Here is a 57,671-nt window from a genome sequence, read left to right as displayed (position 1 = left end):
CAACCCAGGTTTAAAAGTAGGTGACAAAGTAGAGGTATTGATCGATATCCGTGAAGATAAAAGTGGTCAATTAGTATTATCTCACAGAAAGGCGAGAACTATTATGGCTTGGGACCGTGTAAATGCGGCTCATGACAAAGAAGAAATCGTTAGCGGTTTTGTTAAATGCAGAACTAAAGGTGGTATGATCGTTGATGTATTTGGTATTGAAGCTTTCTTACCAGGTTCTCAAATTGACGTTAAGCCAATTCGTGACTACGATCAGTATGTTAACAAAACAATGGAGTTCAAGGTTGTAAAAATCAATCACGAATTTAAGAACGTTGTTGTTTCTCATAAAGCGCTTATTGAAGCTGATATTGAAGAACAGAAGAAAGAAATCATTAGCCAGTTAGAAAAAGGACAAGTATTAGAAGGTGTTGTTAAAAACATTACTTCTTACGGTGTGTTTATTGATCTTGGTGGTGTTGATGGTTTAGTTCACATTACTGACCTTTCTTGGAGCAGAATCAACCACCCGAACGAGGTTGTTGAGCTTGACCAGAAATTAAATGTTGTAATTCTTGATTTTGATGAAAACAAATCTAGAATTCAATTAGGTCTTAAGCAATTAGAGAAGCACCCTTGGGAAGCTTTATCTGATGAAATTAAGATTGGTGATAAAGTAAAAGGTAAAGTAGTTGTTATAGCTGATTACGGCGCGTTCATCGAAGTTGTTGAAGGTGTTGAAGGTCTTATCCACGTATCTGAAATGTCTTGGTCTACGCACTTGCGTTCTGCACAAGATTTCGTAAATGTTGGTGATGAGGTTGAAGCAGTTGTATTGACATTAGATCGTGAAGATCGTAAAATGTCTCTTGGTATCAAGCAATTGACTCCAGACCCTTGGACTGATATTACTACCAAATACCCTGTAGGTTCTAAGCATAAAGGTATCGTAAGAAACTTTACGAACTTTGGTGTTTTTGTTGAGCTAGAAGAAGGTATCGACGGTTTAATTTACATCTCTGATCTTTCTTGGACTAAGAAAATCAAGCATCCATCTGAATTTACTAACGTAGGTGATACTTTAGAAGTTGAAGTATTGGAATTAGATGTTGAAGGTCGTAAGTTGAGCTTAGGTCATAAGCAGACTACTGAAAACCCATGGGATAAATATGAAACTGAATTTGCTTTAGGTACAGTTCATACAGCAACCATTTCTGATGTAGTTGATAAAGGTGCAACAATTGAATTTAATGATGATATTACTGCATTTATTCCTCAACGTCATTTAGAAAAAGAAGATGGTAAGAAACTAGGTAAAGGCGATGAAGCTGAATTCAAGATTATTGAGTTCAATAAAGACTTCAAACGTGTAGTAGCTAGTCATACTGCAATCTTCCGTGAAGAAGAGCAACGTAATGTTAAAGCAGCTGTCAAAAGACAAGCAGCTAGCGCAGATGAAGCTAAGCCAACTTTAGGTGATGCTAACGATGCGTTACAAGCGTTGAAAGACAAAATGGAAGCTGATTCTAAGAAGAAGTAATTTCATTAACATACATCCTTGCAAAAGGATTATTGGTAAAAGCCCGGATTTTATATCCGGGCTTTTTGTTTGTTATTGGTTTACATTAAACATAACAAGCAAATTCACGTCAATATGGTATTATTATCTTGGTAACATACTTCTTTGATGATGGGTTTTAAAGGAAAATAATCGTCATAGAATCGTTTGTTTTACTTTTATATATCTGAGGTCGAAACTTCTGAAAAGGCGAAGTGGTCAAGGTATTAGAAAGTGATGAATTCATTGGTTTTCACCTTCTATAAAAAGAGATTAAAAGTAAAAGCCCAGATTATTCATCTGGGCTTTTTTAGTTTTTCATTCAGTCGGTTCCTATTAGGGTTCTAACATAAATGAATTACTAGTGGAGATTGTAATAATAAAAGAGTAATAAATATGCTGTTTTACTTTAATACACCTTTTTCTTCACGAACCAAATATCTTCTAAGCTTAGATTTAAAGTGAGCAAGTGGTAGTTTTCTTTGACCAAAACGTTTTGTAAAAGTCCTTTAGAACCATAGCTATATGAAAGGTTGATCATAGAATGTGTTCCTCTACTTGTAGGTATACCAATACCGGCAGTAAAATTGTAACCTTCAATTTTTTCATCACTTATGGCTAAATAACCATTGTCATAGTTGTACCCTAATCTATAGGCTATTCTTTGACCGTATTTGTAACTAGTTGGGTCTTGAATATATTCTAGACCAAAAGCGTATATATCTTGGTCTTCATAACTTCCTATATTTTCAGACTGATCGGTGTCCGTCCAAAAGTTCTTTTTATAATCTGCACTAAAGGTTAATTCTTCAATAGGTTTAATGCTCATACCAAAACCGAGCTCTAGAGGTAATTTAAAGTCAGATACAGTGTCAGAAGTGTCGTCCTCTACAGAAATTTCAATTCCGGATAATGACTTATCTACCGATCGTTTTAAGTTACCACTTAAACTAGTGGGTAATTGCACTGTACTACCAATGGTGATTTTGTCATTAACATCGTATTGTAAACCAAAACCTAGTCTGGCACCACTATAATTCGTTTTTTCTACAGATTCGAAAGCAGAAGCGCTATAAATGAACGATTCGGTCTCTTCAATATTACCGAATAAGAACGAAGCACTTAATCCTAATCTAAGTTTTGGGGTAAGTGCATAACCAACATTAAGTCTAATGTCATTTAGTCCGCCCAAGCCAGTTACATTACTTTCAAAAGTGTCCGTTGATCCCTCTATGTTGCTACTTACTCCAAGTAGCGAATATCCAACATCACTATAAGGTACCATAGTGATACCTGCTCCCAAATTTTCTGCAATTCTAAATCCGAATGCGATATTAGAAAAATTGACGTTAGACTTTCCTTCTGTGTCCGAAGTATTGCTATAGTTATTGAATTCACCTGTTACCCCAATATCATATAGAAAAGAGTTTTGTGGAATTAATGCGTAATTGGCTGGGTTTAAGTTGTTGAGTTCGTAAGGTGATTTTATACCAATGCCACTATAGCCCAAACTATTGAATTTTCCGATACTGGTTTGGTTGATCACCCCTAATCCGTATAGTGAATATGGAGAACTGGTAAGGGCTTCAGACTGTGCTGAAGTTTGCTGTATGGCAAATAATGTTCCTATGGTAAGATATATAATTTGGTTAATCTTCATCGTAAATACCGTATGTTAATTCTAAAATTGTTTCGTTTTCCCCATTTCCGTTTCCGCTCATAATAAATCGATCTACAGTAGAATTATAATCTACGGGAAGTAAGATTAAAGCATCATCAAGATCTCTGTCTTTTAGATAAAGTTCTTCTAAATAATAAGACAAGGATATTTCGTAATAGATGTCATTGAATTCTTGATTGTCTCTGTTAAGTATTGCATATGAAGTAGAAGTCAATGTTTCGGTCAAATCATTGTTTTGGTCCACTACATATACTGCGAGTGTGTCTCTCAATTTAAGGTTGTCGTTATAAGATTGTGCAACCGGTTTAATTTTTAAAATGCCGTCTAAAATGGTGCCGCTACCAGGTATGTCATATAGACTGGTTATGCTTGGAAATTGTACCCGCATGGCTATACCGACACCAGAATGAATATAACTTTGATTATTAGATTCAGAGCTTGCCAAGTTTACCTTACTATCGGTTAATGTTTGTAACGGTGTTATTGGGTTTTCTGCGGTAATGCTGTTAAAAAATGGAATTGGAGTGGTAGTTGCATCTATTTGTATGTCTATATACTCTTGTTCAAATTCAAATTCAGTATCTGTACTATAATAAAGTCGCATGTACGTGTTTTCGGAAGATTTCGAAAAACCGATGATAGAACCATTATCGGTTTCATCAGGCAAAAGTCCGATCCCTTTAAAATAGTCTCGGTATTCATCAGAGTTTACTATATCTTTTTCCTGTAGTTTAGAGAAAACCTCTGAACCAAAATCATCGATCAATTTAATGGTTATAGAATCTCCTGCCAATGGTCTTGGGTTATACTCGTAAAAACCTAAGTCCTCTTCGTCATAACTTATACTGCTGGTATTGTAGAAGTAGTCATCACTATCCGGTCTTAAATTCTCAGTGATTTTTTTAATGTGTATAGTGTTTTTCTGCAAGGTGTCATTGTAATAATATTGGTCATAACCCAATACCATAACAAGACTGTCGAACACCGCTTCAGAATCAATGGTATACGAATCTGGTAAAAATTGCATGTAGCTAGATGTTGTCACTGTGCCAAAAACATCATCGATATATTTTCCTGTAAGTATTCTAGTAGATTCGGATGTGGCTAAACTATCAAATTTCATTGTAGAGGTACTGACTGTTAGTGTGTCAATCAGTATAAGTCTAATATTACTGTCTGTAAAAGTTTCACCTGCTACAAAATCAGAATCATTGTAAACTTCATCGCTGCAAGAATTAGCAACTATCGTCAATAAACCACCAATCATTATGATGTGTAGCGCACGTAGTTTGTTTAAGAACACCTTCATTTAAAATTTAATTTTCATCAAAACTAAATAGCAAGTACGGTTGTAAAAACCTGAATAGACGAATCGGTAATGTTAAGGGATGAATGCTGTTATTTGAACTATTAATGAAATGTTCGCGTTCGTAGATAAAAACTGGGTTTTGGTATGTTAAAAACCAATCTTAATCTATTGTGTTTTTTAGAACGTTAGGGTCTCTAGTAGATTTGATCTTTTAAAGAAAGAACCTTAAAACAAAAACGTAATGAATAAAAGAAAATCGTATATGTACAAAATTACTGGTATGGCACTGTTGGCTATGGTAATTACAAGTTGTTCAAGTGATGATGACGATGACGATTTAGGTAACTGGGTAGATAAATCTGTTTTTGATGGCAGCCCTAGAAGTAGTGTATCTGGTTTTACAATAGATAATGTTGGTTACATGGGTGTTGGTTATGATGGTGATGATTACCTAGCTTCGTTTTGGGCATATGATATAGAAGGAGATTATTGGTCTCAAAAAGCGGATTTTCCAGGGACGGCAAGAAATGCGGCCGTAGGTTTTGAAATAGATGGTACGGGGTATATTGGTTCTGGTTATGATGGTGTTGATGAACTGACCGATTTTTATAGTTATGATGTAGCTTCAAATACATGGACGGAGATTGCTGCGTTGCCCACTGCAAGAAGAAGTGCTGTTGGGTTTGGTGTAAACGGATTTGGATATGTAGGTACTGGCTACGATGGTGAAAACGATAGAAAAGATTTCTATAAATATGATCCTACAACCGATACTTGGACAGAATTAGTTGGTTTTGGTGGAAACAAAAGAAGATCGGCAACTACATTTACCATTGATGGTTTGGTGTATTTAGGTACTGGAGTGTCAAATGGTGTCTACTTAGATGATTTTTGGGTATTTGACCCTACTACAGAAAGTTGGACTTCTAAATTGGATCTTGATGAAGAGGATGATTATTCAATTGCAAGAAGTAACGCTGTTGGATTTACGTTAAACGGTTACGGTTATATAGCGACCGGAGAGTTAGGTGGTGCTACCAATACAGTTTGGGAGTATGATCCAGCTTCAGATGAATGGGAACAAAAAACTTCTTTTGAAGGAGCAACAAGACAAGACGCCATTGCTTTTTCAAATGGTAGCCGAGTATTTATCGGTATGGGGAGAACAGGTACTTTATACTTAGATGATTTAGATGAGTTCTTTCCTTTGGATGAGTATGATGATGAAGATTAATTTTCAATGTGAGTGTAATTGTTAATTTTTTTTGGTCAATCTGTAAAGGTTGACCCATTTTTAAACATATATTTATGAGTGCTACTGTAAAATACTCGCTTGTAATTGTGCTATTTTTGGTACTTGGGTTAGGCTATTCAATTTACAATCAACCTGTAGCCAATGAAAATAAATTATTTCATAGCCAGGTGGTAGATTTAAATGATGGATATGGCTATCAAATAATAAAAGGAGAACGGATTATAATTTTACAAGAGTACATTCCCGGATTGCCAGGTAAACAAAAGTTTACAACTGAAAAGCAAGCTCAAAAAACAGCAAACTTGGTACTGTCGAAATTGGAAAATGGAAAATCACCAATTTTATTACCATCAGATTTGGCAGAATTGAATATTTCTGCCGTGGAAGGTCAATAGTTTCTTTATGCAATTGATTATTAAAAACAGGGTTCAAATTGTTGTTCATATTAGTATATGGATATTGCTGTACGGACTCACATTTTACCCTGTTTTAAACGATGCAAGACCAATACCGTCTGATGTATTCCCTAAAGTCATTGTAATCATTATACTTTTTTATATCAATTATTTTTATTTGGTACCTGAGTATTTACTGAAAAAAAGTGTTCTTTTTTACATATTGGTTTCCTTGGGTTTATTGGCAATTTCAGTGTTATTGATCAACCACTTTTATGAGCCAAAATTTCCTAATAATTTTTTCTTTAACCGAATACGACCAAGGGGCTTTATGATTATGCCTTATTATAAGTTGTTTTTAAATTTAGGAATACCATATGTAATAAGTGCTATTTTAAGAATGTATGTAGAGTGGAAACGTAATGAGAACTTACGTTTATCGGTTGAAAAAGAGAATATTAAGTCTGAGTTGCAGTTCTTAAAAGCCCAATTGAATCCACATTTTTTATTTAATTCCCTAAATACTATTTATGCCTTATCTGTAAAAAAATCTCCAGATACTTCTGAAGCTATAGTCGACTTGTCTGAGCTAATGAGATATATGATTTATGAGGCAGATAAAGATTTGGTACCCTTAAATAAAGAAATCGATTATATAAAAAGTTATATTCAATTACAGCGGTTACGATTATCTGATAGTGAAAACGTATCTTTAAAAATAACAGGGGAAGATAGAGGTAGGGCGGTACCTCCTTTAATGTTTATTTCATTTATAGAAAATGCCTTTAAATATGGTACGGACTATAAAGGTAAAACCTATGTTAAAATAACCTTGACCATTACCGATACCTCTATCTATTTAAACGTAAAGAATAAGATTGGAATTTTTAGGGAGCCTACCAAAAACTCAGGTATAGGCCTTGAAAATATTAGAAATCAATTAAAATTGATCTATCCTGGTCTTCATAAACTTGAAGTCGAAAATGACGGTAAAGATTACGAAGTATCATTAACCATTTACCAAAAACATTCTAGCTTATGAAATGTATAATAATAGATGACGAGCCATTAGCCATTGAAATTCTTTCTGGTTACTGTGAAAAGCTAGATTTTTTAGACTTGGTTAATACGTATACCAATCCGCTTGATGCGATTACAGAAATAAAAGAGAAGAAAATCGATTTAATTTTTTGTGATATCGAAATGCCCCAAATTAACGGTATCGATTTTATGGGAACTTTAGATAATAGACCATTGTTCATATTCACTACCGCTTATTCGCAATATGCAGTAGATGGTTTTGAGTTGAATGCGGTAGATTATTTGGTAAAGCCAATACCATATCACCGTTTTATAAAATCTGTGTCAAGAGTACAAGATCTAATATCTAAAAAGCAAAAAACTATTATGGAAGCAAACGTTTTCTCCTCTACCGGTGATAGTACAGTTGAAAAAAAGTTCATTTTTGTAAAGGCCGAGTACGAAAGTATTAAGATAGATTTAGACCAAATTGAATATGTACAAGGCTTAAAAGATTATTTGAAAATCCATATAGCCAATACAAATAAGACTATTTTGACCCTTATGAGCTTTAAGGAAATCATGAGTAAATTACCTTCTAACCAATTTCTTAGGGTTCATAAATCTTACGTGGTCAATGTAAATTATATTAAAACGGTACAACGTAATAGAATTGTTATCAACGATATGCGAATACCCATAGGTGAAAGCCATAAAGAAGCTTTCTTTTCTATTTTAGGCTTATAGATAATACACACAAAGACGTAATTTTATTTTTTTGATCTTCCAATCTAATTTAAGCTATCAAAGTTTAGATAGAATTCTCTATTTTTGTTAAGCTAAAAGCACGGGTGCCCATTATGAGTCAAAAAGTTTTACTCTCTTCCAAAGAAATACATATCATCCTGCATAGATTGGCTTGTCAATTGCTTGAAAATCATTTAAGTTTTGAAAACACCGTTTTAATAGGTATACAGCCTAGGGGTAAATTCCTTGCCGAACGACTAAACAAAATATTAAAAGAGGAGTATAAAGTAAAGCAGATAGACCTCGGTTTTTTGGACATTACTTTTTATCGTGATGATTTTAGAAGGGGAGAAAAGACCTTGGAGGCTACCAAAACAAAAATTGATTTTTTAGTAGAAGATAAGAACGTCGTCTTAATAGATGATGTTTTGTATACAGGTAGAAGTATAAATGCCGCATTAACCGCCTTGCAATCTTTTGGAAGACCTAAAGATGTAGAGCTTTTATGTTTAATAGACCGTAGGTTTAGTAGACATTTGCCAATACAACCGAATTATAGAGGTCGTCAGGTCGATGCCATAAACGATGAGAAAGTAAAGGTGATGTGGGAAGAAAATGATGGGGAAGATATTATATATTTAGTAAATAGATAAGAAAATGAGCGAACTGAGTGTTAAACACTTACTGGGAATAAAATACCTAAAGGAAACCGATATTCAGCTTATTTTTGAAACTGCCGATCATTTTAAGGAAGTGATCAACCGATCAATTAAAAAGGTTCCTTCACTTAGAGATATTACGATTGCCAATATATTTTTCGAAAACAGTACAAGAACAAAATTGTCTTTTGAATTGGCAGAAAAACGTTTATCTGCAGATGTATTAAACTTTTCTGCCAGCCAATCATCGGTAAAGAAAGGGGAAACTTTAATTGATACCGTTAATAATATCTTATCTATGAAAGTAGATATGGTAGTTTTGAGGCATCCTAATCCTGGAGCGGGCATATTTTTATCCAAGCATGTAAATGCATCTATTGTCAATGCTGGAGATGGTGCGCATGAGCATCCTACACAGGCATTACTGGATTCTTATTCTATACGAGAAAAACTTGGTGATGTTGCTGGTAAAAATGTAGTTATTGTAGGTGATATTCTTCACTCAAGGGTGGCACTTTCAAACATATTTGCATTAAAGCTACAGGGAGCAAATGTAAAAGTGTGTGGCCCTAAGACCTTGTTGCCTAAATTTATAGAATCTTTAGGGGTTGGCGTAGAAACAGATTTGAGAAAGGCGCTGGAATGGTGCGATGTAGCAAACATGTTGCGTATACAAAACGAAAGGTTAGATATATCATATTTTCCGACCACCAGAGAATACACTCAACAATTTGGAGTGAATAAAAAACTACTTGATAGTTTGGATAAAGAAATTGTAATTATGCACCCCGGACCAATAAATAGGGGAGTTGAAATTACAAGTGATGTTGCCGATTCAAAACAATCAATTATTTTGAATCAGGTAGAAAATGGAGTTGCCATTCGTATGGCGGTAATTTATTTGTTAGCATCTAAAATTAAATGATATGATTTTTACAAAAGAAGAATCGTTGATTATTGTTTCTCAAGAAGAAATTTCTATTGAGCGTTTTTTGGAGAATTTGCAAAAGGAATATGCAAAATTAAAGAACGATAATTTGGTGTTAGACTTATTGAGCTTCACTAAGTTGACGCCTTATAACGTTATTTCGTTTTTAGAAATAGCTAGAATGCATAAAAAGAATGAACAGTCGTTCGTTTTAGTATCAGATAAGGTGTCTTATGATGATGTACCAGAAGAGATCAATTTAGTGCCTACGCTTCAAGAAGCTAGGGACATTGTTGAAATGGAAGAAATAGAACGCGATTTGGGTATTTAAATATATCCATTGAACGAATATGAATAATTAAGTATTTTTTATGCACCTCACTGTATTGGGTTGTTATGCGGCAACACCAAGAACCCTTACCAACCCAACTTCACAAGTTCTTGAGATAAATAATCATGTTATTTTAATAGATTGTGGAGAAGGTACGCAAGTGGAACTTAGGCGGCATAAAATTAAATTTTCTCGAATTAATCATATTTTTATTTCCCATCTTCATGGAGACCATTTTTTTGGCCTACCGGGCTTTATTTCTACAATGCGTTTGTTAGGTAGGGATAAAGAATTGCATGTATACGGACCAAAAGGTATTAAGGAGGCTATTACCTTACTTTTAAAGCTTGGAGATTCATGGACCAATTATCCTTTGCTGTTTCATGAGCTTACCAGCAAAGAAACAGAGCTTATTTTTGAGGATGATAAAATAAGCGTAAGCACAATTCCCTTAGATCATAGAGTATATACCAACGGTTATTTGTTTAAGGAAAAGCTTGGTAAACGAAAGCTGAATGTTGCTGCTGTTGAAAAGTATGGTATTGATAAGGCTTATTATAACAATATAAAAAATGGAAGGGATATAACGTTAGACAATGGTAGTATAGTGTCTAATAAAGAACTTACATATGACCCACCTAAACCAAAATCATATGCCTTTTGCAGTGATACCATTTACGATGAAAGCTTGGCAGATAAGGTTAAAGAAGTAGATGTTTTATATCATGAATCTACTTTTTTAGATTCAGAAGCGCATTTAGCGGCAAAAACGAAGCATGCTACCGCAAAACAAGCGGCACAAGTAGCGAAGGATGCCAACGTAAAAACCTTAGTGTTAGGTCATTATTCTACCCGTTATAAATCTATAGAACTTTTTAAAGAAGAAGCGTCAACGGTTTTTCCAAATGTACTTCTTGCCGATGATGGCAAGACTTTCGATTTTTAAACCTTTTAATCCGTTTTTATACCGTTTATTTTCCTTTCTTTTTAGAACTTTGTTTATCTTGTTTTTAACACGAAAATGATGCAAAAAGATTTAGGGGATTATAGAAAATCTTACGAGAAAAGTGCGTTGATGGAAGACAGTATATCTGACAATCCTATTCAGCTCTTTCAAACGTGGTTTTATGAGGTGGAAAACTCTGACGGAGTAGATGAGCCTAATGCTATGACAGTATCTACGGTAGGTTTAGATGGTTTTCCTAAGAGCAGGGTAGTACTGCTTAAGAAATATACGCATGAAGGTTTTATTTTTTACACTAACTATAATAGTGAAAAGGGTAAAGCTATCAGTGAAAACCCAAATCTATGTCTATCCTTTTTTTGGGCAAATTTAGAACGCCAGGTAATCATAAAAGGTGTAGCCGAAAAATTGCCCGAGAACCTTTCGGATGGTTATTTTGAGTCTAGACCAGAAGGTAGTAAATTAGGTGCTGTGGTGTCTGAACAAAGTACTGTAATTGATTCTAGAGCAGTTTTAGAAGATAACTTGGCAAGGTTGGAAAAGGAATATTCCGATAAAGAAATAGAAAGACCAAAGCATTGGGGAGGCTATTTGGTAAGACCGGTTTCTATGGAGTTTTGGCAAGGCAGACCTAATAGATTACATGATCGCATTAGGTATACCCTTACAGATGAATATGAATGGAAAATGGAACGATTGGCCCCTTAATACTATAAAATGAAAAATCTATTTTTAATGCGTCACGGAAAATCCTCTTGGGAGCTAAATGTCAGCGATCAAGATAGGGCATTATTACAACGGGGTATTTCTGATGCTCATTTGGTGGCTATGGAAATTGCCCGTCAAAACATTAAAATAGATAAGGTCTATACGAGTCCTGCTAACAGGGCCTTTCATACCTGTATGATTTGTGTAAGAACTATAGAATATCCTCTAGAAAATTGTAGTATAGATTCTAAGTTATATGATTTTTCAGGTGATCAGGTATTTGAGTTTATAAAGAATTTAGACGACACCTTTGAAAATGTGCTCATTTTTGGGCACAATCACACCTTTACCTATTTATCGAACTCCTTGGGTGATAAGCATATAGATAACGTGCCTACAAGCGGTTTTGTTCACTTACAGTTTAAAGAAAATACATGGGCTAACATTTCTCAAGGCTCAACAATACAAACCATATTTCCGAAGCAATTAAAAGCATGATAAAAAATAACAACCAGTACGTAAATAGAGAAATAAGTTGGTTATGGTTCAACGAACGTGTGCTTCAGGAAAGCGCCGATAAGAATGTGCCGTTAATTGAAAGACTTCGTTTTTTAGGTATTTTCTCCAATAATTTAGATGAATTTTTTAAAGTGCGTTATGCAACCGTTAAACGCATTGTAGAAGCTGGTAAAACAGGCAAAAGTGTACTGGGAGGTGAAAAAGCAAAGGATCTTTTAGAAGAGATTACCAACATTGTAATTGAACAGCAAACCAAAAGTTTAACTATTCTTAGAAGAATAGAACACGAGCTAGAAGGTGAGAATATATTCATAATTAAGGAAACGGAATTAAACGAAAACCAAAAGAATTTTGTAAAAGCCTACTTTTTAAAAGAGGTGAGTCCGCAATTAATGACCATTATTCTTAATGATCTTACTCGTTTTCCTACTCTAAAAGATACTGCAGCATATTTGGCAGTAAAAATGGTCATTAAGAGTGACGATAGTAGAAAAGAGAAAAGGTACGCCTTAATTGAAATTCCTAAAGGAATAGATAGGTTTATAGAACTACCAAAAGAAGGTGAAAAAAGTTACATCATTATACTCGATGATTTAATTAGATACTGCCTAGGGAATATTTTTACCATGTTCGAGTATGAATCTATTTCTGCTCACATGATAAAAATTACCAGAGATGCAGAGCTAGATATTGATAATGATCTAAGTAAAAGTTTTATCGAGAAAATATCTTCGAGTGTAGAACATAGAAAAATTAGTGATCCAGTTCGTTTCGTTTACGATAAAAGTATAGGTAGAGACACTTTGACCTTTCTAAAAGAGAAGATGAATATTGAAGATACCGATAGTGTAATACCTGGTGGTAGGTATCATAACCGTAGAGATTATATGGGCTTCCCTAGTTTAGGTAGAAATGATCTTTTATATGATAAGATTACCCCGTTGCCGGTGAAGGGACTTAGTGTAGAAGGCAGTATTTTAGAGAGTATTGCTAAGAAAGATTATTTGCAATATACACCGTATCATACCTTTACCTATGTGTTGAAGTTTTTGCGCGAAGCGGCGTTAGATCCTAAAGTTCGTACTATTAAGATTACCGTCTACAGGTTGGCAAGTAATTCTCAGATTGCAGCATCTTTAATCAATGCTGTGAAAAATGGAAAGCAAGTAACTGTTCAAATAGAGCTTCAGGCTCGTTTTGATGAGCAAGCGAATATTGAATATGCAGAGCAGTTGCAATCAGAAGGGGTTAAATTAATATTTGGTGTTCCTGGCTTAAAAGTACATAGTAAAATATGTTTGATAGAGCGCGAGGAAAACGGAGCGCTAAAGCGCTATGGTTTTGTAAGTACGGGTAACTTTAATGAATCTACCGCAAGAATTTATACAGATTTTACCTTGTTTACTGCAGATGATTCAATACTGAAAGAATTGAACAAGGTTTTTGATTTCTTCGAGACAACATATAAGATAAATAAATATAAGCATCTTATAGTCTCTCCGCATTATACCAAAAATGCATTCATGAAATTAATTGATAATGAGATTGCAAATGCCAAATTGGGCAAAGAGGCATTTATCAAAATAAAGATGAACAGTTTTACCTCATATAAAATGGTAGATAAACTGTACGAGGCAAGTAGAGCAGGGGTAAAGATCCAGTTGATCATAAGAGGTATATGTTGCTTAATACCAGGAGTTGAGGGTATGAGTGAAAACATAGAAGCTATAAGTGTTATTGATAAGTTTTTAGAACATACACGTTTCTTCGCCTTTGCAAATGGAGGTGATACAAAAATGTATATATCATCGGCAGATTGGATGACAAGGAACCTAGATTATAGGGTAGAAGTAGGTTGCCCCATTTATGATGAGGATATAAAAAAGGAATTAATGGATACTTTTGATATCTGTTGGAAAGACAATATGAAAGCTCGTGTTTTTAATGAAAGGCAAGATAATGCATACCGTAAATCATCTTTACCTAAGATAAGATCCCAGTTTGCTACTTATGACTACTATGCAAAAAAACAAGAATCATAAAAAGTATATTTTTTGAAAGTAAGAAAATTTGCGGCAATTGATATTGGCTCCAATGCTATTAGATTGCTTACACATAATGTTATTGAAGATAAGGGTAAAAAAACCCAATTTAGAAAAAGTGCTTTAGTAAGGGTTCCTGTTAGATTAGGCGAAGATGCATTTACTGTTGGGGAAATATCTGAAGTAAATGAAGCAAGGTTGATAAAGACAATGAAAGCCTTTAAGCTTTTAATGGATGTAGCGGGAGTTGAAAAGTACAGAGCCTGTGCTACTTCTGCAATGAGGGAAGCTAATAACGGAAATGAGATAATTGAAAAGATAATTAAGGAGTCTGGGGTTAAAATAGACTTAATAGATGGTAAACAAGAAGCTGCCATAATTGCCTCAACAGATTTAAAAAACTTGATTAAAGATGACCAATGCTATTTATATATAGATGTTGGTGGTGGTAGTACTGAGTTTACGTTATTTTCTAATGGTAAAATACAAGTGTCCAAATCGTTTAAGCTAGGTACTGTAAGATTATTGAACGATATGGTAAAACCAGAAACTTGGAAAAAATTAGAAGAATGGATTAAGTTCAATTTAAAGGACAAGCCTAAATTGTCCATAATTGGATCTGGGGGTAATATCAATAAGCTACATAAACTTTCCGGAAGAAAAGAAGGTGAACCTTTATCTTATATTTGGCTGAACGCGCAGTATCATTTTTTAGATAGCTTAAGTTATGATGACAGAATATCTGAGCTAGGGCTTAATCCAGATAGGGCAGATGTTATTATTCCTGCAACTAAAATATTCTTATCTGCCGCAAAATGGAGCGGGGCTAAAAAAATTCATGTTCCTAAGATCGGGCTATCAGATGGAATTATAAAAGATTTGTATTATTCAGAAGTCAAATAAACTCGGGCATTAACCGTGTATGCTTTCTTTATTGCCTAAATCTTTCATGATTTGGGCTTCATATTCTAAAAGACTGTTCCATTTTTTGTTCACTTCGTCAACTTCACCGTACTTACGGGCAAACTTTAAGAACATAGTGTAGTGCCCAGCTTCACTGATCATTAATTTATGGTAAAAGTCGGCTAGTTTTTTGTCTTCCAATTCTTCAGATAGTAATCTAAAACGCTCACAACTACGTGCTTCAATAAGTGCTGCATATAGTAATCTATGTACTAACTGGGTAGTTCTACTTCCTCCTTTTGGAAAAAATTTAATCAGTTCAATAACATAATCGTCTTTACGGTCTCTTCCTAAAGAATTCCCTCTTTTTTTAATAAGGTCATGAACCATTTTAAAATGCCCCATTTCTTCTCTAGATAAAGCTATCATTTCTTCTACGAGTTCAGTATACTCAGGGAAAGAAACAATGAGTGAAATAGCCGTGCTTGCGGCTTTTTGCTCACAATATGCATGATCGGTTAATATTTCGTCAATATTCTTTTCTACAATATTGACCCATCGAGGATCGGTAGGTAGTTTTAAGCCTAACATAGATAACTTTTTTTCAAAATTAGAAAGAATTTGTAGGCCTAGCGAATTTTAATCAAAAACCTAGACCGCTTCCTGATGAATAATAATTATTTTTGATATAGAGACTATCCAAACAACAACAATGCACAATCAAAAAGATATTCAAGATATATTGATCAAGCATGGGGCACCAGAAAATGTCGCTTGGTTAAAAGGTAAAATTGAAAGCTTGAAGGAAAATAAATCTTCTAAAGATTTATTTATGACCTATAGCTTGTTAAATGCGAAGTTTGATGCGAGTAACGCGATATCATTTGATACGTTAGATACTGATAGTTCGCGCTATTTCAATGAGCATGGAGCAAATATGCTGCAAGTATCGCGTATTTACCTGCTAGCTGAGGTTCTTCGGCAAGATGTCGAATTTTATACGCCCAAGGTCGCCAATATCATACAAGTGGCAGATACTGGTGAATTAGAGACGTTTTTAAAATACTTGGTTTTACTTCCTAATCCTGAAGCTTACAAGCAAACAGCAGTAGAAGCGTTGAGAACCAATATAGCTACTATATTCGATGCTATTGCGATGAACAATCCATATCCTGCAAAATATTTCAATGACCAACAATGGAACCAGATGTTTTTGAAAGCTGCTTTTATGGAGCGAGATCTTTCGCAAATAGAAACTATTGATGAAAGGGCAAATGAAGATTTGACCAGAATCATTTCAGACTACGCACATGAAAGGTGGGCTGCTGGTAGAAAAATAGACCCGTTGTTTTGGAGACCTGTTTCTAAGTTTTTAAACGAACAGCTTTTAGATGATATGAAGACTTTGCTTAACAGCGATGATGAAGTGGAGAATAAAGCTGGGGCACTTTGCTGTTATAATTCAGAAAATGAAAAGGCATTAGCGCTTTTAAATGGAAAGCCAGAGCTAAAACATAAAATAGCCGACGAACAAATAACCTGGAATACGATTAAACAACAATAGAATGGAAGATAAAATGATGATTATTGACCCGCATGTTCACATGACGTCAAGAACAACAGATGATTATGAAGCAATGGCGGCAGCGGGAGTTGTGGCAATAATAGAGCCTTCATTTTGGTTGGGTCAACCAAGAACCCAAGTAGGTTCTTTTCAAGATTACTTTAGTAGCCTGGTAGGGTGGGAGCCTTTTAGAGCCAGTCAATTCGGTATTAAACATTATTGTACTATAGGCTTAAATTCTAAGGAAGCCAACAACGAAGCTTTAGCCGAACAGGTTATTGAGTTATTGCCTTTATACCTGCATAAAGAAAATGTGGTTGCCATTGGTGAAATAGGCTATGACGATCAAACTCCTGCAGAAGACAAGTTCTTTAGAATGCAGTTAGATATGGCTAAGGAATTAGATATGACCGTTCAGGTTCATACACCGCATAGGGATAAAAAGGCGGGCACCATAAAGAGTATGGAGGTATGCTTGGAGCACGGTTTGGACCCTGCCAATGTTATCATAGATCACAATAATGAGGAAACGGTAAAAGAGGTACTTGACCGTGGGTTCATAGCAGCTTTCACCATTTATCCAAAAACAAAAATGGGCAATGATCGTATGGTTGAGGTGGTAAGAAAATATGGTAGTGACAATATCATTGTAGATAGCTCAGCCGACTGGGGTGTTAGTGATCCATTAGCTGTGCCAAAGACAGCTAATTTAATGTTGAAGAAGGGTATTTCTATGGAAGATGTTAGAAAAACCTGTTACCAAAATGCCTTAGATGCTTTTAGCAAAAATGGTAAAATGAAAGAAGCGCATTGGTTACAACCCGATAGTATCAATCAAACACAACTATTTAACGATAATAGTGTTCTTAGAGGTCAAAAGCCGAGAATAGACGAGGACCAAATCATATAAAATGAAAGAGAAGTTATTGGGTTTTGCTCGTTTGGCAAGACCTGCAAATTTGCCAACTGCTGCTGCAGATATATTGGCGGGTATTGCTATTATGTTATACCTACAAAATATTGATGTTCTTACATTTTTAGGTGAGCAAGGTGGTGATGTGCTTTCATTAGTCTTTTCATCGGTTGCGTTATATGCTGGTGGAGTGGTTTTTAACGATGTTTTCGATGCTGAATTAGATGCTGTTGAAAGACCTGAAAGAGCAATACCAAGCGGACTCATACCTAAACGAGAAGCTATTTATTTTGGAATCATTTTAATGTTGATCGGTATTACTTTGGCATTTAAATGCACATTGTTGTCCGGGCTAATATCAGTGGTATTGACCATTGCTATTTTAACATACGACGGGTATTTTAAGCAATTTGGTTTTGCCGGTCCTTTAAATATGGGTATTTGCCGTGGTTTGAATCTTTTATTGGGCATGTCTATTTTAGGAAGCCTTACTAATTGGTACATTTCATTGGTTCCGGTCGTATATATATTTGCCATCACTTTGATCAGTAGAGGTGAGGTACATGGTGATAATAAAAAACACATTGTTTGGGCAGGTATTCTCTATGCAATAGTTGTACTGTCTATTGCGTTAATTGTAATGCAACAGAAAGACAATCTCCTGGTGTTATTGCCGTTTTTACTTTTGTTCGGGTTTTTAATTTATTCACCCTTAATTAAGGCATATAAAGAAAATTCACCAAAGAATATTAAAAAAGCGGTAATGGGGGGTGTGTTGTCCTTAGTTGTTATGAACGCTTGCTGGGTGGCCGGTTTTTCTAACTGGTATTTGGCTTTGGCAGTTCTGCTGTTATTACCATTATCCATGCTTTTGTCTAAATTATTTGCAGTAACATAAAATACGTATGCAATTACAACCTATAAAACAGTCTTTTCAAGTGCAATATGATTATCAGTTGTACTTCACATCAGGACTATTTGCTTTAGAGAACCCGTTGTTCGCAAATCTAATTGCGGATTATAAAGATTTTGAGCCCGTTAAACTTTTCTTTGTATTGGATGACGGAGTTAAAAATCATCATACGGCATTAATCCATCAAATTGAAGAATATTGTGAAAAGAATCGGTCGGTTATAAAATATACCGATACTTTGGTTCTAACAGGTGGCGAGCAGGTAAAGAACAGTGATGATGCTATTGAATCCGTGTTAAAAGGAGTCAACGAGAATAAAATTTGTCGCCATTCATTCGTTGTCGTTATCGGTGGTGGTGCGGTGATAGATATGGTCGGTTATGCTGCAGCTATTGCACACAGAGGAGTAAAGTTGATCAGAATACCAACTACGGTTTTATCTCAGAACGATTCTGCCGTTGGTGTAAAGAACAGTGTAAATGCCTTTAAGAAGAAAAATTTCTTAGGAACATTTGCTCCGCCATTTGCAATAATCAACGATAGTAATTTTCTTGAAACCTTAGAGCAACGCGATTGGATTTCCGGAATTTCAGAAGCCATTAAGGTGGCTTTGATTAAGGACAAGACGTTTTTTAAATATATAGCGGACAACGCTACAGGTTTAAAGAATAGGGAAATGGAACCTATGCAATATGTAATTTATAAGTGCGCAGAAATGCATATGCACCATATTGCACAAGGTGGAGACCCATTTGAATCGGGATCATCTAGACCGTTGGATTTTGGACATTGGGCTGCGCACAAGATGGAGTTCATGACCAATTATGAATTAAGACATGGTGAAGCAGTAGCAAAAGGCATTGCGTTAGACGTCACCTACGCGCAACTTATTGGCTTAATTTCCGAAGAAGATTTACAGCACATTTTAGATGTAATGATAGCAATAGGTTTTGATTTGTCATTACCGGTAGAAAGTAAGAAAGAAATAGAGGCGCTGTTAAATGGAATAGAGGAGTTTAGAGAGCATTTAGGGGGGCAATTGACAATTACCCTAATTTCTGATTTAGGAGTTAAACATGACGTGCATACCATTGATATGGGTCTAATGTCGCAGGCAATTAACAAGTTGAATCATCAATTCGCATTAAATTAAGTTCAATGCAACTACAGGATAAATTTCATCTAACTTATTGCACAAATATACACCCGGGACAAGATTGGAAAAGTACTTTTGAAAGTATTAAACAACATGTGCCAGGTATAAAAAGTAAGGTTTCAAAAGAACAACCTTTTGGTCTTGGGCTTCGATTATCCAATAAAGCAAGTGAAGAGCTTGAAATGGGTAATAACTTGTCCGATTTTAAACAATGGTTAGATACTAATCATCTATATGTGTTTACCATGAACGGATTTCCATATGGTAATTTTCATGATGAACGTGTAAAAGATATGGTGCATGCTCCTGACTGGACTACAAATGATCGTTTAACGTATACAAAAAGATTGTTTCGCCAATTATCTGAACTGCTTCCTGAAGGAATGAATGGTGGAATTTCAACATCGCCTATTACCTATAAATATTGGCACAAGTCGGATAGTGCAATTAAAAATGCATTTGAAATTGGGGCAAAGAATATGCTTGAAGTTGCTTTGCAATTGCATAATATAGAGAATGCTACAGGAAAATATCTTCATTTGGATATTGAGCCTGAGCCAGACGGATTGTTGGAAAATAGTGAAGAGGTATTGGCATTTTATGCTGATTTTTTAGTGCCTATAGGAATTACTTATTTTAAGCAAGAATTAGGTGTAGATGCTAACAAGGCAGAGGCTATAATTAAGAAATACATTACCGTTTGTTATGACGTTTGTCATTTTTCATTGGCTTATGAAGAGCCAATTGATACGTTTACAAAGTTTAAGGCCAATGATATAAAAGTTGGTAAAATTCAAGTAAGTGCAGCATTGAAAATTCTTTTTAACGGTAAAAATGACGAGAAAATTTGGGAACAGTTGTCTCAATTTAATGAACCTACCTATTTACATCAAGTTACCGAAATAATTGATGGTAAGGTAAAGACCTACAGCGATCTTCCTTTGGTTTTAGAAGGGGAGAGAAATCACAAAGAACTTCGGGCTCATTACCATGTGCCGATTTTTCTAGAGAAATATGGAGAGCTGTTCTCTACCCAAGACCATATTTTGAAAACTATGCAGTACTTGAAATTAGATCCAATTTCAGAACACTTAGAAATTGAGACCTATACTTGGGATGTGCTTCCAGTAGCTGTAAAACAAGATTTATCAGTATCAATAATACGAGAAATAGAGTGGTTTAAATCACATATGTAATATGAAAAAAACGGTAGTCATAAATGTAGTTGGTTTAACGAAACGATTGATAGGTGAACATACGCCGTTTATAAAATCATTTTTAGAAAGAGGTCAGGCATCCTATATAGAGCCTGTACTTCCTGCTGTAACGTGCTCTGTGCAATCAACCTATGTAACAGGTAAATGGCCAACAGATCATGGTATAGTTGGTAATGGATGGTATTTTAAAGATGAATGCGAGGTTAAGTTTTGGAGGCAGTCTAACAAACTTGTGCAGCAACCAAAAATTTGGGATGACATAAAGAAGAAATATCCCAATTTTACCTGTGCCAACCATTTTTGGTGGTACAACATGTACAGTAATGTTGATTTTAGTCTTACTCCAAGACCTAATTATTTGGCAGACGGCAGAAAAATTCCAGATGTATATTCTTATCCGGCACAATTGCGAGATGAGATGCAAAGTACGTTAGGTACATTTCCATTATTTGAATTTTGGGGACCTAAAACAACCATAAATTCTTCTAAGTGGATTGCCGATGCAGCAGTATTAACGGATAAAAAGCATAATCCCGATTTAACTTTAATTTATTTACCTCATTTAGATTATAATCTGCAGCGATATGGACTCGATTTTGAGATAATTTCTAAAGATTTGAATGAAATAGATGCTGTAGTCAAAAATTTGGTAAATCACTATGAAGCATTAGAAACCAGGGTGATACTTCTTTCAGAATATGGAATTACAAATGTAAACAGACCAATTCATCTTAATCGTGTTTTAAGAGAAGAAGGGATGTTAGCTATACGCGAAGAACGGGGATTAGAGCTTTTAGATGCAGGTCAAAGTGATGCTTTTGCGGTAGCCGATCATCAAATTGCACATGTTTATGTTAAACATGACAAGGATACAGAACGTATTGCTGGTTTGTTGAATTCTATAGAGGGTGTAGAAAAAGTATTGTATGGAGACGATTTAAAGACCTATAGGATAAATCATGAACGTTGTGGTGATATTGTGGTAGTTGCAGATAAAGACTCTTGGTTTACCTACTATTTTTGGTTAGATGATGCCAATGCACCAGACTATGCAAGAATGGTAGATATTCATAAAAAACCGGGTTATGATCCCGTTGAAATGATGACCGATCCAAAAGATAAATTGGTGATGGCAAAAGTGGTAGGGAAACTACTCAAGAAAAAAATAGGTTTTAGAACGGTAATGAATATTATACCTATTGATGCTACGTTGATTAAAGGTTCGCATGGTCGTTTAACTGAAGATGTAGATGACTTTCCTATCTTTATAAGTAATTATGTAACGGGTGATAATGATCAGACTATTAGTGCAATACAAGTACGTGATCTTATTGAAGATCACCTTTTAAACTAAAATGAAATGAATCTATTGTTTAAGATAATTGGATACGTATTTACTGTTTTGTTTGCTGTAGGTGCGGTCTTGCAATATAATGATCCAGATTCTCTACATTGGATTATAATCTATGGAGTAGCTGCATTAGTATCTTTATTGTTTGCGTTGAATAAAATAAGATACATTATCCCCTTGGTACTAGGGATTTTGGCTTTTATTGGCTTTGTATATTTATACCCTGCAGATTTTCAAGGATTTGATTTAAATGATGGTGATATTAAAACGGTAGAGTTGGGTAGAGAGGCTTTCGGATTATTGATAATTTCAATAGTACTTTTAATATTCGCCTTCCGAATAAAAAGAAAATTATAGGTAAAGGTCGAATTCTGATCTTAGCAAATCAATAACCGGATTCTTTTCTCTTAGTTTTTCATATTTCTCTTCAGGGGTAAACGCAAATTTAGTGGTAGTGGTTTCATTGACCGTAATATCTAATTGAACGAAGTGATTGTTCAATTTAGCGCGCAAATATTCCATTAGTTCAAATTGCTCACGTTCAATTTCCTTTTTCATGGTGCCGTTAGGCAACTCAATATGAATCTTAAAATCATCCTTGAGTTTAGGTATATCCGTATGTAAGTTTGAGGCTAATATCTTTTGCCCTTTCTTATCTATTATCTCAATAAATTCTGCCCAATGTTTTCGAAGCTCTTCTTCGGTAAATTTCTCTCTTGGTAAGTTGTTTTCATCTATTACAACCTCAATTCTATTGAGTTCGTGCTGCTTTTTGGCGTTTAAACTAGAAATTGAAAGTCCTGATACCCTTTTTGTAGGGCGATTTATAATCGGTTTTTTAACATCGGTAGTAGACTCGGATACTGTGGTATCTACCGTTTTTTGTTTTACTTCTTTTTGGGCTACTTGAGCCTGCCCTTCCTGTTTTTCTACAAGATCAACAGGTTTTGGAGCGGGGGAATTTGTTGTTGCTTGTTCAGCTTTCGCACTGTTATTTTCTTCAGTGGTTTTAAACTCAGTTGACGTAGTTGATTTAACTTCCTCTTCTTTTGCTGATTCGGGTGTCTTTGGTAATTGTTTGTAAAAAGCAGAAGGGGCAATGAAATCAATAGTCTTGTTATGAAGGGCTACTGATTCAGGATTTTTTTTTTCTCCATCAAAATTGATAGAGGCAAGTTTCATAAGGGTTAGTTCAACCAGTAAGCGCTGATTTTTACTTGTTTTGTACTTTAAATCGCAGTCATTGGCAATATTTAATCCTTGCAATAAAAAGGACGAGGATGTCTTTTTGCTTTGGTCTCTATATAACTGTTGTGCGGCTTCACCAACTTCTAATAATGTAATTGTATCCGGATGCTGACATACCATTAAATCTCTAAAATGAGATGCTAAACCAGAAATAAAATGATGACCATCAAACCCTAGGGATAACGTCTTATTGAAAAGTAATAGCAGATTCGGAATTTTATGTTCTAAAATTAAATCTGTAGCTTCAAAATAAGTATCGTAATCTAAAACGTTAAGGTTTTCTGTAACCGCTTTACGTGTGAGGTCAGATCCAGAAAAGCTAACAACTCTATCAAAGATCGATAAAGCATCGCGCATGGCACCATCGGCTTTTTGGGCTATGATATGTAATGCATCGTCCTCAGCAGTAATGCCTTGGTTTTCTGCAATATATTTTAAGTATTCTGCGGCATCTTTAACCGTAATTCTTTTAAAGTCAAAAATTTGACATCTAGAAAGAATAGTAGGTATAATTTTGTGTTTCTCTGTTGTAGCCAATATAAAAATGGCATGCTTTGGCGGTTCTTCTAGTGTTTTAAGAAAAGCGTTAAAAGCCGATTGAGATAGCATATGTACCTCATCAATAATATACACCTTGTACTTGCCAACTTGTGGTGGTATACGTACTTGGTCAATTAAATTTCTAATATCGTCCACAGAGTTGTTAGAAGCGGCATCCAATTCAAAAATATTGAATGCAAAATCTTCATTCTCCTGTTCTGTACCATCAGAATTTATCTGTTTTGCCAAAATACGTGCGCAAGTAGTTTTACCTACACCTCTTGGTCCGCAAAATAATAATGCTTGTGCCAGGTGATTTTGGTCTATCGCATTTTGTAGTGTATTGGTAATAGATTGTTGACCCACAACATCCTTAAATGTCTGGGGTCTATACTTTCTGGCCGATACAATAAATGGTTCCAAATTGCTACTTCTGTTTATTCTTATACAAATATAATTATAGACTTTATTTCTAACGAGAATTAAGAAAAGAGATCATCCTTAGTTATCAACAATTGCAGTACATTTGCGCCAAGCAGGCCACCTTATCGCTGCCAAGTAATTGGGAGAGGAAAGTCCGGACACCATAGTGCAGTATAGCGGGTAACGCCCGTCCGCTGAAAAGTGAGGACAAGTGCAACAGAAAGCAAGTACAGTTCGGCTGTAGTGAAACCAGGTAAACTCTATACGGTGAAACGTCATGTAAATCGATGCTTAAGGGCTGCACGCCCAAGTCGAAGGGTAGGCGGTTAGAGTACTGGGGTAACCCTTTACCTAGATAAATGATAAGGAATTCTAAAGTTTTTAGAATACAGAATCCGGCTTATGGTCTGCTTTTTTTAACCATTCAAGAGTTTTTTTTGGCTACATTTCAAAGAAACTAAAAACACTACCACCATATTTTCTAGAGTTCTTATAATGTGGTAATTCTGCTAGGCTGGTATGGTTAGAATGTTCAATAATTAAGACCCCGTCTTCTAATAACAATTCATTCTCAAATACCAATTGTGGCAGTTTTTCGAAATCTGACAGGTCCATGTCGTAAAAAGGGTCGGCAAAAATAATATCGAACTTTTCCGTATTTCGCTGCAAAAAACTAAAAACATCGCTTTTTAATGTTCTAATGTTCATGTCCAAAAGAGTTACCGTTTTGTCTATGAAATCTATGCAACCTACATGGGCATCAACTGCAAGAATATCTTCAACCCCTCTAGACGAAAATTCATAACTAATGTTTCCGGTACCGGTAAAAAGGTCTAGAACCTTTAAATCAGGAAAGTAATAGGAATTGTTCAAGATATTAAACAAGCTTTCCTTGGCCATATCCTTAGTAGGTCTTACAGGTAATTTTTTAGGTGCGATTAAATTTCGACCTTTATGCTTTCCAGAAATAATTCGCATTATATAGTATTAATAAGGGTGAAGTCTATTGAACTGGTTGTTGACTCTCCAAGTTTTATAAGCTGTTGGGTAGATGGTGCAAATATGCTTATATGCTGTATATAATTGTAGCAGAGCTTATAAGTTTCATCATCTTCTTCGATATCTCCAAAGAGTTTTACAATTACTGTCTTTGGGTCTAATTCTAGTTGCTCTATTACAAAGAGAAGATAATAGGTGAAATCTTCTTTTGTTTCGTATGTAAAGCTATTGTATAATAGTAATTTACGCTGATTTAAAACCGTAATGTCCAATTGGTCTTTACTAACGTGAACAAAACAAGTAGTTTCTTGATTTTGTGTTTGGTTGTTCATTAAAGATTGTAGCAATACTGTGCCATTATGCATAAAATGGAACTCACCGAAAAGGTCGTAAAGGTAATTGTTGATATTTGTGTAAGGTACGTATACAACTACCAGATCATGATTTTCTACTTCATCGTAAGCCAAAATATCGTTTGCCAATATTTTAGTGTTGAATTTTAAGTATTCGTGGAGGTTATTGGCATTGAACAATGACTTTGGAACTAAACCGAACAGCGTGTTTTTATGTACGGTTACAACCTCATCGAACTGCATATTTTCTATATCATGTTTCAGAAATAGTTTTTGCAATTCATCTTTTGCTTCCATCGGATTTTTTTCAAAAGCAAAATCCACTCGGTCAGACAGCAATAGTTTTTGTGAAACAGTATCTGCTACACAAAAAGAAAGTCCATTCAAGCTAACCTGAATGGACAATTTCTTAAAATTTTTATCCGCTATATTTAAGCTATTATTTTTTTTCTTTTTTGTCATAAATAGCAGGCCAGTTACCAGTTGTGCTAACATCGTCAAGAGAACCTACTTTAATTGTTGGTCCATTTACCTCTTCTACGCTCATTGCAGCTTTTTCACGAGCCAATAAATCTTTCGGCTGGTCGTATAACACTACTTCTTTATCAACTTTTGCTTCAAAAACAGGAGCTTTATAGCCACTCTTTTCAACGAATGCAGATTTCATAGTGAATTTTTCTCCGTTTGGAGCTGTTGGTACGTCCATTAAACTTTTGTAACGGGTATCTGCTTTAAAAAGAGAATCTTTTACAGAAACAAAACCTAAAGTATCAATAATTTTAACTTCTCTCAACATGTCAATACCGTAAGCTTTATCGAACTCCATGAAAGAAGAATCTCTTTGCTGTGTAATTACATATTTACCAGTATCGATAAAACGAATAAGACTATTGAAGTCATTTGCGTATTTTCCATTAACTATTTTATAAGCTTCTTGAGAGTTTCTAATATCCTTAAGCTTAGAAATAACTTGGGCAAAACGCTCTTCTTTTACCTCTTTAAACTTGATTGGTCCAGTAATGGAGTTGTAAATAAAGTATCCCAAAGCGATACATCCAATCCAAAGTACAATTTGTATTACGGTCTTCATTTCGTATGTGTTATTTTTATTTAGTGGTCTTCACAAATCTACAATTTTTTTTTAATGGTAAAAGTTTTTAGCCTAAAAATCATCTTTATCTTTGGGGGCTCATGAAACCAACAACACCCGCTTCTTTCTATAGTATACTAGAATCTAAATTTCCTCATACACCAACTGCCACACAATCAGTGGCTTTGCAAAAATTGGCAGAATTTACCTTGTCAACTGTTAAAGATGAAGCTTTTTTGCTAAAAGGCTATGCCGGTACCGGAAAAACTACTTTAATAGGTACTTTGGTCAATAGTTTATGGAAAGTTCAGAAGAAAGCAGTACTAATGGCACCAACAGGTAGAGCCGCAAAGGTAATGTCAAATTACTCTAGTACGCAGGCATTTACTATCCATAGAAAAATTTACTTTCCCAAAAAGCAAAGTGGAGGCGGGGTACAATTTGTATTGGCACCAAATAAACATAGGGATACTTTATTTATAGTAGATGAGGCTTCTATGATACCTGATACTGCTGCAGACTCCAAATTGTTCGAAAACGGTTCTTTGTTAGATGATTTAATGATGTTCGTGTATTCGGGCCATAAATGTAAGTTGTTATTAATTGGTGATACGGCACAGTTGCCGCCGGTACATCTAGTGTTGAGTCCTGCATTGGATGGTAATAAACTTTCTTTAAATTATAATAAGGAAGTTGTTAGGTTAGAGTTGAATGAAGTCGTAAGGCAAGCAGGCGATTCTGGCATATTGGCTAATGCTACCTTATTAAGAGAACAGTTACAAGGTGATTTTTTTGAAGACTTTAAATTCAATGTAGATCCTTTTACGGACATTGTTAGGCTTATTGACGGAAATGAAATACAGGAAGCTATCGATAGTTCGTATGCTGAAAATGGAAAAGAAGAAACAGCTTTCATAGTACGTTCCAATAAACGCGCTAACCTATACAATCAAAATATACGCGAGCGTATTTTATTTTTGGAAAATGATATTGCCGTTGGCGATTTTATGATGGTCGTAAAAAATAACTACTTCTGGTTAAAACCAAGTTCTGAAGCTGGTTTCATTGCCAATGGTGATATCATAGAAATTTTGGAAATTTTTGACATCAAAGAAATATACACCTTTAAGTTTGCAGAAGTAAAGGTAAAGATGGTAGATTACCCTAACATGGCACCATTTGAGACCGTTTTGTTATTGGATACGATAACGGCGGAATCACCGTCATTATCTTATGAAGACGGCAATAGGTTATATCAAGAAGTAATGAAAGATTTTGCCCACGAAAGTTCTAAGTACAAGAAGTTTTTAGGGGTTAAGAATAATAAATATTTCAACGGTTTACAGGTGAAATTTTCATATGCCATAACCTGTCATAAATCACAAGGTGGACAATGGAATACTGTCTTTGTAGAACAGCCATACTTGCCCAATGGTATAGATAAAGAATATTTAAGATGGTTATATACCGCAGTAACCAGAGCTAAGAATAAATTGTACCTTATCGGTTTTAAGGATGATTTTTTTCTTGATTAAGAAAAGATTATTTTAGTAAATATTGATGTGGAAAATATTGCTATTTCCAATAGATGAATTATCATGACAACAGATACGATTTTAAGTATTTTTTTAGGAGTAGGATTAGCCGCATCTGTGGGTTTTAGGGTATTTTTACCTTTATTCGCTCTAAGTTTAGCATCCTATTTTGGGTTGTGGGAACTAAATGACAATTGGGAATGGATAGGTAGTTTGGTTGCGGTACTAACCCTGGGTGTTGCCACCTTATTGGAAATTTTCGCATACTTTATACCTTGGTTCGATAATTTATTGGATAGTATATCCGTGCCCTTGGCGGCTATTGCCGGTACAGCTGTAATGGTTTCGACCGTAGCAGACTTAGATCCCGTAATAACTTGGTCATTGGCTATAATAGCTGGTGGCGGTACAGCTACGGCAATTAAAGGAGCTGGTGCAACGGGCAGGTTGGCTTCTACCGCCACTACTGGTGGGCTGGCAAACCCGGTAATTACAACGGTAGAAACAGGAACAGCTGCAGTGGTATCCGTTGCTTCAATATTTGCACCTATCTTAGCAGCCGTTTTGGTCATTATTATTTTAGTGATCATCTTTAGAATTTACAGAAAATTACGACCAAAGAGGAATACTTAAAAGAGACTTAGTTGAAGAAAATAGCGATGATTCCTGCCCGATATGCGGCATCAAGATTTCCTGCAAAATTAATGCAGGATCTGGCTGGCAAACCGGTCATATTAAGAACATACCAAGCTGCTGTACATACCAAGCTTTTTGATGAAGTTTATGTGGTGACCGATAGCGATGTAATCTATGAAACCATAGTAAAAGAAGGTGGTTTAGCTATAATGAGTCAGAAAGAACATGACTGTGGTAGCGATCGTATTGCCGAGGCGGTAATGCAAATGGATGTTGATATAATCGTCAATGTACAAGGTGATGAACCATTCACGGATCGCGAAAGCTTAGAAGGGGTGATGCAAGTCTTTGAAGATGATACACATAAAGAAATTGACCTAGCTTCCTTAATGGTTAAAATTACCGATGAAGAAGAAATAAATAATCCTAATACAGTAAAGGTCATTGTTGATAATAGAGATTTTGCATTGTATTTTTCGAGGTCTCCAATACCATATCCAAGAGCAAAAAACGACGATACCGTATATTTTAAGCATAAGGGTATTTATGCCTTTAGAAAAAGTGCTTTAATGGATTTTCAACGCTTACCTATGTTACAATTAGAGGCTACGGAGAAGATTGAAGCTATTCGTTACTTGGAATATGGAAAGAAGATTAAAATGGTAGAAACTACCGTTCAGGGCATAGAGATCGATACACCTGAGGATTTAAAGAAAGCACAGAAGGCATGGAAATAAATTTTGATGGCATTCAAGTAATTGGGTTTGATGCAGATGACACCCTTTGGGTAAATGAAACTTACTTTAGGGATACTGAAGATAAGTTTGCCGATCTTTTAGAAAAGTATGAAACAAAGAATAAAATTGACCAAGAGCTTTTTAGAACGGAGATTAAAAATTTAGATCTTTATGGCTATGGTATAAAAGGGTTTGTACTTTCTATGATAGAATGTGCCTTAGAACTTTCCAATAATCAGGTTTCAGCGAAAACGGTAAGTGCCCTTTTAGATTTAGGTAAAGATATGATTACACAGCCCGTTGAGTTGTTAGATGGGGTTGAAGAAGTACTTGAACAGTTAAAAAATAAATATCGTTTAATTGTTTTGACAAAAGGAGATCTTTTGGATCAAGAACGTAAATTGGAGCGTTCAGGTTTGTCAGAATATTTTCACCACGTTGAAGTTTTAAGTGATAAAAAAGAAAAGAACTATAGTGATTTATTAGAGCATTTAGAAATTGATCCTAGTGAGTTTTTAATGATCGGTAATTCCTTAAAATCAGATGTTTTGCCACTGGTAAACATTGGGGCGAGAGCTGTGCACATACCTTTTCATACCACATGGCAGCATGAAGAAGTTACCGATGTGGTTGAGAATAATGGGTATATGACAATGTCTACCTTAACCGATGTACTGAAATATGTGTAATGAATATGCAGGCGAATAAAGAAATGGCAGAAAAGAATATACCGACCAAAGCTTCAGAGGAGTTCCGTAATTTTCCAATGGTACCTCGTGTGGTTTATGGTATTGGGAGTTTTAGTACCCTTGGGGATATTTTGATGCCAAAGCGAAAACATTCAGAAGCACCAATGATTTATTTGGTAGATGATGTTTTTGAGAATACAGAGATTATCAATAGAATTCCGAGTATTTTTTGTGATCAGATTATTTTAATATCTGCAGACGAAGAACCAAAAACGGAACAAGTAGATGCGCTTGTTAACATGATTCGGGAAACTTATACAGAGCTTCCTTCAGGCATTATTGGTATTGGTGGTGGTACGCTGTTAGATTTAGCAAAAGCAGTAGCAATTATGCTTACCAATAAAGGAAGTGCTTCGGAATACCAAGGGTGGGATTTGGTGAATAAGCAATCAATTTATCATGTAGGTATTCCTACCATAAGCGGTACCGGTGCAGAGGTTTCAAGAACTACAGTGTTAATGGGTCCAGAAAAGAAACTAGGAATCAATTCGGACTACACTACTTTTGATCAGGTAATTTTAGATCCAGATTTAACCATTGGCGTTCCAAAAGAGCAATGGTTTTATACAGGTATGGACTGTTTTATTCATTGTGTGGAATCCTTAAATGGAACTTTTTTAAATGCATTCAGCAAAAGCTATGGAGAAAAGTCCTTAGAACTTTGCAAGGAAGTATTTTTAGAAGATATCGAAGAATCCGATAGCAGAGAAAAATTAATGATGGCATCATGGCATGGTGGTATGAGTATAGCCTATTCGCAAGTAGGTGTTGCACATGCAATGAGTTACGGTTTAGGTTATGTTTTAGGAGTAAAGCATGGAATAGGCAATTGCTTGGTATTTCAATTTTTAGAAGAGTTTTATCCAGAAGGAGTGCAATTGTTCAATTTAATGCTAGAGAAGCATAATATCATTTTGCCAAAAGGTGTATGCTCAAATTTATCCGATAATGAAATGAATACAATGATTACTGTTGCCATGGGCATGGAACCACTTTGGGAAAATGCATTGGGCGAGCAATGGAAATCTATTATTTCCCCAAAAAAGCTAAGGGCTATTTATCAAAAAATATAGTCGAACATAATTTTACCTTTTATTCATAAAAAGAAGGTTTGCCGGTAAGGCAAATCAATACCCTTATCGTATGCAGCAAATAGCAAAGTTTATTTATTTTAATTTATTGGGATGGAAGCTAAACGGAGCATTTCCATCACATTTAGATAAGTTTGTAGCTATAGTGGTACCGCATACCAGTTGGTGGGATTTTCTTTTAGGGTTGTTAATACGAGCCGTTTGGCAAGAAGAAATAAACTATGTTGGTAAGAAAAGCTTGTTTAAAGCTCCTTTTGGTTGGTTTTTTAGGTGGACAGGTGGTGCTCCCATAGATAGAACAAGAAATAGCGATACGGTAAAAGCTACAGCAACCATATTCAGTGAACGAAAAAAATTCAGATTAGCATTGTCCCCAGAAGGTACACGCAAAAAAGTAGCAAAGTGGAAAACCGGTTTCTACTATATTGCCAAAACTGCCAACGTGCCCATCATTTTAGTAGCTTTTGATTATGGGAAAAAAGAAATAAAACTTTCTGGTCCAATGACTCCTACAGATGATAAAGAAGCTGATTTTAAACAATATCATGCCTATTTTGATGGGGTGGAGGGGAAGCATGCTTAAACTTGTATTTATTGGTTAGGTGCAAAAGGAGTTTATTTCAGGAAAAAAATAGAGCTAAAACGACAATAGCATAATTAATTAGTATGCGAAAACAAAAAAGGAGACCAAAATGGTCTCCTTTTTTTATATATCAAATTGAAAAATTTTATTCCTCCATAGAATGATATACATTCTGTACATCATCATCCTCTTCTAATTTCTCTAGAAGTTTTTCAACATCTGCGGCTTCTTCTTCGTTTAGCTTTTTTGTGACTTGAGGTATTCGTTCAAATCCTGATGATAAAATTTCTATATCACGGTTTTCCAATTCTTTTTGTAAAGCTCCAAAGCTCTCGAAAGGTCCGTATATTAGAATTCCATCGTCGTCTACAAAAACTTCTTCGGCACCAAAATCAATCAATTCTAATTCTAGTTCTTCTGGGTCAATACCATCTGCAGGTATTCTAAAATTACAGGTATGGTCAAACATAAACTCCACAGAGCCTGAAGTACCTAGGTTACCATTACATTTATTAAAATAACTTCTAACATTGGCAACCGTACGTGTGTTATTATCCGTAGCAGTTTCTACTAAAACAGCAATTCCGTGAGGTGCATATCCTTCAAATAATACTTCTTTGTAATCACCAAGACTTTTATCGCTTGCCCTTTTTATAGCACGTTCAACATTGTCTTTTGGCATGTTGACCGACTTGGCATTTTGTATAACGGCTCTTAATCTTGAATTAGAATCTGGATCCGGACCGCCTTCTTTTACAGCCATCACAATATCTTTGCCGATACGAGTAAAGGCTTTGGACATTGCAGACCATCTTTTCATTTTACGTGCTTTTCTAAATTCAAAAGCTCTTCCCATGGTAAATTATTTTAAACAAATGTACAAAAACGGTCAAAGTTCAGAAATCATTACATAAATTTCGTGACTACCATTTTTAACTATTAGTATTGGTTCTTAAAATTCACTTTCTATAATATCTTCTATTGTTCTAGCCAAAACAAAATCTTTTTCGGTAACACCATTGGCATCATGAGTGTTTAATCGAATATTCAAAGTATTGTAAACATTGCTCCAATCTGGGTGGTGACCTTGAGCTTCGCATTCAAAAGCAATACGTGTCATTACCGAGAAAGCCTCTTTAAAATTTTTAAATTCAAATGTGGTTTCTATTGCTCCGTCTACATACTCCCATCCGTCCAGTTGACCTAAATAGTCAGCAATTTGTTGGTCCGTAAATTTTTCCATTTCTTTCATAATTGTTTTAATTTAAAACATGATGGTCAATAATATCTTGAAAAGTAAATTGTAAATTTTTGGGTAATTTATTGGTTTTGGGCAACACAGCTAAATACCTGTCTTCATTGGTGGTATACACTCTTTTTATTATAGGGTTAAAATTACCTACTCGTTCTAATATTTCTTTAATAAAATCTTCATGGTGTGTTAAGTCGTTACTTCCTAAATGATAAATACCCGATTTGTTTCTATTAATAAGATAATGAATTTGCTGGGTAAGCTTATCATCATTCGTAACATTTAATATCAAATTAGGAAAAACTTCTACAGGCTCATTTTCAATGATGGATTTTTTCATGGCCTTAATTCTTGGTGACCCGTTACCAAATACCATGGGCACGCGTAATATTGCCATTTTTTCTTTGGGTAAACGTAACAGCATATTTTCAATCTTTATTTTTAATCTACCATAAACACTCTCAGATAAGGTTTTGTCCATTTCGTAAGAGGGGTATTTGCTATACGCATCAAAAACATTGGCAGATGAAATAAAATAAAACTTGCATTTTTCTTGTGCTACATATTTGGTTAAATGGTCATGGGCTATAACCAAGGCAGCAAAATTTCCTCTTAAGGCCGAAATTATAATTTGAGGTTTTATCTCTTCTAAAATTTCTACAATATCGTCTTCTTCAATATTATAGTGAACAAATTGTTTGTTGGATGAGAATGAATTGGCAGCATGGCAGTAGGTGCCATAGGTATCAAAATAATTACAAAGCTCTTTGTAAATCGCGTTACCTATAAAGCCGCTTCCGCCAAGAATCAGTATTTTTTTTGTGTCTATTTTCAAAAAATGGAAAGTTCTGTTTCTGTAGTCAATTTTTCCAAGGCAAGCATACCTATTTTTGAGTTTCCTTTTGGGTTAAGTCCAGGAGACCATGTGGCTACACAAAATTTATTTGGCAATAATGCTACAATTCCACCACCAACGCCACTTTTGCCGGGTAGTCCGACTTCAAATGCAAATTCACCTGCTTCGTCATAAAAACCGCATGTAAGCATTATAGCATTAATACGCTTAACCTGTGATAAGGTTAAATATGCTTTGTTCCTTCTACATTTACCATGATTCATGAACATGTAGAAAACATGTGTTAATTGTTCGCAGCTCATGGAAAGTGAACACTGATGGAAATAAAAATCTAGAACAACTTCTACATCATTATTCAAATTATCATATGATTTTAATAGATTGGCAGCCGCAAAATTTCTGAATCCTGCTTCTTTTTCAGAAATGGCTACAGATTCATCATAAGTGATGCTGTCATCATTTGCTATATTACGAACAAATGTCAAAAAATCATCTTTAGGATGCTCTAGTTGAGATACCAAAATATCAGCAATAACAATAGCTCCAGGGTTTATTAAAGGGTTTCTGGGAATACCATTTTCTAGCTCTAATAAAGAAAGGTGATTAAATGGATCACCAGAGGGCTCGACATCTACTCGTTTCCATACATCCTCACCAATAAGGTTCAAAGCCAATGATAACGTTAATACTTTAGAAATACTCTGAATTGAAAAAAGTTCATGAGAATCCCCAGCTGAAAAGTTGTTCTGTTGGCTGTCAATGAGATGGATGCCAAAATGTTTTACATCTACCTTTGCCAATTGCGGGATATAGTCTGCAATTTCACCTCTTTCCTTTACGTTGGAAGCATCATCATTTATAGCATTTAAAACGCTTTGAAAGTCTATCATTTACTTTTGTAAAAAGGTAATTTAACTATAGTTGCAGGAATAGCTTTTTTTCTGATCTGAATATTGATTTTGCTACCTATATCTGTAAAAATAGTAGGTACGTATCCAAGACCAATTCCCGTTCCCATTGATGGGGACATTGTACCAGAGGTCACTTCACCAATAGTTTTACCGTTACCATCTACAATATCATAACCTTGTCTAGGTATGCCACGTTCATCTAATTCAAAAGCTACTAATTTACGTTCAGGTCCATGCTGCTTTTCTTTTTGTAAAGCTTCTGAGTTGACAAAATCCTTTGTGAATTTTGTAATCCAACCAAGTCCGGCTTCGATAGGAGAGGTCGAATCATTAATATCGTTTCCATAAAGACAATAGCCCATTTCTAGTCTTAAAGTGTCTCTTGCCGCCAAACCTATTGGCTTAATGCCAAAATCAGCACCTGCTTCGAAGACCTTGTCCCAAATTTGCTTTACCTCTTCATTTTTGCAATAAATTTCAAATCCCCCAGAACCGGTATATCCGGTTGCGGAAATAATAACGTTTTCTATACCGGCAAAATCTGCAACTTCAAATTGATAGAACTTAATTTCGGCAAGATTCACAGAAGTCAGTGACTGCATAGCTTCTACCGCTTTTGGCCCTTGTATGGCTAAAAGAGAATATCCTTCAGATATATTTCGCATATCTGCATTAAAATCTGTGTTGTATGATGAGATATGATTCCAATCTTTCTCAATGTTAGAGGCGTTTACTACCAATAAGTATTGCTCTTCTTTTATCTTATATACAATAAGGTCATCAACTATACCACCATTTTCGTTGGGTAAACAGCTGTATTGAGCTCTGCCAATAGTTAATTTTGAGGCGTCGTTCGATGTTACTTTTTGTATAAGGTTTAAAGCATTCGGACCTGAGATTAAAAACTCGCCCATGTGTGATACGTCAAAAACCCCAACACCATTACGTACGGTTTCATGCTCGGCATTGACACCTTCGTAAGAAACAGGCATGTTATAACCGGCAAAAGGAACCATTTTGGCACCTAGAGATTCATGTGTTGTAGTAAGCGCAGTATTTTTCATTTTATTTATTTTATTGGCGATACAAATTTATCGAAAATAAATAGAAGCAAATGTGGCTTAACCTTGAATTGAGAAAATATTATAAACTAAAACTAACTAGGAGTTTAAAAGATATTTTTTTAGATCATCATATGTTGAGATTTTAATAGACGACTTTGTTTTACCCATTACCTTTTCTATCTGAGCGGGAATTTCTAATTTTTCATCAAGGGTTTCTTCAACGATATCCAAGAACTTAACAGGGTGTGCAGTTTCCAAGAATATACCGTAAGTATCAGGATGTTGTTCTTGATATTTTTTAAGTCCTAAATAACCCACTGCGCCATGAGGGTCTGCGATATATCCGTTGATATTATGGATTTCCTTTAAGGCTTTTTTGGTTTCGTCATCTGTAAAAGGATAAGATGATAAATTTTCTTTTAAAGCATCAAAATTGTCTTGAAACAAATGTCTGATTCTAATAAAATTACTAGGATCGCCAACATCCATGGCATTAGAAATTGTAGCTGTAGATGACTTGGGGTTGTACTTTTTTGTTTGCATAAATTGTGGCACGGTGTCATTTACATTTGTAGATGCTACAAAGTGTTTTACGGGCATACCCAAACGTTGCGCCATTAAACCTGCACAAATATTACCGAAATTACCAGATGGCACAGAAAAAACTATCTCTTTTCCTTTTGATTTCGCTTGTTTGTAGGCAAAAAGGAAATAGAACAATTGTGGTAACCAGCGAGCCACGTTAATGGAGTTGGCAGATGTTAATTTCATATTGTCAAGTAGTTCCTTATCCAAGAATGCATTTTTAACCATAGCTTGGCAATCGTCGAACATGCCGTCAACTTCTAGAGCTGTAATATTTTTGCCTAAAGTAGTTAATTGCCTTTCTTGAATATCACTTACTTTACCGCTAGGATAGAGTATAACGACATTTACGCCTTCTACTCCTAAAAAACCATTGGCTACAGCACCACCAGTATCACCGGAGGTTGCCACAAGAACTGTGACCTCATTTTTTGTAGCTCTAGAAAAATAACCTAGGCACTGCGCCATAAAGCGAGCACCAACATCTTTAAAAGCCATCGTAGGACCGTGAAATAGCTCTAAAGTACCAATGTTTTCAGTAATATCGACTACCGGAAAATCAAAGTCTAGAACTTCCTTTAAAATGTCTTTCAATATATCATCAGGTACAACCTCTGTTACGAATTGACGAATTGCGGTAAATGCAATTTCTTCATTAGAAAGGTTTTCGATTTTTTCGAAAAAAGAACTAGGTAGCGGAGAAATTTTTTCTGGAAAATATAAGCCTTTGTCTGGGGCAATACCATTTACAACGGCAGTGTCAAAGGAAACTTGTGGAGCTGTATTGTTTAAACTATAGAATTTCAAGATGTAATTTTTTAACTGTTAATATCAAGGTGTTTTAACTTATAAAAGCTTAACGCCTTTCATATTTATTTTAGAGACATGAATTTCATAATCGATGCCAATTTTGTCGTACACCGTTTTCATGGCTTCACCTACCTTTACGGCAGTTTCTTCTCCTTTGCTAAATGCAAAAATTGAAGGTCCTGATCCAGATATGCCAGAACCTAAAGCACCGGCTTCTAAAGAAACTTTTTTAACTTCATCAAAACCGGGAATTAAGATAGAACGTATAGGTTCTACAATATGATCTTCTAATGAACGACCAATTAAATCATAGTCTTTTTTGAATAATCCCGCTATTAATCCGCCAACATTTCCCCATTGCTTAATACCTGTTTCCATCGATATGGTGGTCTTTAAAACCTTTCTGGAATCCGAAGTTTTAATTTCTATCTGTGGGTGAATTATCGTAACGTATAATTCGCTTGGAGCGGGAATATCTATAACGTCTAACGGATTATAGCTTCTAACCAAGGTAAAACCGCCAAATAGGGCAGGAGCTACATTATCCGCATGTGCTACATCACTAGCCAAGCGTTCACCTTCCATAGCAAATTTAACCAACTCGGTTTTACTGAACGGGTTGCCCAATAAATGGTTCATTGCCCATACGGCACCTGCAGAACTTGCGGCACTGCTACCAATACCGCTGCCAGGCTTTATTTTTTTATCGATTTCTATCTCAAATCCGCCATCATAATCAGAAGCCAATAAAAAAGCATTACCGGCAACACCGGCTACATTGTTCAATGTCTCTTTTGGTAAATCTTGTCCGGTAAGTTTTGTTATTTTAATGCCTTTTTGCGTTACTTTTCTAACCACCATTTCATCACCCACCGAGTCTAGGGCAACGCCAAGAACATCAAATCCGCACGATACATTGGCAACCGTAGCAGGACAAAAGACTTTAATTTCATTTTTATTCATAATTGACACCGTTGTTATGAAATTTAGAAATTACCAATTCGGATAATATCTGCGAAAATTCCAGAGGCTGTAACCGCAGCACCTGCACCTGCACCTTTAATAATCATGGGTTGGTTAGGATATCTTTCCGTAAAGAAAAGTACAATATTATCGCTACCTTCCAGATTGTAGAAATCATGACCTTTTGGTATTTCCTGTATCCCTACACTAGCTTTTCCGTTGTCAAATTGAGCAACATACTTTAGTTTGCTATCTGCATTTTTAGCACTTGCGTATAAGGATTGAAAATGAGGTTCATGTTTAACTAAAGAAGCAAAGAAATCATCATTGTTATCAGTGTTCAAGCTTTCTTCAGGTAAGAACGGGTTGTTGGTAATGTCACTGATTTCCAACTGATTTCCGCTCTCGCGTGCTAAGATTAAAATTTTACGCATAACATCAACACCACTTAAATCAATTTTTGGATCAGGTTCTGTATAACCCTCTTCCTGAGCCTGTTTCACCACATCATGAAAAGTAGTTTGGTCATTGAAGTTATTGAAAACAAAGTTTAAACTACCGGATAAAACAGCTTGAATTTTCAAAATTTTATCACCCGATGCAATTAAGTGTTTTAATGTGTCAATAATAGGTAACCCTGCACCAACATTGGTTTCAAATAAGAAGGGTGCGTTATAAGTTCTCGCTAAAGATTTTAAATGCGAATAGTTTTCAAATTCTGATGAACATGCAATTTTATTACAGGTTACTACAGATATGCTATTGCCTAAATATTCACTGTACGTTTTAGAAACTTCTTCACTTGCCGTATTGTCTACAAAAATGCTGTTTCTGTAGTTTAGGCTATTCACTAACTCCAAAAATTTGACTTTATCAGCTTTTTCGCCATTGGTAAGTTTAGTCGACCAATCGTTTAAGTCGATTCCTTTTTCATCAAAGAGCATTGTTCTAGAGTTAGACATTCCTATTACCCTAATGTTCAACTTTAGATTTTCTTTTAAGAATTTACGTTGCTCTCTAATTTGCTCTAAAAATTTAGCACCAACATTACCCACACCCATTACAAAAAGGTTCAGTTGCTTAATATTCTCTTCGAAGAATTCTTCGTGCAAGGCGTTCAAAGCTTTTTTTACATCTTTTTCGTCAATTATGCATGAAATGTTACGTTCTGAAGCACCTTGAGCAATAACCCTAATATTTACATTGTTTTTGCCAAGAGTACTGAACATTTTACCACTTAGACCTTGGTGGCTTTTCATATTATCGCCAACCAAGGCAACAATGGCTAAATCTTTTTCAGGAATAACTGTTTTAATACGACCTCTTTCAATTTCGTATTCAAAAGCTTCATTAACGATACTTATAGCTTTTTCTACATCATCGGCAGAAATACCAACACATATAGAATGCTCAGAAGAAGCTTGGGTAATTAAAACAACACTAATATCTGCTTGAGAAAGTACTTCAAAAAAGCGTTTGGAAATTCCTGGTATACCAACCATACCCGGACCTTCTAGCGATAAAAGCGCAATATTGCCAATATGGCTAATGCCACGAACCGTTTTACCTTTTTCGTTTTTAGACTTGGTTATTAAAGTACCATCTTTTTCAGGGCTAAAAGTGTTTTTAATTACTATGGATATTCCTTTGGCGAGAACAGGTTGAATAGTCGGTGGATAAAGTACTTTAGCTCCGAAATGCGATAATTCCATTGCTTCCTCATAGGAAATATGTGGAATGGCCTTCGCTTGTTTTACCATTTTTGGGTTGGCAGTATACATACCGCTCACATCTGTCCAGATTTCTAATATATCTGCATCAACAGCTGCAGCATAAATTGCAGCGGTAAAATCTGATCCACCTCTACCTAAAGTCGTTGAAACCCCATCTTCTGATGTTGCAATAAAACCAGGGCAAACAGTAATTTGTTTTGTTGAAGAATTAAAATAATCGGCACAATTGGCATTGGTTACTTTAAAGTTGACCACATTCTTGCCGTTTAGTTTATGCGTAATTATAAGTTCTCTACTGTCTTTAAAAGAGGCATTTAGCTGTTCGTTGATTAAATACTCGCTTATAATATATGAAGATAGTAACTCACCGTAGCTAACAATTTTGTCAGATAATTTTGGTGTTATTTCACCAATAAAAAAAGCACCTTCTAGTAAGGTTTCAAGTACGTTGAATTCACTTTTTACTTTGCTAAGTACTTTACTTTGAGTGGTTACGGGAATTAATTCTTTTACGGCAGATAAGTGCCTTTCTTCTAAAGTATTAAGTATTTCTTTATACTTTTTATCTTGTGCAGATGCCAAAGCACCGGCTTGTAACAATAAATCCGTTACTCCTCCAAAAGCAGAAACAACCAATATAATAGGGTCGTTGTACTTTGAGATTATATTTTTAATTTTAATTATATTTTCAGGTTTGGCTACAGATGAACCACCAAATTTTAGAACTTTCATGTTATTGAAATATTGACTTTGTAATTAAGATATGGTGTAATTAAACACGGGTACGGAGAAATATAGATTTTACCCCCAAGGGGTGAACCATGTAGTTGTAGAACCATAAATAATGGTAGCTGAAGTGAAATTGAATTTTATGTCTGTCTTATTGCAGTCCATAATACTAATGGTTGAGGGTCAAAAGTAGTACATTTGATAACTTAAACAAATCATTCCACAATTTTTTACGGAATAGTTATTTTTTAGATATAAATACAAGAAAGAATGAAATTATATAGTGCAAAACAGATTTATAAAGCAGATCAGATTTCTATTAAAAAAGAAGAAATTGAAAGTAACGAACTCATGGAACGTGCTGCTTTACAACTCTTCAATTGGATGCATTTGCGCATGCAGGGCGCCCAAGTGAAAATTCATTTATTCTGTGGTATTGGTAATAATGGAGGCGATGGTATTGCCCTTGCAAGGCACCTTGTAGATCATGGCTATAATATAGAAGTGTATGTTGTAAATTATAGTGAAAAGAGGTCTAAAGACTTTTTGATCAATCTAGACCGATTAAAAGACCGTAAGGTTTGGCCAAGTTTTATGAATTCTGATGATCAGCTTCCAGAAATTGGAAGGGATGATATAATTGTTGACGGAATTTTTGGAATAGGATTAAATAGAACTCCAGATGCATGGGTAGCTAAAGTGATTCAGCATTTAAACAGTTCCCAGGCATTCATTTTGTCTATTGATATTCCGTCAGGATTATTTACAGATCAAGGTCCTGATGATTTTGATACCATTATACAATCCAACTACGTCTTAAGTTTTCAAACTCCTAAATTGGTTTTCTTTTTACCGGAAACAGGTGGTTTTATTGAGCAATGGGAGGTTTTGGATATAGGTTTAGATCCAGAGTATTTGATGCAAACCGAAACGGAATATGAATTGATAGGTAAAAATGAAGTGCTTACCTTGTATAAACCTCGTGAAAAATACGGGCATAAAGGTACATATGGACATTCATTGATTGCTGGTGGAAGTTATGGTAAAATGGGGTCGGTTTGTCTTTCTTCTAAAGCCGCTCTCTATGCAGGTAGTGGTCTTGTAACCTCTTTTGTTCCTAAAATAGGGTATTCCATTTTACAGACGGCATTACCCGAAATAATGGTAATGACCGATGCAAGCGATAATGAACTTACCGATATAAAATTTGATATTGAACCAAGAGTGGTTGGTATCGGTATGGGGATGGGAACAAGTGATGCCACGGTAAAAACTTTTAGTGAATTTTTAAAGCATAATAAATTGCCACTGGTAATTGATGCCGATGGACTTAATATACTCTCCAAGAATAAAGAATTATTAAAGTACTTGCCTGATAATGCGATTTTAACGCCACACCCGAAAGAATTGGAAAGGTTGATTGGTAGTTGGAAAGATGACTTTGAAAAGCTTAAAAAGGTTAAGGCGTTTTCAAAAAAATATAATTGCTTAGTAGTAGTAAAGGGAGCGCACACTATTGTGGTTAACAAGGAAAAAGGCTACGTGAATACAACCGGAAACCCAGGTATGGCCACGGCAGGAACAGGAGATGTGTTAACGGGAATATTAACAGGGTTATTGGCACAGGGTTACTCAGCATTAGATGCTGCAATTTTTGGTGTCTATTTGCATGGTAGATCAGGTGATATTGCAGTAGAGTCTACTGGTTTTCAGTCTTTAACAGCCTCTCATGTTATTGAGAATTTAGCAAACGCATATTTAGATTTGTTTAAAATGCCAGAGCAGCCGGTTACTGAAGAAGAAAATCAGTCAAATTAACTGTTCTTAAGAATTTACCCTTCTTTTAACCCATTTTAAAGCGTTATCAAATTCGATGAAGAATTTCATTGGCTTTTTGTAAAATAGTTTTTCAATCTTAAAGTTGTGCATATCAATTTCTTTGACAGATACAATGGCAAAAGCTTTAAGATTGTCTAATTGTTTTAAGTAGTTGTAGATAGTAGGATCTATGGCAAATGAGTGTTTACGAAGACTTATAAATCCAAAATTCTTTTCTCTAAAATGAATTTCTGCAATACCGATAATTTGATAAGCTCTTTCTAGTGTTAAAGTAGCTCCCTCGTCAAAAATCGATACCATATAATTGTCATAAACTTGAATTTTTCCTGTTTCTAATTCGTACTCCCGCACAATTACCTTTTTCTTGGTAGATCCTAACTTCATTCTTTTCGTATTTATATAGTGTGTCTAAGGCGAAAGTAGAATGAAGTTCATTCTTTGGGTAAATTTTTAGTTTAAACGCGAAAATATCGTTTATACTGCGTATACCAATAATTGAGTGTATTTATATTCTCACAATCAATATTTTCTTGTACGAAAAAAGAGCCCTTATAAGGGCTCTTTTTTGTATACTAGAAAAGTAAGAAAATCTATGTTTTTGGAGATTCCTCTTCTGCTTTTTCAATTTTAATGGTCAATTCTTCACTCTTCTTGTCAAGGTCAATATAAATACTGTCACCTTCCTTAAGTTTAGAATTCACTATTTCTTCTGCTAATGCGTCTTCAATATATTTTTGAATTGCTCTTTTTAGGGGTCTTGCCCCGTATTGCTTATCAAAGCCTTTCTCTGCAATATAATCTTTAGCGGCATCCGTTAAGTTCAAATGATATCCAATGTCCTTAATTCTCTTGAATAATTTGGCTAATTCAATATCAATGATTTTGTGAATGTCTTCTCTTTCCAATGCATTGAAGACAATAACATCATCAATTCTATTTAAGAACTCTGGAGCAAACGCTTTTTTCAAGGCATTTTCTATTACTCCTTTTTGGTGGGCATCTTCTTGAGATTTTTTCGCAGCTGTACCAAAACCTACACCTTGTCCAAAATCTTTTAATTGTCTAGCGCCAATATTAGAAGTCATTATTATAATGGTATTTCTAAAATCGATTTTACGACCCAAACTATCGGTTAAGAAACCGTCATCCAATACCTGCAAAAGCATATTGAAAACATCTGGGTGTGCTTTTTCAACTTCATCCAATAGAATTACCGAATAAGGTTTTCTTCTAACTTTTTCGGTCAATTGACCACCTTCTTCATAACCTACGTATCCTGGAGGTGCACCTACTAATCTAGAAATGGCGAACTTCTCCATGTACTCGCTCATATCTATACGTATAAGCGCATCTTCAGAGTCAAAAAGCTCTTTTGCCAACACTTTTGCAAGTTGGGTTTTACCAACACCTGTTTGACCTAAGAATATAAACGAACCAATAGGCTTGTTGGGGTCTTTAAGTCCCGCTCTATTACGTTGAATAGCTTTGGAAACCTTGGCAACAGCATCGTTTTGACCAATTACGTTAGATTTAATCAACTCAGGAAGTCCTGCTAATTTATTGCTTTCCGTTTGCGCTATTCTATTTACAGGTATACCGCTCATCATAGAAACAACATCGGCAACATTTTCTTCGCTAACTGTTTCCTTGTTCAGTTTACTATCATCTTCCCATCGCTCTTGGGCTATGGCAAGTTCCTTTTCTAAACTCTTTTCGTCATCACGTAATTTGGCAGCTTCTTCGTATTTCTGCTTTTTGACAACACTATTTTTTAGTTCACGAACATCTTCAAGTTTCTTCTCTAATTCAAGAATTTGCTTTGGTACATCCATATTAACAATATGTACCCTAGAACCAGCTTCATCTAAAGCATCAATAGCCTTATCAGGTAAAAAACGATCGGTCATATACCTATTTGTTAACTTTACACAAGCTTCAATAGCTTCGTCTGTATAAGTTACATTGTGGTGATCTTCGTATTTACCTTTAATATTATGTAAGATCTCAACTGTTTCTTCAACAGAAGTTGGTTCTACAATTACCTTTTGAAAACGTCTCTCTAAAGCACCGTCTTTTTCGATATATTGTCTGTATTCATCTAAAGTGGTAGCACCTATACATTGAATTTCACCTCTAGCCAATGCAGGTTTGAACATGTTTGAAGCATCTAAACTTCCTGTAGCTCCACCAGCACCTACAATGGTGTGTATTTCGTCAATAAACAAAATGACATCATCGTTCTTTTCAAGCTCGTTCATAACCGCTTTCATGCGTTCTTCAAACTGGCCACGATATTTTGTACCGGCAACTAAAGAGGCAAGGTCAAGGGTTACAACTCTTTTATTGTAAAGAATTCTAGAAACCTTTTTATTGATTATACGTAGGGCAAGACCTTCTGCAATGGCACTTTTACCAACACCAGGTTCACCAATTAAAAGTGGGTTGTTCTTTTTTCTACGGCTAAGAATTTGCGAAACCCTCTCAATCTCTTTTTCTCTACCGACAACAGGGTCTAATTTATTTTCCTCTGCCATTTGTGTAAGGTCTCTACCAAAATTATCCAGAACCGGAGTTTTTGATTTTTTGGCGCCTTTTTGATTAGAAGCAGATCCAAAGGTGCTCTCTTTTCCTTCATTCGCCTCTTCAGAGTCGCTAGGGAAAGATTCGGCCGTTGGACCATCTACCATATCGTCGTCACTTGTAATCATAAATTTAAACTGTTCCTTAACACCGTCGTAGTCAACCTTAAGCTTATGTAAAAGTTTTGTAGTAGGGTCATTTTCATTTCTAAGGATACAAAGTAGAAGGTGCGCAGTATTTATAGAAGAACTTTGAAAAAGTTTAGCCTCTAAAAAAGTTGTTTTTAAAGCACGTTCGGCTTGTCTTGTTAAATGCAAGTTCTTTTTATCTTTTTGCACGCCGCTAGCGTTAGGGTTAGAAGGACTTAGGATTTCTACCTTTCTACGTAGGTGTTCTAAATCAACTTCTAAAGCGTCTAAAATGCTAATGGCCTTCCCGTTTCCATCTCTAAGAAGCCCTAGCATGAGGTGCTCGGTACCGATAAAATCGTGACCAAGTCGCAATGCTTCCTCTTTGCTATAAGCAATAACATCCTTTACTCTTGGGGAAAAATTATCATCCATATACTATATTATCTTCTATAAAATTACTAAATCTCATCCAATCATTGGCAAATACCGTACCTATAATCGTTAAAGTTATTGTAAAAGCCATTAAAAGCAGCTTTTATAAGTACGAAATTAGCCTTTAAAGTAAAAATTAACATTACTGTGCCAAGTGTTAATAAAATTTCATATAATTAAATCCACTTATTCTTGAAACGCCTAGGATTTAAGTATATTGGCATGCTTTTTTACTAATTAAAAAACAGAAGATTTTAAAATGGCTGACGGTGAAAAATTGATTCCCATTAATATTGAAGAGGAAATGAAATCTGCCTACATTGATTACTCAATGTCGGTCATTGTGTCACGTGCCCTGCCAGATGTCAGGGACGGATTAAAACCCGTACACAGAAGAGTTCTTTTCGGAATGCATGAATTAGGAGTTAGAAGTAATAGCTCACATAAGAAATCTGCACGTATTGTTGGGGAGGTATTAGGTAAGTATCACCCACACGGTGATACTTCGGTATATGATGCTATGGTACGTATGGCTCAAGAATGGAGTTTGCGCTATATGCTTGTAGATGGTCAAGGTAACTTTGGTTCTGTTGATGGTGATAGCCCTGCGGCAATGCGTTATACGGAGGCTCGTATGCGTAAGATTGCAGACGATATGCTTATTGACATAGAAAAGGAAACCGTAGATTATCAATTAAATTTTGATGACTCTTTAAAAGAACCAACTGTTTTACCGACTCGAGTTCCAAGTTTGTTGGTGAACGGTGCATCTGGTATTGCTGTAGGTATGGCGACCAATATGCCGCCACATAACTTATCTGAGGTTATAGATGGTACGGTTGCGTATATCGATAATAACGACATTGAGATAGATGAGCTTATAACACATATTAAAGCACCAGATTTTCCAACTGGTGGTACTATTTACGGTTATGATGGTGTAAAAGAAGCTTTTCATACAGGAAGAGGACGTATAAAAATGCGTGCAAAAGCAACATTTGAAGAAGTTCAAGGTCGCGAGTGCATTGTGGTTACCGAAATTCCTTATCAGGTCAATAAGGCAGACATGATTAAGAAAACTGCCGATCTTGTCAATGATAAAAAATTGGAAGGTATAGCCAATATTAGAGATGAATCCGATCGAAACGGTATGCGTATCGTTTATATCTTAAAGAGGGATGCTATTCCTAATATTGTGTTGAATATGCTATTTAAATATACGGCATTACAAACATCTTTTAGTGTCAATAATATTGCCTTGGTTAACGGTAGACCGCAATTGTTGAACGTGAAGGAAATGATTCATTACTTCGTTGAGCATAGACATGAAGTGGTCGTAAGGCGTACACAGTTCGAATTAAAAAAAGCTGAAGATCGTGCTCATATCTTAGAAGGGTTAATCATTGCATCTGATAATATCGATGAGGTAATTGCAATAATAAGAGCCTCTAAAAATGCTGATGAAGCAAGGACAAACTTAATTGAACGTTTCAAATTAAGTGAAATTCAAGCGAAGGCAATCGTAGAGATGAGACTTCGTCAACTTACCGGTCTTGAGCAAGATAAGCTTAGAAGCGAGTATGATGAAATTATGCTTCTTATTGCAGATTTAAAAGATATTCTTGATAAGAAGGAGCGTAGAATGGATATCATTAAAGATGAGCTTCTTGAGATTAAAGATAAATACGGAGATGAAAGAAGATCTGTAATCAACATGGCAGGTGGTGATCTTAGTATGGAAGATATGATACCAGATGAGCAGGTGGTAATTACCATTTCTCATGCAGGTTACATTAAGAGAACTCCGTTAAGTGAATATAAAACACAAAATAGAGGTGGTGTAGGTCAAAAGGCATCTTCTACAAGAAATGAAGATTTCTTAGAGCATTTGTTCGTTGGTACCAATCACCAATACATGTTGTTCTTTACGCAAAAAGGTAAATGTTTCTGGATGCGTGTTTTTGAAATACCTGAAGGTAGTAGAACATCAAAAGGTAGGGCAATACAGAACCTTATTAATATAGAACAAGATGATAGTGTAAAAGCGTTTATTTGTACTCAAGATTTAAAAGACGAAGAGTATATCAATGCGCACTACGTTATAATGGCCACTAAAAAAGGTGTAGTTAAGAAAACATCTTTAGAGCAATATTCAAGACCAAGACAAAACGGAATTAATGCAATAACCGTACGTGATGGCGATGAGTTGTTAGAAGCTAAATTAACTACAGGGTCAAGTGAAATTTTCCTAGGTCTTAAATCTGGTAAAGCAATTAGATTTGAGGAAAGTAAAACTAGACCAATGGGTAGAAATGCTTCAGGGGTTAGAGGTATTACTTTAGCGAATGAGGAAGATGAGGTAATCGGCATGGTATCGGTTCATAATTTTGAGGAAGAAATATTGGTAGTTTCTGAAAAAGGTTATGGTAAGCGATCAAGCATAGATGATTATAGAGTTACCAATAGAGGAGGTAAAGGGGTTAAGACCATTAGTGTTACCGATAAAACTGGTGGGCTTGTAGCTATAAAAAATGTTACCGATTCTGACGATTTAATGATTATCAACAAATCTGGAATTGCAATACGTATGAGCGTAGAGGATTTACGTGTAATGGGTAGGGCAACACAAGGTGTTAGGTTGATCAATATAAAAGGTAATGATTCTATTGCCGCTGTTGCAAAGGTCATGAAAGATGAAGATGATCTTGAAGAAGCTGAATTGCTTGATATTGAAGTAAATACAGAAGGTTCAACTGAAGTTGATAATGCGGAGGACAAAGATGGCACAGAGATTGATAATTCTGATACCGAAGATTAAACTTAAATAATTTAAACACTAATAATTAATATATCAAAAATGAAAAATAGGTTATTACTTGTAGCGGCACTGACATTTACAATGGTCGGTTTTGCTCAAAAGAATGAAATAAAATCTGCGGAAAAGGCACTGAAATCTGGTGATGCAACAGCAGCTAAAACTGCTATTGAAGCTGCTTCAGGTACTATTGCCGCTGCTGACGAAAAGACTCAAGCGCAATATTATTTTACTAGAGGTAAAATCTATAGCGATTTAGCTAAAAAAGGAGATAATGATGCTTTTGAGAAATCAGCGAATTCTTTCAAGAAAGTTATTGAAATAGAAGAAGCTTCCGGTAAAAAGAAATTTACTGCGGAAACTAACCAATATATGACGGCATTGACTGCTGATCTTGTGAACTCTGCGGTTAGCGATAATAGCAACAGCAAGTTTAAAGAAGCTGCTGAGAAGTTGTATATGAGTTATACGTTAAGTCCTAAAGATACGTCTTATTTATATTATGCTGCCGGTAGTGCGGTAAATGGTGGTCATTATGAAATGGCATTGGACTATTATAATAAATTACAAGAAGTTGGTTATGATGGTAGTGGTGTAGTTTACAAGGCTACTAATGCAGCATCAGGCGAAGTTGAGGAAATGGATAAAGTGCAGAGAGACCTTATGGTGAAATCTGGTACGTATACTAATCCTGTAGATGAGAAAACTCCTTCTAAGAAAGCTGAAATTGTTAAGAATACAGCGCTAATTTATACGCAATTAGGTCAAGATGAAAAAGCTTTAGAGGCTTATCAAGCAGCAAGAAAGAATGATCCAGAAGATGTTAATCTTATTTTGAACGAAGCAAATCTATATTTTAACCAAGGAAATAAAGATAAGTTCAAAGAATTAATGGCTCAGGCTATAGCTCTAGCACCAGATAATCCAGACTTACATTATAATGTTGGTGTTATTAACATGGAGCAAGATAATTATGAGGAAGCTCGTGTATCATACAAAAAGGCAATAGAACTTGATCCTAAGTATACAAATGCATATTTAAATCTTTCTACAACTTACGTTAACGAAGGTAACAACCTTATTGACGAAATGAATTCATTAGGTAACAGTAGAGCAGATATTGCTAAATATGATGAGTTAAAGGAGAAAAAAGATAGCTTGTTCAAGCAAGGTGCAGATGTATTGGAAGATGCATTAAAAAATAACCCTGAGAATGAGAATATCATGACCCAGCTTAAGAATATCTACGGAGCAATGGGTGATACAGAAAACTTCACGAAAATGAAGAAGATGTTGGGAGAGTAATTTTATACTCACCTTTAAATAAATTGAAAGGCCCTATTAAGGGCCTTTTTTTATACTATTTTTTTAATGACCCTTAATTGATGCGTATATGTTCTGAGGTCATTATTGAAAATACCGGTATGATCTATGCGGTCAATTCTTACTTTGCCGTTTACGTGAATTACATAATTATTGTCCATAATAATGCCAACGTGGTCGATTTCACTGTTGGTGTTATCAAAAAATGCTAAGTCTCCGGCTTCGCTCTCTTCTACAAAACTTAATGCCGTACCTTGTTTAGATTGACTTTCTGCGGTTCGTAAAAGGTGGTATCCGTTAATTTTGTAAACCATTTGTGCGAATCCTGCACTGTCAATACCAAAAGGAGATTTGCCACCTTTAAGTTCGGGTGAGTTAAGATATAAAAGCGCCGTTTTTACTAACCTTTCCTTTAATTGTTCTCCTTGAACCGTTTTACCGTCAAAAGTAACAGGTAAGGAGGAAGTGTCCGGTATGCTTGAGCCAATTAAAATAGGGGTTACCATTTTATTTGAATCTTCAACGAACGATATTAATTCAGTAACATATTTAGGACTTGAACTGGACTCTAAAGCAAGGTATTCATCTTCCGGGATAAAGGTAAGCTGGTTGTTCATGATCCAACCTTCGAACTTGTCAAATACAGTTTTTACCCTAGACCAGTTTTTTCTAGATTCCAAAACTTTGTAATGTTCTCCAAATAGAAGCTGGGTCACCAGCTCAGCTGCCTGATCGGGCATACTGCGCATGGGCATAACACTTAAATGGCAAATTCCGTATTGCATGAATATTTTTTAAGCGCTTAAGCTTTTTCAACAATAATAGCAGAGGCTCCACCACCACCATTACAAATAGCTGCGGCCCCTAGCTTTGCGTTGTTTTGTTCTAGAACATTTAGCAATGTAATAAGAATACGGGCACCAGAGCATCCTAACGGGTGTCCTAAAGAAACGGCACCGCCATTTACATTGACATTGGTATCGTTTAGACCCAATATTTTCATATTTGCCAAGCCCACCACGGAAAATGCTTCGTTAAATTCAAAGAAATCTATTTCTTCTAATTTTAAATTCGATTTTGCAAGAGCCTTGGGTAGTGCTTTTGCAGGAGCTGTGGTAAACCATTCAGGTTCATGGGCAGCATCTGCATAGCTTTTTATGGTAGCCAAAGGAGTTAGGTTTAATTCAATGGCCTTTACTTTACTCATTAAAACTAAGGCGGCAGCACCATCATTAATTGTAGAGGCATTTGCAGCAGTAACTGTTCCATCCTTAGAAAATGCAGGTCTAAGGTTTGGTATTTTTTCTATAAATACATTGCTGAATTCCTCATCTTTGGTTACCATTTTAGGCTCGCCACGTCTCTGTGGTACAGCTACTGGCACGACCTCATTGTCGAATTTACCATTTTCCCATGCCTCAGAAGACCTTTTATACGATTGAATGGCATATGCATCTTGCTCTTCTCTGCTGAATTCATATTTTGTAGCGCAAGCATCTGCGCAAACACCCATCGCATTTTGGTCATAAGCATCTACTAAACCGTCTTTCTGCATACCGTCAACTAACGTAGCAGGACCGAACTTTGTTCCGGTTCTCATATGGACATAATGAGGTATAAGGCTCATATTTTCCATTCCTCCGGCAACCACAATATCGGCATCGCCCAGAGAAATTGCTTGTGCGCCCTGCATAACAGCTTTCATGCCTGAAGCACACACTTTGTTAATAGTTGTACAAGGTACTGTATTGGGTATCCCAGCGTATATTGCAGCCTGTCTGGCAGGCGCCTGTCCGGTTCCGGCCTGTACTACGTTGCCCATTAAAACCTCGTCAACCGATGTAGGGTCAAGATTGATTTTTTTTAATGCACCTTCAATTGCTATAGCTCCTAACTTTGGAGCTGGTACTGTAGATAATCCGCCCATAAAACTACCAATTGGAGTTCTTACGGCCGATACTATAACTACCTCTTTCATGTTTTTATAATTTAAGTTAGACGAAATTACTAAATTCTATAGCAACCCAAGTGATATCATATCAATTACTAGTTATCAGTTTATTATTTTCTATTTTTGAAGAACCTAATACTATTTTCCTTGGATAATCTTTACAAACAACAGTCGCTCATTTTTAAATATATTCTATATGTAGTGGCTGTTGCATTCATAGTATTTTTCTTGCCCAAAGGAGGTAAATTCAAGTATGAGTTTCAAAAAGGAAAACCTTGGCAGTTTGAAAACTTGTATGCACCTTTTGATTTCTCCATACAAAAGACAGATGCCGAAATAGCGAAGGAAAAGCAAATAATTGAAAATAATCAACTGCCATACTATAGCTATGATGAAGATGTGGTTGAAAAAGTTAGGGCATTATTTGATGAGAAATTTGAGTCACAGTGGAGTGATGCCGATCTAAGCGGTAATCAGAAAAATAGGTTACGATATTTCGTCAAGGTCATATTAGATTCTGTTTATGCAAAGGGCATATTGCAAAATAATGGTAAACAGGTACAGCGAAATTTCATTTTTTTGGTGAAAGGAAATGAAGCCAGTAAAGTTAGGGTTTCCGATTTTTTAAAGGTAAACGAGATTAATGAGCTGGTAAGAGATGTGCTAACCAAGAATAATTTGACCGTTTTTGAAAAGGAGATTCAAACATTGTTCTTTGATATTATAGAACCCAATGTAAGTTTCAATAATAATCTAACCCAAAAGGCACGGGCAGAAGCTTTGTTAAAACTGTCGTATACACGTGGTACCGTAGATCAAGGACGGTTGATTATAGCTAAAGGTGAGGTGGTAGAGGCTGAGAATTTAAAAATATTGGAGTCCCTAAAATCAGAATATGAATCTGAATTATGGACCGCCACTAATTATTACTTTATTTTAATAGGATATACCGTTCTGGTGGCGTTGGTGTTGATTATGCTTTTCTTATTTCTTAAAAAGTATAGAAGAACCGTCTATGATAACAATGTAAAGGTCACCTTTATCTTTTTTAATATATTATTAATGGTCTTTATAACCACAATGGTTATAAAATACAATGATCAATTGGTTTTTGTTGTGCCGTTATGCATTCTACCGTTGATTTTAAAAACGTTCTTTGACGCTAGGCTTGGATTGTTTGTACATGTGCTTACCATACTTATTCTAGGTTTTGTGGTTCCAAATAGTTTTGAATATATATTTCTACAGATCATTACAGGTATAGTAACCATTTTAACAGTGTCGGAATTATATAAAAGGGCAAACCTTTTTGTTAGTGTAGGTCAGATTACGCTGATTTATATTATAGGGTATTTGGCTTTTCATACCATTCATGAAGGAGATTTGAGTGATATTGAGTGGTATACTTTAGGACTGTTCTTTTTAAATGGAATGATTACCCTGTTTGTTCAGCCATTGATATATATCTATGAAAAACTCTTCGGATTGGTTTCTGATGTTTCTTTATTGGAGCTTTCAGATACCAATTCTAAGCTTTTAAAAGAATTAAGTAATAAGGCGCCAGGTACTTTTCATCATTCGTTACAAGTAGCCAATTTGGCTGAGGCTGCGGCTAATGAAATTGGTGCGAATGCTATGTTGGTTAGAGTAGGGGCACTGTACCATGATATTGGTAAAATGAACGATCCAACGTATTTTACCGAGAACCAGATTACCAATGTGAACCCTCATGATGAGTTAACCCCAAAGGATAGTGCTAGAATTATAATAGATCATGTTATAAAGGGAATTGAAATAGCCAGAAAAAACAATGTACCCGATCGCGTAATAGATTTTATTCGTTCTCACCATGGTACAACACTTGTGTTCTATTTCTACAAAAAGCAGAAAGAGTTAGATGGGCATGTAAATGAAGAAGATTTTAGGTATCCAGGTCCGTTACCATTTTCTAGGGAAACAGCAATTTTAATGATGGCCGATTCGGTCGAGGCGGCATCTAAAAGTTTAAAAAATCCAACATTTTTGATCATTGATGAATTTGTAGACAAGATAATTTCTGGTCAAATGAAGGCAAATCAGTTTTTAAACGCAGATATTACCTTTAAGGAAATAGAAACAATCAAGAAAATTTTCAAACAAAAGCTCATAAATATTTATCATTTGCGAGTGGAATATCCTGAGTAACAGCTAGGTAATTTTATATTGAAAAAAAACTTAAAAAATAGTTGCGTAAGACCAGTTATACTTATACATTTGCATCCGCTATTTAGAGCAACAGTTCATTGAAGAATTATTGGAGAGGTGCCTGAGTGGCCGAAAGGAGCGGTTTGCTAAATCGTCGTAGGTGGAAACACTTACCCAGGGTTCGAATCCCTGTCTCTCCGCAACAGTATGTTGAGAGACATATTTTTTGATAACCATTTCGGGGTGTAGCGTAGCCCGGTTATCGCGCCGCGTTTGGGACGCGGAGGTCGCAGGTTCGAATCCTGCCACCCCGACAATTACGGTGTCAATAGACACCAAAACATAGCTAATCTTATGAAAATCAGGGATTTTCATTTTTCTTGAAATGATAAGATTGGCTTTATTATCAAATCAAAGGTTACCTATTCGGTTACCTGATTTATTACCAGAATTTTCACTACATTGGTAATTCAATAAATTTGACTTTCGCAACGATTTGACTTTCGTAAACAAATCGATTATTCACTTAAAGCGAGAGTTTATGCAGACTTCCAAGACTTTTACTATTCATTTTTGGCTTAGTATGGCCAAGAAAAAAGATGATTTGGCACCCATTTATGCCCGTATTACGGTCGATGGAAAACGTGCCGAGATCAGTTTAAAACGATCTACTTCGGTTACCTATTGGGATACCCGTTCCAAGAGGGCAAATTCGAGAACTTCCGAGGGGAAAGCCCTCAACGTCTATTTAGACCAAGTTTACTCCGATTTACTGGAATGCCACAAACAGCTTCTGGGCGAATCCAAATACGTTACCGCCCAAGCCATCAAAGCGAGGTATCTCGGCGAAGATGAACAGCACAAAACGCTGCTTCAACTGGTTTCCTATCACAACAAGAATATGGTTTCGGTACTAAAGCCCGGCACGTTGAAAAATTATTTCACTACGGAACGCTATATCAAACGGTATTTGAAGAACAAACTAAAGACCAATGATATCTTCCTCAAACAATTATCCTATAGATTCATCATTGACTTTGAACAGTTCCTCCGCACCGGTAAATCCATAAATCGCTCTCAACCTCTAAAAAATAACGGGGTTATGAAACATTTGGAGAGGTTGAAAAAGATGATGAATCTCGCCCTTCGATTAGAATGGATCGAGAAAGACCCATTTGTACGGTTCTCGCTAAAGTTCACAAAACATCAAAGGGCATTTTTATCCCAATCCGAACTTGAAGTTTTGCAATCCGGTCAGCTTTCAAAAGAGATGCACCGAAAAACGAGGGATGTATTTGTTTTTGCCTGTTATACGGGATTATCCTATATCGATGTAAAATTGCTTTGCTATGATCATATTGTAAGGGGCATCGATGGGGATTATTGGATATTTACAAAAAGGGAAAAGAACGATGAAGCAGTAAAAATTCCCCTATTGGATAAAGCACTTGATATTATAAAAAAGTATGACCAAGATGCCGAAAATAAACAGGAACAACTGCTTCCGGTATTTTCCAATCAAAAAGTCAATAAATATTTGAAGGAAATAGCGGTAATCCTAAAAATCAATAAAAAGCTTACGTTTCACGCTGCCAGACATACCTTTGCAACTACCGTTACACTCTCCAATGGAGTACCCATTGAGACAGTTTCAAAACTACTTGGTCATACGAAACTTTCTACAACGCAAATCTATGCCAGAGTCATCGAGCAAAAGGTATCTTCGGATATGCGTTCGTTGCGCAGTAAACTAAACACCAAGGACAAGGCCGGAACAAGGGCACATTATCAATAATTAGATTTGGAAAACACCTTTTAGGTTCTAATCCAGTCGGCATTCTTATTTTTCTTAATGTCATTAAAGGTTTATCCAGTACCTTAAACTGGATTTTTTATTGTTAAATATTGGATTTATTGAAAAGCCTTATCATTGATGATGCGAAAGTAGCATTGCCTATATCGATTTTTATTTGGATACGTCTCTGCGAGAGACTTGGGCGTGAGATTTTCCTTTGTCTCCCTTATTATATTCAATTAATTTTATATTTTGATAAATTTTTTGTTTGGACCTTTCGAAAATTTCCCATCCAAACTCCTCATTGTCAAGCGAGATTATTGTGATGTCTTTTACTCCAATCATCTCAAAAATAAATTTCAAATAAGTGGTTTGAAAAATTCATATGAGCATTATTTTCATTTTCACCGTAACCGGTATCTCCCCTACTTGATAATATAAACAGTTTTTTATTGTTGAACAGACCTACATAATCTCCATCCGGTTCTCCAGAACGAAATTTCCAAGTTTCATTGATTCGCATAATTTGATCAATGTAAGATTTTAATCCGCTTGGGATCGACCAATTGTACATTGGCGTTCCAATAACATACGTATTATTCTCCATTAATTCTGTCACTAATTCATTGCTGAATTTTACACCAGATTGATTTTGCTTGGTTCTGTCCTGTGGTTTTATAAATGCACTCGCAATCCACTTTTTGTCAATGGTTGGAATTTGGATTAAACCAACTTCCCTATGTGTGAATTTGTCCTGTGGATTTCTATTTTTCCAGTTTTCAACAAAAATTTGGGTCAATTTTCTGCTGTAGGATTTCTCATCTCTGACACTAGCATTGATAATTAAAACTTTGTTCATATTTTTAACTTTTAAATTATGAAGCAAAATTCATCAATAATAAAATGTAAAAAATTGACCTAGTTTAATCCAATTAAGTTTTTTTACGGATTCTACTCAAAAATTCAGCGGAAATACCAAGGTACGAAGCAATTAAATATTGAGGTATTCTTCTCGCTATTTCAGGATAATTTTCTAAGAAATCGAAGTAGCGTTTCTCCGCGTCGTATACATTTTGCTCAAGCCTTGTTAAAAATAGTGTTTTTGCTTAACTTTAGTTATGCAGGGAAAAAAGGATTATCAAGAAAAGCCGTTCTCCCATTTTCAGTTGAGCGAACGTATACCTAAGAACAATTTCTACAGGCGTTTAAAAGGAGTATTAAATTTAAATTTTCTTTATAAGCAGACCAAGGATTACTATGTTGAAAGTGGTCAAAAGAGTATTGATCTGGTAGTGTTCTTTAAGCTTTGTTTAGTTGGTTATCTAGAGAACTTAATTAGTGACCTTAAGCTCATCGCGCATTGTTCAATGCGGTTGGATATTTTTTATTTCATAAGATATGATATTGATGAGGAACTGCCTTGGCATTGCACTATAAATAGAACGCGCCAACTATTCTCTGAGTCCGTATTTGAAGAAGTATTCACTATGGACTTACTATATTTAACCGGACATAGAGTTAAGAGCGTTTTAGTTATTAAAATTAACTTTGAAAAATGTCAAGAGAAAAAAGAAATTACACTGCAGAGTTTAAGGAAAAAGCTGTAGAACTTA

At 35.5% G+C, this 57,671-nt stretch carries 51 protein-coding genes, 2 tRNA genes, 1 other RNA gene and 2 pseudogenes (1 of these 56 cut by a window edge); 35 read left to right on the top strand and 21 right to left on the bottom strand.

Going from position 1 to position 57,671, the window contains the following annotated elements; all coding sequences use genetic code 11:
• Nucleotides 1-1,528, top strand: partial view of a 30S ribosomal protein S1 gene (gene rpsA / locus DCS95_RS05705; RefSeq protein ID WP_116769818.1) — the 3' portion only. It extends 308 nt beyond the left edge of the window; the window shows 1,528 of its 1,836 coding nt (coding positions 309-1,836); the start codon falls outside the window, past its left edge; it ends in the stop codon at nt 1,526-1,528.
• Nucleotides 1,529-1,955: 427 nt separating this feature from the next.
• On the opposite strand, the gene bamG is transcribed toward rpsA, so the two are convergent.
• Nucleotides 1,956-3,206: a BamG family beta-barrel-assembly machinery protein gene (bamG, locus tag DCS95_RS05700; RefSeq protein WP_116769817.1), complete on the bottom strand. Its 1,251-nt coding sequence runs from the start codon at nt 3,204-3,206 to the stop codon at nt 1,956-1,958.
• A complete protein-coding gene (locus DCS95_RS05695; RefSeq protein WP_244178395.1) occupies nt 3,196-4,536 on the bottom strand; it encodes a DUF4270 family protein in 1,341 nt (446 codons plus the stop codon). Before DCS95_RS05695 ends, bamG begins: the two co-directional genes overlap by 11 nt.
• Before the next feature lie 241 nt (nt 4,537-4,777).
• On the opposite strand from DCS95_RS05695, the gene DCS95_RS05690 reads away from it, so the two are divergent.
• The 12 genes from DCS95_RS05690 to DCS95_RS05635 all read left to right on the top strand — a co-directional run bounded on the left by DCS95_RS05690 (nt 4,778) and on the right by DCS95_RS05635 (nt 15,007).
• Nucleotides 4,778-5,770, top strand: a complete 993-nt coding sequence (locus tag DCS95_RS05690) for a Kelch repeat-containing protein (RefSeq protein ID WP_116769816.1) — start codon at nt 4,778-4,780, stop codon at nt 5,768-5,770.
• A 74-nt stretch (nt 5,771-5,844) separates the two neighbouring features.
• Nucleotides 5,845-6,186, top strand: coding sequence for a DUF4907 domain-containing protein (locus DCS95_RS05685; protein WP_116769815.1), 342 nt, complete (start codon nt 5,845-5,847; stop codon nt 6,184-6,186).
• Nucleotides 6,187-6,193: 7 nt separating this feature from the next.
• Nucleotides 6,194-7,228 carry a sensor histidine kinase gene (locus DCS95_RS05680; RefSeq protein WP_244178394.1) on the top strand — a complete coding sequence of 345 codons (1,035 nt, stop codon included), beginning with the start codon at nt 6,194-6,196 and terminating at the stop codon, nt 7,226-7,228.
• Nucleotides 7,225-7,953: a LytR/AlgR family response regulator transcription factor gene (locus DCS95_RS05675; protein ID WP_116769814.1), complete on the top strand. Its 729-nt coding sequence runs from the start codon at nt 7,225-7,227 to the stop codon at nt 7,951-7,953. The genes DCS95_RS05680 and DCS95_RS05675 overlap by 4 nt, the downstream gene beginning before the upstream one ends.
• A gap of 113 nt (nt 7,954-8,066) precedes the next feature.
• Complete coding sequence (gene pyrR, locus DCS95_RS05670) at nt 8,067-8,606, top strand: bifunctional pyr operon transcriptional regulator/uracil phosphoribosyltransferase PyrR (RefSeq protein WP_116769813.1); 540 nt, start codon at nt 8,067-8,069, stop codon at nt 8,604-8,606.
• A gap of 4 nt (nt 8,607-8,610) precedes the next feature.
• Nucleotides 8,611-9,537 carry an aspartate carbamoyltransferase catalytic subunit gene (locus DCS95_RS05665; protein ID WP_116769812.1) on the top strand — a complete coding sequence of 309 codons (927 nt, stop codon included), beginning with the start codon at nt 8,611-8,613 and terminating at the stop codon, nt 9,535-9,537.
• 1 nt (nt 9,538) lies between these two features.
• Nucleotides 9,539-9,871 carry a ribonuclease Z gene (locus tag DCS95_RS05660; RefSeq protein WP_116769811.1) on the top strand — a complete coding sequence of 111 codons (333 nt, stop codon included), beginning with the start codon at nt 9,539-9,541 and terminating at the stop codon, nt 9,869-9,871.
• A 40-nt stretch (nt 9,872-9,911) separates the two neighbouring features.
• Entirely contained in the window at nt 9,912-10,817 is a 906-nt protein-coding gene (locus tag DCS95_RS05655; protein WP_116769810.1) for a ribonuclease Z, read from the top strand.
• A gap of 78 nt (nt 10,818-10,895) precedes the next feature.
• The gene (pdxH, locus tag DCS95_RS05650; protein WP_116770173.1) at nt 10,896-11,543 is read left to right on the top strand and encodes a pyridoxamine 5'-phosphate oxidase; all 648 of its coding nucleotides are present in this window, start codon (nt 10,896-10,898) and stop codon (nt 11,541-11,543) included.
• 9 nt (nt 11,544-11,552) lie between these two features.
• Nucleotides 11,553-12,041, top strand: coding sequence for a SixA phosphatase family protein (locus DCS95_RS05645; RefSeq protein WP_116769809.1), 489 nt, complete (start codon nt 11,553-11,555; stop codon nt 12,039-12,041).
• On the top strand, nt 12,038-14,104 hold the full coding sequence (ppk1, locus tag DCS95_RS05640; protein WP_116769808.1) for a polyphosphate kinase 1: 2,067 nt from the start codon (nt 12,038-12,040) through the stop codon (nt 14,102-14,104). The genes DCS95_RS05645 and ppk1 overlap by 4 nt, the downstream gene beginning before the upstream one ends.
• A gap of 12 nt (nt 14,105-14,116) precedes the next feature.
• Nucleotides 14,117-15,007 (top strand): Ppx/GppA phosphatase family protein, encoded by an 891-nt coding sequence (locus DCS95_RS05635; protein ID WP_116769807.1) that lies wholly within the window; start codon nt 14,117-14,119, stop codon nt 15,005-15,007.
• A 9-nt stretch (nt 15,008-15,016) separates the two neighbouring features.
• On the opposite strand, the gene DCS95_RS05630 is transcribed toward DCS95_RS05635, so the two are convergent.
• Nucleotides 15,017-15,598, bottom strand: coding sequence for a MiaE family protein (locus DCS95_RS05630; protein ID WP_116769806.1), 582 nt, complete (start codon nt 15,596-15,598; stop codon nt 15,017-15,019).
• 121 nt (nt 15,599-15,719) lie between these two features.
• Here DCS95_RS05630 and DCS95_RS05625 point away from each other — a divergent pair, with 121 nt between their 5' ends.
• From DCS95_RS05625 to DCS95_RS05595, 7 genes are read left to right on the top strand one after another with little or no spacing between them, the layout of a single operon-like run.
• Nucleotides 15,720-16,571: an EboA domain-containing protein gene (locus tag DCS95_RS05625; protein ID WP_116769805.1), complete on the top strand. Its 852-nt coding sequence runs from the start codon at nt 15,720-15,722 to the stop codon at nt 16,569-16,571.
• Between the two features lies 1 nt (nt 16,572).
• Nucleotides 16,573-17,481: a TatD family hydrolase gene (locus DCS95_RS05620; RefSeq protein ID WP_116769804.1), complete on the top strand. Its 909-nt coding sequence runs from the start codon at nt 16,573-16,575 to the stop codon at nt 17,479-17,481.
• A gap of 1 nt (nt 17,482) precedes the next feature.
• Nucleotides 17,483-18,382, top strand: coding sequence for a UbiA-like protein EboC (eboC, locus tag DCS95_RS05615; protein WP_116769803.1), 900 nt, complete (start codon nt 17,483-17,485; stop codon nt 18,380-18,382).
• Nucleotides 18,383-18,389: 7 nt separating this feature from the next.
• Nucleotides 18,390-19,550 carry a 3-dehydroquinate synthase gene (locus DCS95_RS05610; RefSeq protein WP_116769802.1) on the top strand — a complete coding sequence of 387 codons (1,161 nt, stop codon included), beginning with the start codon at nt 18,390-18,392 and terminating at the stop codon, nt 19,548-19,550.
• 5 nt (nt 19,551-19,555) lie between these two features.
• Entirely contained in the window at nt 19,556-20,749 is a 1,194-nt protein-coding gene (eboE, locus tag DCS95_RS05605; RefSeq protein ID WP_116769801.1) for a metabolite traffic protein EboE, read from the top strand.
• 1 nt (nt 20,750) lies between these two features.
• A complete protein-coding gene (locus DCS95_RS05600) occupies nt 20,751-22,124 on the top strand; it encodes an alkaline phosphatase family protein (protein ID WP_116769800.1) in 1,374 nt (457 codons plus the stop codon).
• 6 nt (nt 22,125-22,130) lie between these two features.
• Nucleotides 22,131-22,478 (top strand): transmembrane 220 family protein, encoded by a 348-nt coding sequence (locus DCS95_RS05595; protein WP_116769799.1) that lies wholly within the window; start codon nt 22,131-22,133, stop codon nt 22,476-22,478.
• On the opposite strand, the gene DCS95_RS05590 is transcribed toward DCS95_RS05595, so the two are convergent.
• Entirely contained in the window at nt 22,473-24,332 is a 1,860-nt protein-coding gene (locus DCS95_RS05590; protein WP_116769798.1) for a DNA polymerase III subunit gamma/tau, read from the bottom strand. The genes DCS95_RS05595 and DCS95_RS05590 overlap by 6 nt on opposite strands.
• Before the next feature lie 109 nt (nt 24,333-24,441).
• Here DCS95_RS05590 and rnpB point away from each other — a divergent pair.
• Nucleotides 24,442-24,750: RNase P RNA component class A (gene rnpB, locus DCS95_RS05585), an RNA gene on the top strand.
• Between the two features lie 23 nt (nt 24,751-24,773).
• Here rnpB and DCS95_RS05580 read toward each other — a convergent pair.
• From DCS95_RS05580 to DCS95_RS05570, 3 genes are read right to left on the bottom strand one after another with little or no spacing between them, the layout of a single operon-like run.
• A complete protein-coding gene (locus DCS95_RS05580) occupies nt 24,774-25,310 on the bottom strand; it encodes an RsmD family RNA methyltransferase (protein ID WP_116769797.1) in 537 nt (178 codons plus the stop codon).
• Nucleotides 25,310-26,146, bottom strand: a complete 837-nt coding sequence (locus DCS95_RS05575; RefSeq protein ID WP_164674129.1) for a DUF3822 family protein — start codon at nt 26,144-26,146, stop codon at nt 25,310-25,312. Before DCS95_RS05575 ends, DCS95_RS05580 begins: the two co-directional genes overlap by 1 nt.
• Nucleotides 26,124-26,774: a hypothetical protein gene (locus DCS95_RS05570; RefSeq protein ID WP_116769796.1), complete on the bottom strand. Its 651-nt coding sequence runs from the start codon at nt 26,772-26,774 to the stop codon at nt 26,124-26,126. Before DCS95_RS05570 ends, DCS95_RS05575 begins: the two co-directional genes overlap by 23 nt.
• Before the next feature lie 101 nt (nt 26,775-26,875).
• On the opposite strand from DCS95_RS05570, the gene DCS95_RS05565 reads away from it, so the two are divergent.
• The 6 genes from DCS95_RS05565 to DCS95_RS05540 all read left to right on the top strand — a co-directional run bounded on the left by DCS95_RS05565 (nt 26,876) and on the right by DCS95_RS05540 (nt 32,105).
• Nucleotides 26,876-28,309 (top strand): ATP-dependent DNA helicase, encoded by a 1,434-nt coding sequence (locus tag DCS95_RS05565; RefSeq protein ID WP_116769795.1) that lies wholly within the window; start codon nt 26,876-26,878, stop codon nt 28,307-28,309.
• 63 nt (nt 28,310-28,372) lie between these two features.
• Entirely contained in the window at nt 28,373-28,942 is a 570-nt protein-coding gene (locus DCS95_RS05560) for a DUF4126 domain-containing protein (RefSeq protein ID WP_116769794.1), read from the top strand.
• Between the two features lie 26 nt (nt 28,943-28,968).
• Nucleotides 28,969-29,682, top strand: a complete 714-nt coding sequence (gene kdsB / locus DCS95_RS05555; RefSeq protein WP_208630751.1) for a 3-deoxy-manno-octulosonate cytidylyltransferase — start codon at nt 28,969-28,971, stop codon at nt 29,680-29,682.
• Nucleotides 29,673-30,371 carry an HAD family hydrolase gene (locus tag DCS95_RS05550; RefSeq protein ID WP_116769792.1) on the top strand — a complete coding sequence of 233 codons (699 nt, stop codon included), beginning with the start codon at nt 29,673-29,675 and terminating at the stop codon, nt 30,369-30,371. The genes kdsB and DCS95_RS05550 overlap by 10 nt, the downstream gene beginning before the upstream one ends.
• A 5-nt stretch (nt 30,372-30,376) precedes the next feature.
• Entirely contained in the window at nt 30,377-31,504 is a 1,128-nt protein-coding gene (locus tag DCS95_RS05545; RefSeq protein ID WP_244178410.1) for an iron-containing alcohol dehydrogenase family protein, read from the top strand.
• 70 nt (nt 31,505-31,574) lie between these two features.
• Complete coding sequence (locus DCS95_RS05540; protein WP_116769791.1) at nt 31,575-32,105, top strand: 1-acyl-sn-glycerol-3-phosphate acyltransferase; 531 nt, start codon at nt 31,575-31,577, stop codon at nt 32,103-32,105.
• Nucleotides 32,106-32,250: 145 nt separating this feature from the next.
• Here the strand turns inward: DCS95_RS05540 and DCS95_RS05535 are convergent, their stop codons facing one another.
• From DCS95_RS05535 to thrA, 8 genes are all read right to left on the bottom strand, one after another.
• The gene (locus tag DCS95_RS05535) at nt 32,251-32,961 is read right to left on the bottom strand and encodes a YebC/PmpR family DNA-binding transcriptional regulator (RefSeq protein ID WP_116769790.1); all 711 of its coding nucleotides are present in this window, start codon (nt 32,959-32,961) and stop codon (nt 32,251-32,253) included.
• Between the two features lie 96 nt (nt 32,962-33,057).
• A complete protein-coding gene (locus DCS95_RS05530; protein ID WP_058105510.1) occupies nt 33,058-33,348 on the bottom strand; it encodes a 4a-hydroxytetrahydrobiopterin dehydratase in 291 nt (96 codons plus the stop codon).
• A gap of 16 nt (nt 33,349-33,364) precedes the next feature.
• A complete protein-coding gene (locus DCS95_RS05525; RefSeq protein ID WP_116769789.1) occupies nt 33,365-34,192 on the bottom strand; it encodes a sugar nucleotide-binding protein in 828 nt (275 codons plus the stop codon).
• Nucleotides 34,189-35,103 carry a glutaminase gene (locus DCS95_RS05520; RefSeq protein ID WP_116769788.1) on the bottom strand — a complete coding sequence of 305 codons (915 nt, stop codon included), beginning with the start codon at nt 35,101-35,103 and terminating at the stop codon, nt 34,189-34,191. Before DCS95_RS05520 ends, DCS95_RS05525 begins: the two co-directional genes overlap by 4 nt.
• Nucleotides 35,100-36,188, bottom strand: a complete 1,089-nt coding sequence (gene gcvT, locus DCS95_RS05515; protein WP_116769787.1) for a glycine cleavage system aminomethyltransferase GcvT — start codon at nt 36,186-36,188, stop codon at nt 35,100-35,102. Before gcvT ends, DCS95_RS05520 begins: the two co-directional genes overlap by 4 nt.
• A 96-nt stretch (nt 36,189-36,284) precedes the next feature.
• Nucleotides 36,285-37,580 carry a threonine synthase gene (thrC, locus tag DCS95_RS05510; RefSeq protein WP_116769786.1) on the bottom strand — a complete coding sequence of 432 codons (1,296 nt, stop codon included), beginning with the start codon at nt 37,578-37,580 and terminating at the stop codon, nt 36,285-36,287.
• A 39-nt stretch (nt 37,581-37,619) separates the two neighbouring features.
• Nucleotides 37,620-38,546: a homoserine kinase gene (locus tag DCS95_RS05505; RefSeq protein ID WP_116769785.1), complete on the bottom strand. Its 927-nt coding sequence runs from the start codon at nt 38,544-38,546 to the stop codon at nt 37,620-37,622.
• Between the two features lie 23 nt (nt 38,547-38,569).
• On the bottom strand, nt 38,570-41,011 hold the full coding sequence (thrA, locus tag DCS95_RS05500; RefSeq protein WP_116769784.1) for a bifunctional aspartate kinase/homoserine dehydrogenase I: 2,442 nt from the start codon (nt 41,009-41,011) through the stop codon (nt 38,570-38,572).
• 267 nt (nt 41,012-41,278) lie between these two features.
• On the opposite strand from thrA, the gene DCS95_RS05495 reads away from it, so the two are divergent.
• Nucleotides 41,279-42,826, top strand: coding sequence for an NAD(P)H-hydrate dehydratase (locus DCS95_RS05495; protein ID WP_116769783.1), 1,548 nt, complete (start codon nt 41,279-41,281; stop codon nt 42,824-42,826).
• A gap of 6 nt (nt 42,827-42,832) precedes the next feature.
• On the opposite strand, the gene DCS95_RS05490 is transcribed toward DCS95_RS05495, so the two are convergent.
• Together DCS95_RS05490 and DCS95_RS05485 are read right to left on the bottom strand one after the other, a co-directional pair.
• The gene (locus DCS95_RS05490) at nt 42,833-43,231 is read right to left on the bottom strand and encodes an STAS/SEC14 domain-containing protein (protein WP_116769782.1); all 399 of its coding nucleotides are present in this window, start codon (nt 43,229-43,231) and stop codon (nt 42,833-42,835) included.
• Between the two features lie 206 nt (nt 43,232-43,437).
• Nucleotides 43,438-45,990, bottom strand: coding sequence for an ATP-dependent Clp protease ATP-binding subunit (locus tag DCS95_RS05485; RefSeq protein WP_116769781.1), 2,553 nt, complete (start codon nt 45,988-45,990; stop codon nt 43,438-43,440).
• 259 nt (nt 45,991-46,249) lie between these two features.
• Here DCS95_RS05485 and gyrA point away from each other — a divergent pair, with 259 nt between their 5' ends.
• Both gyrA and DCS95_RS05475 read left to right on the top strand, forming a co-directional pair.
• Complete coding sequence (gene gyrA, locus DCS95_RS05480; RefSeq protein WP_116769780.1) at nt 46,250-48,808, top strand: DNA gyrase subunit A; 2,559 nt, start codon at nt 46,250-46,252, stop codon at nt 48,806-48,808.
• 39 nt (nt 48,809-48,847) lie between these two features.
• Entirely contained in the window at nt 48,848-50,110 is a 1,263-nt protein-coding gene (locus tag DCS95_RS05475) for a tetratricopeptide repeat protein (RefSeq protein WP_116769779.1), read from the top strand.
• A gap of 50 nt (nt 50,111-50,160) precedes the next feature.
• On the opposite strand, the gene DCS95_RS05470 is transcribed toward DCS95_RS05475, so the two are convergent.
• Nucleotides 50,161-50,913 carry a C40 family peptidase gene (locus DCS95_RS05470; RefSeq protein ID WP_116769778.1) on the bottom strand — a complete coding sequence of 251 codons (753 nt, stop codon included), beginning with the start codon at nt 50,911-50,913 and terminating at the stop codon, nt 50,161-50,163.
• A 17-nt stretch (nt 50,914-50,930) separates the two neighbouring features.
• A complete protein-coding gene (locus tag DCS95_RS05465) occupies nt 50,931-52,106 on the bottom strand; it encodes an acetyl-CoA C-acyltransferase (RefSeq protein WP_116769777.1) in 1,176 nt (391 codons plus the stop codon).
• 120 nt (nt 52,107-52,226) lie between these two features.
• Between DCS95_RS05465 and DCS95_RS05460 the strand changes: the two genes are divergently transcribed.
• The 4 genes from DCS95_RS05460 (at nt 52,227) to DCS95_RS05445 (ending at nt 56,058) form a co-directional block, all read left to right on the top strand.
• Entirely contained in the window at nt 52,227-54,263 is a 2,037-nt protein-coding gene (locus tag DCS95_RS05460; protein WP_425269150.1) for an HD family phosphohydrolase, read from the top strand.
• Between the two features lie 111 nt (nt 54,264-54,374).
• Nucleotides 54,375-54,463, top strand: a tRNA-Ser gene (locus DCS95_RS05455).
• 39 nt (nt 54,464-54,502) lie between these two features.
• Nucleotides 54,503-54,577 (top strand) — tRNA-Pro (locus DCS95_RS05450).
• A 227-nt stretch (nt 54,578-54,804) separates the two neighbouring features.
• Entirely contained in the window at nt 54,805-56,058 is a 1,254-nt protein-coding gene (locus tag DCS95_RS05445) for a site-specific integrase (protein ID WP_116769776.1), read from the top strand.
• Nucleotides 56,059-56,404: 346 nt separating this feature from the next.
• Here DCS95_RS05445 and DCS95_RS05440 read toward each other — a convergent pair whose 3' ends face one another.
• Together DCS95_RS05440 and DCS95_RS20490 are read right to left on the bottom strand one after the other, a co-directional pair.
• Nucleotides 56,405-56,917 (bottom strand): FMN-dependent NADH-azoreductase, encoded by a 513-nt coding sequence (locus DCS95_RS05440; protein WP_208630734.1) that lies wholly within the window; start codon nt 56,915-56,917, stop codon nt 56,405-56,407.
• Nucleotides 56,918-56,990: 73 nt separating this feature from the next.
• Nucleotides 56,991-57,119 (bottom strand): annotated as a pseudogene (locus tag DCS95_RS20490) (Crp/Fnr family transcriptional regulator); the annotation flags it as partial.
• A gap of 57 nt (nt 57,120-57,176) precedes the next feature.
• Here DCS95_RS20490 and DCS95_RS05430 point away from each other — a divergent pair.
• Nucleotides 57,177-57,545: pseudogene (locus tag DCS95_RS05430) on the top strand (transposase); the annotation flags it as partial.
• Between the last annotated feature and the right edge of the window lie 126 nt (nt 57,546-57,671).

This window comes from Maribacter litoralis (assembly GCF_003075045.1).
Taxonomy (GTDB): Bacteria; Bacteroidota; Bacteroidia; order Flavobacteriales; family Flavobacteriaceae; genus Maribacter; species Maribacter litoralis.
The sequence above is the reverse complement of the archived record's forward strand: the minus strand, read 5'-3'. Positions and strand labels throughout refer to the sequence as shown.

Bases quoted from the DNA above. Each gene is read 5' to 3' on its own strand.
- bamG (WP_116769817.1), bottom strand. From the start codon at position 3,206: ATGAAGATTAACCAAATTATATATCTTACCATAGGAACATTATTTGCC.
- DCS95_RS05695 (WP_244178395.1), bottom strand. From the start codon at position 4,536: ATGAAGGTGTTCTTAAACAAACTACGTGCGCTACACATCATAATGATT.
- DCS95_RS05690 (WP_116769816.1), top strand. From the start codon at position 4,778: ATGAATAAAAGAAAATCGTATATGTACAAAATTACTGGTATGGCACTG.
- DCS95_RS05685 (WP_116769815.1), top strand. From the start codon at position 5,845: ATGAGTGCTACTGTAAAATACTCGCTTGTAATTGTGCTATTTTTGGTA.
- DCS95_RS05680 (WP_244178394.1), top strand. From the start codon at position 6,194: ATGCAATTGATTATTAAAAACAGGGTTCAAATTGTTGTTCATATTAGT.
- DCS95_RS05675 (WP_116769814.1), top strand. From the start codon at position 7,225: ATGAAATGTATAATAATAGATGACGAGCCATTAGCCATTGAAATTCTT.
- pyrR (WP_116769813.1), top strand. From the start codon at position 8,067: ATGAGTCAAAAAGTTTTACTCTCTTCCAAAGAAATACATATCATCCTG.
- DCS95_RS05665 (WP_116769812.1), top strand. From the start codon at position 8,611: ATGAGCGAACTGAGTGTTAAACACTTACTGGGAATAAAATACCTAAAG.
- DCS95_RS05660 (WP_116769811.1), top strand. From the start codon at position 9,539: ATGATTTTTACAAAAGAAGAATCGTTGATTATTGTTTCTCAAGAAGAA.
- DCS95_RS05655 (WP_116769810.1), top strand. From the start codon at position 9,912: ATGCACCTCACTGTATTGGGTTGTTATGCGGCAACACCAAGAACCCTT.
- pdxH (WP_116770173.1), top strand. From the start codon at position 10,896: ATGCAAAAAGATTTAGGGGATTATAGAAAATCTTACGAGAAAAGTGCG.
- DCS95_RS05645 (WP_116769809.1), top strand. From the start codon at position 11,553: ATGAAAAATCTATTTTTAATGCGTCACGGAAAATCCTCTTGGGAGCTA.
- ppk1 (WP_116769808.1), top strand. From the start codon at position 12,038: ATGATAAAAAATAACAACCAGTACGTAAATAGAGAAATAAGTTGGTTA.
- DCS95_RS05630 (WP_116769806.1), bottom strand. From the start codon at position 15,598: ATGTTAGGCTTAAAACTACCTACCGATCCTCGATGGGTCAATATTGTA.
- DCS95_RS05625 (WP_116769805.1), top strand. From the start codon at position 15,720: ATGCACAATCAAAAAGATATTCAAGATATATTGATCAAGCATGGGGCA.
- DCS95_RS05620 (WP_116769804.1), top strand. From the start codon at position 16,573: ATGGAAGATAAAATGATGATTATTGACCCGCATGTTCACATGACGTCA.
- eboC (WP_116769803.1), top strand. From the start codon at position 17,483: ATGAAAGAGAAGTTATTGGGTTTTGCTCGTTTGGCAAGACCTGCAAAT.
- DCS95_RS05610 (WP_116769802.1), top strand. From the start codon at position 18,390: ATGCAATTACAACCTATAAAACAGTCTTTTCAAGTGCAATATGATTAT.
- eboE (WP_116769801.1), top strand. From the start codon at position 19,556: ATGCAACTACAGGATAAATTTCATCTAACTTATTGCACAAATATACAC.
- DCS95_RS05600 (WP_116769800.1), top strand. From the start codon at position 20,751: ATGAAAAAAACGGTAGTCATAAATGTAGTTGGTTTAACGAAACGATTG.
- DCS95_RS05595 (WP_116769799.1), top strand. From the start codon at position 22,131: ATGAATCTATTGTTTAAGATAATTGGATACGTATTTACTGTTTTGTTT.
- DCS95_RS05580 (WP_116769797.1), bottom strand. From the start codon at position 25,310: ATGCGAATTATTTCTGGAAAGCATAAAGGTCGAAATTTAATCGCACCT.
- DCS95_RS05575 (WP_164674129.1), bottom strand. From the start codon at position 26,146: ATGACAAAAAAGAAAAAAAATAATAGCTTAAATATAGCGGATAAAAAT.
- DCS95_RS05570 (WP_116769796.1), bottom strand. From the start codon at position 26,774: ATGAAGACCGTAATACAAATTGTACTTTGGATTGGATGTATCGCTTTG.
- DCS95_RS05565 (WP_116769795.1), top strand. From the start codon at position 26,876: ATGAAACCAACAACACCCGCTTCTTTCTATAGTATACTAGAATCTAAA.
- DCS95_RS05560 (WP_116769794.1), top strand. From the start codon at position 28,373: ATGACAACAGATACGATTTTAAGTATTTTTTTAGGAGTAGGATTAGCC.
- kdsB (WP_208630751.1), top strand. From the start codon at position 28,969: ATGATTCCTGCCCGATATGCGGCATCAAGATTTCCTGCAAAATTAATG.
- DCS95_RS05550 (WP_116769792.1), top strand. From the start codon at position 29,673: ATGGAAATAAATTTTGATGGCATTCAAGTAATTGGGTTTGATGCAGAT.
- DCS95_RS05545 (WP_244178410.1), top strand. From the start codon at position 30,377: ATGCAGGCGAATAAAGAAATGGCAGAAAAGAATATACCGACCAAAGCT.
- DCS95_RS05540 (WP_116769791.1), top strand. From the start codon at position 31,575: ATGCAGCAAATAGCAAAGTTTATTTATTTTAATTTATTGGGATGGAAG.
- DCS95_RS05535 (WP_116769790.1), bottom strand. From the start codon at position 32,961: ATGGGAAGAGCTTTTGAATTTAGAAAAGCACGTAAAATGAAAAGATGG.
- DCS95_RS05530 (WP_058105510.1), bottom strand. From the start codon at position 33,348: ATGGAAAAATTTACGGACCAACAAATTGCTGACTATTTAGGTCAACTG.
- DCS95_RS05520 (WP_116769788.1), bottom strand. From the start codon at position 35,103: ATGATAGACTTTCAAAGCGTTTTAAATGCTATAAATGATGATGCTTCC.
- gcvT (WP_116769787.1), bottom strand. From the start codon at position 36,188: ATGAAAAATACTGCGCTTACTACAACACATGAATCTCTAGGTGCCAAA.
- DCS95_RS05505 (WP_116769785.1), bottom strand. From the start codon at position 38,546: ATGAATAAAAATGAAATTAAAGTCTTTTGTCCTGCTACGGTTGCCAAT.
- thrA (WP_116769784.1), bottom strand. From the start codon at position 41,011: ATGAAAGTTCTAAAATTTGGTGGTTCATCTGTAGCCAAACCTGAAAAT.
- DCS95_RS05495 (WP_116769783.1), top strand. From the start codon at position 41,279: ATGAAATTATATAGTGCAAAACAGATTTATAAAGCAGATCAGATTTCT.
- DCS95_RS05490 (WP_116769782.1), bottom strand. From the start codon at position 43,231: ATGAAGTTAGGATCTACCAAGAAAAAGGTAATTGTGCGGGAGTACGAA.
- DCS95_RS05485 (WP_116769781.1), bottom strand. From the start codon at position 45,990: ATGGATGATAATTTTTCCCCAAGAGTAAAGGATGTTATTGCTTATAGC.
- gyrA (WP_116769780.1), top strand. From the start codon at position 46,250: ATGGCTGACGGTGAAAAATTGATTCCCATTAATATTGAAGAGGAAATG.
- DCS95_RS05475 (WP_116769779.1), top strand. From the start codon at position 48,848: ATGAAAAATAGGTTATTACTTGTAGCGGCACTGACATTTACAATGGTC.
- DCS95_RS05470 (WP_116769778.1), bottom strand. From the start codon at position 50,913: ATGCAATACGGAATTTGCCATTTAAGTGTTATGCCCATGCGCAGTATG.
- DCS95_RS05465 (WP_116769777.1), bottom strand. From the start codon at position 52,106: ATGAAAGAGGTAGTTATAGTATCGGCCGTAAGAACTCCAATTGGTAGT.
- DCS95_RS05445 (WP_116769776.1), top strand. From the start codon at position 54,805: ATGCAGACTTCCAAGACTTTTACTATTCATTTTTGGCTTAGTATGGCC.
- DCS95_RS05440 (WP_208630734.1), bottom strand. From the start codon at position 56,917: ATGAACAAAGTTTTAATTATCAATGCTAGTGTCAGAGATGAGAAATCC.